Origin of the sequence: Larsenimonas salina (genome assembly GCF_023736155.1) — a bacterium.
GTDB lineage: Bacteria > Pseudomonadota > Gammaproteobacteria > Pseudomonadales > Halomonadaceae > Larsenimonas > Larsenimonas salina.
The window spans coordinates 56,353-110,053 of sequence record NZ_JAMLJJ010000007.1 but is presented as its reverse complement, the minus strand read 5'-3'; the positions used below and the strand labels follow the sequence as shown (position 1 = coordinate 110,053).

Annotated in this window: 44 protein-coding genes and 1 tRNA gene (1 of these 45 cut by a window edge); 14 read left to right on the top strand and 31 right to left on the bottom strand. The window is 60.3% G+C overall.

Annotated features, from left to right (window positions below; translation table 11 throughout):
* Positions 1 to 256, top strand: a 256-nt coding sequence (locus NAT23_RS13090) for a hypothetical protein (protein ID WP_251929000.1), incomplete at its 5' end; no start/stop codon positions are given.
* 8 nt (positions 257 to 264) lie between these two features.
* On the opposite strand, the gene pssA is transcribed toward NAT23_RS13090, so the two are convergent.
* Positions 265 to 1,164 carry a CDP-diacylglycerol--serine O-phosphatidyltransferase gene (gene pssA, locus NAT23_RS13085; RefSeq protein ID WP_251928997.1) on the bottom strand — a complete coding sequence of 300 codons (900 nt, stop codon included), beginning with the start codon at positions 1,162 to 1,164 and terminating at the stop codon, positions 265 to 267.
* A 152-nt stretch (positions 1,165 to 1,316) separates the two neighbouring features.
* Entirely contained in the window at positions 1,317 to 2,333 is a 1,017-nt protein-coding gene (gene ilvC, locus NAT23_RS13080; protein WP_251595475.1) for a ketol-acid reductoisomerase, read from the bottom strand.
* A gap of 159 nt (positions 2,334 to 2,492) precedes the next feature.
* Here ilvC and ilvY point away from each other — a divergent pair, with 159 nt between their 5' ends.
* Complete coding sequence (gene ilvY, locus NAT23_RS13075; RefSeq protein WP_251928995.1) at positions 2,493 to 3,383, top strand: HTH-type transcriptional activator IlvY; 891 nt, start codon at positions 2,493 to 2,495, stop codon at positions 3,381 to 3,383.
* Positions 3,384 to 3,483: 100 nt separating this feature from the next.
* Here the strand turns inward: ilvY and ilvN are convergent, their stop codons facing one another.
* Positions 3,484 to 3,975 (bottom strand): acetolactate synthase small subunit, encoded by a 492-nt coding sequence (gene ilvN / locus NAT23_RS13070; protein WP_251595471.1) that lies wholly within the window; start codon positions 3,973 to 3,975, stop codon positions 3,484 to 3,486.
* Positions 3,975 to 5,699 (bottom strand): acetolactate synthase 3 large subunit, encoded by a 1,725-nt coding sequence (locus tag NAT23_RS13065; protein ID WP_251928993.1) that lies wholly within the window; start codon positions 5,697 to 5,699, stop codon positions 3,975 to 3,977. The genes ilvN and NAT23_RS13065 overlap by 1 nt, the downstream gene beginning before the upstream one ends.
* Positions 5,700 to 5,885: 186 nt before the next feature.
* On the opposite strand from NAT23_RS13065, the gene treF reads away from it, so the two are divergent.
* The gene (gene treF, locus NAT23_RS13060; protein ID WP_286010039.1) at positions 5,886 to 7,754 is read left to right on the top strand and encodes an alpha,alpha-trehalase TreF; all 1,869 of its coding nucleotides are present in this window, start codon (positions 5,886 to 5,888) and stop codon (positions 7,752 to 7,754) included.
* 163 nt (positions 7,755 to 7,917) lie between these two features.
* Here treF and clpB read toward each other — a convergent pair whose 3' ends face one another.
* The 3 genes from clpB to rluD all read right to left on the bottom strand — a co-directional run bounded on the left by clpB (position 7,918) and on the right by rluD (position 12,348).
* Entirely contained in the window at positions 7,918 to 10,503 is a 2,586-nt protein-coding gene (clpB, locus tag NAT23_RS13055) for an ATP-dependent chaperone ClpB (protein ID WP_251928989.1), read from the bottom strand.
* A 142-nt stretch (positions 10,504 to 10,645) separates the two neighbouring features.
* A complete protein-coding gene (pgeF, locus tag NAT23_RS13050) occupies positions 10,646 to 11,389 on the bottom strand; it encodes a peptidoglycan editing factor PgeF (protein WP_251928987.1) in 744 nt (247 codons plus the stop codon).
* Complete coding sequence (gene rluD, locus NAT23_RS13045; RefSeq protein ID WP_251928985.1) at positions 11,386 to 12,348, bottom strand: 23S rRNA pseudouridine(1911/1915/1917) synthase RluD; 963 nt, start codon at positions 12,346 to 12,348, stop codon at positions 11,386 to 11,388. The genes pgeF and rluD overlap by 4 nt, the downstream gene beginning before the upstream one ends.
* Before the next feature lie 130 nt (positions 12,349 to 12,478).
* Here rluD and NAT23_RS13040 point away from each other — a divergent pair, with 130 nt between their 5' ends.
* Positions 12,479 to 13,300 carry an outer membrane protein assembly factor BamD gene (locus NAT23_RS13040; protein WP_251928983.1) on the top strand — a complete coding sequence of 274 codons (822 nt, stop codon included), beginning with the start codon at positions 12,479 to 12,481 and terminating at the stop codon, positions 13,298 to 13,300.
* Positions 13,301 to 13,363: 63 nt separating this feature from the next.
* Here NAT23_RS13040 and NAT23_RS13035 read toward each other — a convergent pair whose 3' ends face one another.
* Complete coding sequence (locus NAT23_RS13035; protein WP_251928981.1) at positions 13,364 to 15,031, bottom strand: NAD+ synthase; 1,668 nt, start codon at positions 15,029 to 15,031, stop codon at positions 13,364 to 13,366.
* Positions 15,032 to 15,185: 154 nt separating this feature from the next.
* Between NAT23_RS13035 and NAT23_RS13030 the strand changes: the two genes are divergently transcribed.
* Positions 15,186 to 15,434, top strand: a complete 249-nt coding sequence (locus tag NAT23_RS13030) for a PP0621 family protein (RefSeq protein ID WP_251928979.1) — start codon at positions 15,186 to 15,188, stop codon at positions 15,432 to 15,434.
* Here the strand turns inward: NAT23_RS13030 and thiO are convergent.
* Positions 15,431 to 16,534: a glycine oxidase ThiO gene (thiO, locus tag NAT23_RS13025; protein ID WP_251928977.1), complete on the bottom strand. Its 1,104-nt coding sequence runs from the start codon at positions 16,532 to 16,534 to the stop codon at positions 15,431 to 15,433. The genes NAT23_RS13030 and thiO overlap by 4 nt on opposite strands.
* A gap of 20 nt (positions 16,535 to 16,554) precedes the next feature.
* On the opposite strand from thiO, the gene NAT23_RS14815 reads away from it, so the two are divergent.
* Complete coding sequence (locus NAT23_RS14815) at positions 16,555 to 17,070, top strand: GspH/FimT family pseudopilin (RefSeq protein ID WP_350028338.1); 516 nt, start codon at positions 16,555 to 16,557, stop codon at positions 17,068 to 17,070.
* On the opposite strand, the gene NAT23_RS13020 is transcribed toward NAT23_RS14815, so the two are convergent.
* From NAT23_RS13020 to rplU, 17 genes are all read right to left on the bottom strand, one after another.
* A complete protein-coding gene (locus tag NAT23_RS13020) occupies positions 17,053 to 19,257 on the bottom strand; it encodes an EAL domain-containing protein (RefSeq protein ID WP_251928975.1) in 2,205 nt (734 codons plus the stop codon). The genes NAT23_RS14815 and NAT23_RS13020 overlap by 18 nt on opposite strands.
* A gap of 160 nt (positions 19,258 to 19,417) precedes the next feature.
* Positions 19,418 to 22,363: a PilC/PilY family type IV pilus protein gene (locus NAT23_RS13015; RefSeq protein ID WP_251928973.1), complete on the bottom strand. Its 2,946-nt coding sequence runs from the start codon at positions 22,361 to 22,363 to the stop codon at positions 19,418 to 19,420.
* Positions 22,351 to 22,851: a hypothetical protein gene (locus NAT23_RS13010; protein ID WP_251928972.1), complete on the bottom strand. Its 501-nt coding sequence runs from the start codon at positions 22,849 to 22,851 to the stop codon at positions 22,351 to 22,353. Before NAT23_RS13010 ends, NAT23_RS13015 begins: the two co-directional genes overlap by 13 nt.
* Positions 22,848 to 23,846, bottom strand: a complete 999-nt coding sequence (locus NAT23_RS13005; protein WP_251928970.1) for a PilW family protein — start codon at positions 23,844 to 23,846, stop codon at positions 22,848 to 22,850. The genes NAT23_RS13010 and NAT23_RS13005 overlap by 4 nt, the downstream gene beginning before the upstream one ends.
* Positions 23,843 to 24,388 (bottom strand): type IV pilus modification protein PilV, encoded by a 546-nt coding sequence (gene pilV / locus NAT23_RS13000; RefSeq protein WP_251928968.1) that lies wholly within the window; start codon positions 24,386 to 24,388, stop codon positions 23,843 to 23,845. The genes NAT23_RS13005 and pilV overlap by 4 nt, the downstream gene beginning before the upstream one ends.
* 125 nt (positions 24,389 to 24,513) lie before the next feature.
* Positions 24,514 to 24,996 (bottom strand): sterol desaturase family protein, encoded by a 483-nt coding sequence (locus NAT23_RS12995; protein WP_251928966.1) that lies wholly within the window; start codon positions 24,994 to 24,996, stop codon positions 24,514 to 24,516.
* Positions 24,997 to 25,010: 14 nt separating this feature from the next.
* Entirely contained in the window at positions 25,011 to 25,964 is a 954-nt protein-coding gene (gene ispH / locus NAT23_RS12990; protein ID WP_251929004.1) for a 4-hydroxy-3-methylbut-2-enyl diphosphate reductase, read from the bottom strand.
* Positions 25,965 to 25,990: 26 nt separating this feature from the next.
* Positions 25,991 to 26,443, bottom strand: coding sequence for an FKBP-type peptidyl-prolyl cis-trans isomerase (fkpB, locus tag NAT23_RS12985; protein WP_251928963.1), 453 nt, complete (start codon positions 26,441 to 26,443; stop codon positions 25,991 to 25,993).
* Positions 26,436 to 26,957 (bottom strand): signal peptidase II, encoded by a 522-nt coding sequence (gene lspA, locus NAT23_RS12980; RefSeq protein WP_251928961.1) that lies wholly within the window; start codon positions 26,955 to 26,957, stop codon positions 26,436 to 26,438. The genes fkpB and lspA overlap by 8 nt, the downstream gene beginning before the upstream one ends.
* Complete coding sequence (gene ileS / locus NAT23_RS12975; RefSeq protein WP_251928959.1) at positions 26,950 to 29,769, bottom strand: isoleucine--tRNA ligase; 2,820 nt, start codon at positions 29,767 to 29,769, stop codon at positions 26,950 to 26,952. Before ileS ends, lspA begins: the two co-directional genes overlap by 8 nt.
* A 9-nt stretch (positions 29,770 to 29,778) precedes the next feature.
* Positions 29,779 to 30,840, bottom strand: a complete 1,062-nt coding sequence (ribF, locus tag NAT23_RS12970) for a bifunctional riboflavin kinase/FAD synthetase (RefSeq protein WP_251928958.1) — start codon at positions 30,838 to 30,840, stop codon at positions 29,779 to 29,781.
* A gap of 72 nt (positions 30,841 to 30,912) precedes the next feature.
* A complete protein-coding gene (gene murJ, locus NAT23_RS12965) occupies positions 30,913 to 32,460 on the bottom strand; it encodes a murein biosynthesis integral membrane protein MurJ (RefSeq protein WP_251928956.1) in 1,548 nt (515 codons plus the stop codon).
* A gap of 121 nt (positions 32,461 to 32,581) precedes the next feature.
* Positions 32,582 to 32,848, bottom strand: coding sequence for a 30S ribosomal protein S20 (rpsT, locus tag NAT23_RS12960; protein ID WP_251595430.1), 267 nt, complete (start codon positions 32,846 to 32,848; stop codon positions 32,582 to 32,584).
* A gap of 171 nt (positions 32,849 to 33,019) precedes the next feature.
* On the bottom strand, positions 33,020 to 34,159 hold the full coding sequence (gene proB, locus NAT23_RS12955) for a glutamate 5-kinase (protein ID WP_251928954.1): 1,140 nt from the start codon (positions 34,157 to 34,159) through the stop codon (positions 33,020 to 33,022).
* Positions 34,160 to 34,195: 36 nt separating this feature from the next.
* A complete protein-coding gene (gene cgtA, locus NAT23_RS12950; RefSeq protein ID WP_251928952.1) occupies positions 34,196 to 35,386 on the bottom strand; it encodes an Obg family GTPase CgtA in 1,191 nt (396 codons plus the stop codon).
* Positions 35,387 to 35,472: 86 nt separating this feature from the next.
* Entirely contained in the window at positions 35,473 to 35,730 is a 258-nt protein-coding gene (gene rpmA, locus NAT23_RS12945) for a 50S ribosomal protein L27 (protein ID WP_251595424.1), read from the bottom strand.
* A gap of 40 nt (positions 35,731 to 35,770) precedes the next feature.
* Positions 35,771 to 36,079, bottom strand: a complete 309-nt coding sequence (gene rplU, locus NAT23_RS12940; protein WP_251595422.1) for a 50S ribosomal protein L21 — start codon at positions 36,077 to 36,079, stop codon at positions 35,771 to 35,773.
* Between the two features lie 259 nt (positions 36,080 to 36,338).
* Between rplU and ispB the strand changes: the two genes are divergently transcribed.
* Together ispB and NAT23_RS12930 are read left to right on the top strand one after the other, a co-directional pair.
* Complete coding sequence (gene ispB, locus NAT23_RS12935; protein ID WP_251928950.1) at positions 36,339 to 37,313, top strand: octaprenyl diphosphate synthase; 975 nt, start codon at positions 36,339 to 36,341, stop codon at positions 37,311 to 37,313.
* Between the two features lie 78 nt (positions 37,314 to 37,391).
* Positions 37,392 to 37,468 (top strand) — tRNA-Pro (locus NAT23_RS12930).
* A gap of 306 nt (positions 37,469 to 37,774) precedes the next feature.
* Here NAT23_RS12930 and NAT23_RS12925 read toward each other — a convergent pair.
* From NAT23_RS12925 to NAT23_RS12910, 4 genes are read right to left on the bottom strand one after another with little or no spacing between them, the layout of a single operon-like run.
* A complete protein-coding gene (locus NAT23_RS12925; RefSeq protein WP_251928948.1) occupies positions 37,775 to 38,035 on the bottom strand; it encodes a formate dehydrogenase subunit delta in 261 nt (86 codons plus the stop codon).
* Positions 38,036 to 38,078: 43 nt separating this feature from the next.
* Positions 38,079 to 40,997: a formate dehydrogenase subunit alpha gene (gene fdhF / locus NAT23_RS12920; RefSeq protein ID WP_251928947.1), complete on the bottom strand. Its 2,919-nt coding sequence runs from the start codon at positions 40,995 to 40,997 to the stop codon at positions 38,079 to 38,081.
* Entirely contained in the window at positions 40,991 to 42,559 is a 1,569-nt protein-coding gene (locus NAT23_RS12915) for a formate dehydrogenase beta subunit (RefSeq protein ID WP_251928945.1), read from the bottom strand. Before NAT23_RS12915 ends, fdhF begins: the two co-directional genes overlap by 7 nt.
* Positions 42,559 to 43,065: a formate dehydrogenase subunit gamma gene (locus NAT23_RS12910; RefSeq protein WP_251928943.1), complete on the bottom strand. Its 507-nt coding sequence runs from the start codon at positions 43,063 to 43,065 to the stop codon at positions 42,559 to 42,561. The genes NAT23_RS12915 and NAT23_RS12910 overlap by 1 nt, the downstream gene beginning before the upstream one ends.
* Positions 43,066 to 43,243: 178 nt before the next feature.
* Here NAT23_RS12910 and NAT23_RS12905 point away from each other — a divergent pair, with 178 nt between their 5' ends.
* The 5 genes from NAT23_RS12905 to nagE all read left to right on the top strand — a co-directional run bounded on the left by NAT23_RS12905 (position 43,244) and on the right by nagE (position 50,635).
* The gene (locus tag NAT23_RS12905; protein WP_251928941.1) at positions 43,244 to 44,308 is read left to right on the top strand and encodes a substrate-binding domain-containing protein; all 1,065 of its coding nucleotides are present in this window, start codon (positions 43,244 to 43,246) and stop codon (positions 44,306 to 44,308) included.
* Between the two features lie 234 nt (positions 44,309 to 44,542).
* A complete protein-coding gene (locus NAT23_RS12900; protein WP_251928939.1) occupies positions 44,543 to 45,292 on the top strand; it encodes a GntR family transcriptional regulator in 750 nt (249 codons plus the stop codon).
* Entirely contained in the window at positions 45,292 to 46,311 is a 1,020-nt protein-coding gene (locus NAT23_RS12895; RefSeq protein ID WP_251928937.1) for an SIS domain-containing protein, read from the top strand. Before NAT23_RS12900 ends, NAT23_RS12895 begins: the two co-directional genes overlap by 1 nt.
* A 62-nt stretch (positions 46,312 to 46,373) precedes the next feature.
* A complete protein-coding gene (gene ptsP, locus NAT23_RS12890) occupies positions 46,374 to 48,950 on the top strand; it encodes a phosphoenolpyruvate--protein phosphotransferase (RefSeq protein WP_251928935.1) in 2,577 nt (858 codons plus the stop codon).
* Positions 48,947 to 50,635 (top strand): N-acetylglucosamine-specific PTS transporter subunit IIBC, encoded by a 1,689-nt coding sequence (gene nagE / locus NAT23_RS12885; protein WP_251928934.1) that lies wholly within the window; start codon positions 48,947 to 48,949, stop codon positions 50,633 to 50,635. Before ptsP ends, nagE begins: the two co-directional genes overlap by 4 nt.
* A gap of 130 nt (positions 50,636 to 50,765) precedes the next feature.
* Here nagE and NAT23_RS12880 read toward each other — a convergent pair whose 3' ends face one another.
* On the bottom strand, positions 50,766 to 51,023 hold the full coding sequence (locus tag NAT23_RS12880; protein ID WP_251928931.1) for a hypothetical protein: 258 nt from the start codon (positions 51,021 to 51,023) through the stop codon (positions 50,766 to 50,768).
* 120 nt (positions 51,024 to 51,143) lie between these two features.
* On the opposite strand from NAT23_RS12880, the gene rapA reads away from it, so the two are divergent.
* Positions 51,144 to 53,701, top strand: partial view of an RNA polymerase-associated protein RapA gene (gene rapA / locus NAT23_RS12875; RefSeq protein ID WP_251928928.1) — the 5' portion only. 385 nt of this gene lie beyond the right edge of the window; the window shows 2,558 of its 2,943 coding nt (coding positions 1–2,558); it begins with the start codon at positions 51,144 to 51,146; the stop codon falls past the right edge of the window.

Here is a 53,701-nt window from a genome sequence, read left to right as displayed (position 1 = left end):
ATTCTACCGAACCGGGCTGAAATGTCAACGTTCGATTTTTCAAAAAAGCCTAGAAAAACCAAACCAAATCAGCGCCTTGCGCACTTCATACTGCCTGGCCGTTTGCGACGTCCCCGACAGCGGGTGCGTACTTTACCCACGCACCGACTCGAGCGCAACCCCTTTGTCGAAAAAAGATGACATCCGGATGACACCGATGCAAAAGCGCCCCGCAGACCGGGGCCTGCAGGGCGCTTCTAACTTCCAGCTCAAGTAGCGTGTGCGTCAGGTATCGTGTTTATCAGACGCTGCGTCCTGGTGCTTTTGCTGTACCGACTCATCGATGGAGGACGCCTTCTTGCTCTTGGAGTGACCACGGTATCGCCTCCAAAGGGCACCGAGCGGCCCAGACAGCGCATAGCTGCCAAAGAGTAGCAGCAACATAACCGAGGGCTCGACCGAAATCACAACAAAGCCAAGCACAATGGCCAGGAGTACCACGAACGGCACCGGCCCTTTAACGTCAATGTCCTTGAAACTGTAGTAGCGCACGTTACTGACCATCAGGATACCCATGGCCGCCACGACGATTGCCATGAACAACTTGAAGCCAAAGCCTTCGGCATTGAAGTTGTGGAAGGTCCATACAAAACCTGCGACGACGGCCGCCGCGGATGGGCTTGGCAGACCAATGAACCACTTCTTGTCGACGCTTCCGATCTGGACATTGAACCGTGCAAGGCGCAGGGCGGCACCGGCAACGAACACGAACGCCGCGATCCAACCAAGCTTACCGATGTCCTGAAGTGTCCAGCTGAACGCAACGATCGCCGGCGCCACACCGAACGACGTCATATCCGCCAGGCTGTCATACTCAGCCCCGAATGCGCTTTGGGTGTTGGTCATGCGCGCAACACGGCCATCAAAACCATCGAGCACCATCGACACGAAAATGGCGATCGCCGCTGCCGCGTAATCGTTATTAAGTGCAGCGACAACGGCAAAGAACCCTGAAAACAGCGCAGACGTCGTAAAGAGATTGGGCAGGAGATAGATCCCCCGGCGACGTACTTTCTGACCGCCCTCCACGACCTCTTCGATAACTTCCGAATCCTCCTTGAACTCGGAAAATGAATCTCGAGGTGCGGGCTGCTCATCGCCAGGAGGGCGATTATCATTTGTCATAACGTAGTAATCCTGTTGTTGACTCATTATTAATGATGCCATTAACAGACAGGCTAGACGACTCATCGCCAAATAGCCGCCTTCCAAACGCAATACGGGCGCCCTAAGGCGCCCGTATTGGTAGCAAGTGCTGTTGGGGATCAAACCCCTGATCAGTTCTTACTCTTGTCGACCAGCTGATTGGCCGCGATCCACGGCATCATGCCGCGAAGACGCTCACCGACCTGCTCGATGTCGTGCTCAGCATTGAGACGACGACGCGCGTGCATGGACGGATAGTTGGTGTTGCCTTCCTGAATGAACATCTTGGCGTACTCGCCGGACTGAATCCGCTTGAGCGCGTTGCGCATCGCTTCACGCGACTGCTCATTGATAACTTCAGGCCCAGTCACGTACTCGCCATACTCCGCATTGTTGGAGATGGAGTAGTTCATGTTGGCGATGCCGCCTTCATACATCAGATCAACGATCAGTTTCAGCTCGTGCAGGCACTCGAAGTAGGCCATTTCGGGCGCGTAACCCGCTTCGGTCAGCGTTTCGAAACCGGCCTTGACCAGCTCGACCGCGCCACCACACAGAACCGCCTGTTCACCGAAGAGATCCGTCTCGGTCTCATCGCGGAAGGTGGTCTCGATGATACCGGTACGACCACCGCCGATCGCTGCCGCGTAGGACAAGGCAGTGTTTTTCGCCTGACCGGACGCGTCCTGCTCGATTGCGATCAGGTCCGGGATACCGCCACCGCGTGTGAACTCGGAGCGAACGGTGTGGCCCGGTGCCTTCGGCGCGATCATGATGACATCAAGATCAGTGCGCGGAACGATCTGGTTGTAATGGATGTTGAAGCCGTGGGCGAACGCAAGCGTGGCGCCTTCTTTCAGATTCGGCTCGATGTCTTGCTCATAGATCGCCTTCTGGTTTTCATCAGGCGCCAGAATCATGACCAGATCCGCATCGGCGGCAGCACCGGCAACGCTTGCAACCTTAAGACCTGCACCCTCGGCCTTCGCCGCAGAAGAAGAGCCCTTGCGCAGCGCAACGGTCACGTCGACACCGGATTCCTTCAGGTTGAGTGCATGAGCGTGGCCCTGTGAGCCGTAACCTACGATAGCAACTTTCTTGCCCTGGATCAGCGACAGATCGCAGTCCTTGTCGTAATACACCTGCATGTCGAATTCCTTTAAATCAGAGGTTTGAAGATCGTGTCCGCGTTGAGCCCCCGGCTTCGGGGATGCGCCGTCTTTTGCAGCGCTTTGAATGCACTCTACCGCGCGCCGCTCATTGCGTAAAATGCTATATTTGCAAAGAAACGTTGCAGGAAATGCAAAATGGATTTCAAGACCCTCAAACACTTTCTAACCGTCGCCGATCACCTGAATTTCAGTCGGGCAAGCACTCAGTGCCACGTCAGCACCTCAACACTCAGCCGCTCGATTCGACACCTGGAAGATCAGCTGGGCGTGGCCTTGTTCGAGCGCGACAACCGTACCGTGCGCCTAACCAGTGCCGGCCAGCGCTTTCACCCGTTCGCGCGGGATACCCTCGAGCAATGGGACCTCTTGCGTCATACCCTGATGGAGGAGCACGCAACGCTCTTCGGGGAAATCAGCATCTATTGCTCGGTGACCGCCAGCTACAGCTTTCTGTACGAGCTCTTAAGCGAATTTCGCCTGAACTATCCGCGCATCGAGCTTAAATTGCATACCGGTGACCCGGCGGACGCGGTATCACGCATCCTGTCAGGCCTTGAAGACATGGCCATTACAGCACGACCAGACCGTCTGCCTCCGGCGCTTGCGTTCAAGTCGATCGCCCGTACCCCGCTATTGTTTATCGCGCCCAGGGAGCGGCCGGACTGGCTTGAGACGCGCATCGCCGATAGGCAGTGGGACAGGATTCCGATGATTCTGTCGGAATCGGGTCTTGCACGTGAGCGCATCGAGCACTGGTTTCGAGAACGCGGCACCAAACCCCACATCTACGCCCAGGTGGCGGGTAACGAAGCCATTGTCAGCATGGTAAGCCTTGGCTTTGGCGTCGGCATCGTGCCCGAAATGGTGCTCGAAAATAGCCCCCTGGCCGACCGGGTTCAGGCGCTGGACGTTCACCCGACACTCACTCCCTACGATGTCGGCCTGTGCGTCAATCAAAAGAAACTCAAAAACCCGCTGACCATGGCGCTCTGGTCCCAAGTCGCCTCGCCGGATGACACTCAGTAAGCCTTCTCGGTGAGCGCTTCTCCTCCGGCACACCCGCATCATTCAGACATAAAAAAAGCCGCTCACGATGAGCGGCTCAATAACTCGACAAGGCGTCAGCTCACACGCTGAGTACTTTCTCGCCGCGAGCGATTCCAGAAACCCCGGTGCGAGCCACTTCAAGAATGCCGACGGGCGCGACGGCGCTCAAGAACGCGTCGAGCTTGCTGGCATCGCCTGTGATCTGAACCGTGTAGATGCCCGGCGTAACATCGACGATCTGGGCCCGGAAGATGTCTACCGTGCGCTTGACCTCATCGCGCTGGGCGCCGTAGGCCTTGACCTTGACCAGCATCAGCTCGCGCTCGATGTGCGCGCCTTCGGTGAGATCCACCAGCTTGACCACGTCGATCAGCTTGTTGAGCTGCTTGGTGATCTGCTCGATGATGCGCTCGTCACCGGTAGTGGTCACTGTCAGGCGTGACAATGTCGGGTCGTCGGTCGGCGCCACGTTCAACGTCTCGATGTTGAAGTTGCGCTGAGAGAAGAGACCAACGGCACGCGACAGGGCGCCCGGTTCGTTTTCAAGCAAGATTGAGATGATATGGCGCATCAGGTTCGCTCCGTCTTGGAAAGCAGCATGTCGCGCATGGAGCCAAGAGGCACATGCATCGGATAGACGTGCTCGCGCGGGTCGACCTGCACATCCAAAAACACCAGCTCATGAGGATGCTTGAACGTTTCTTCGAGCGCGGCCTCCAGCTCCTCCGGCGTGCGCACCGTGATGGCGCGGAAGCCGTAGGCTCCGAGCAACGCCTCGAAATCCGGAAGTGACTCCATATAGGACTGAGCATGGCGGGACTTGTAGTTCAAATCCTGCCACTGGCGCACCATCCCAAGCGACTGGTTGTTCAAATTGACGATCTTGACCCCGATCCCGAACTGCTTACAGGTCGAGAGTTCCTGCATCATCATCTGAAAACTGCCCTCCCCGGTGAACAACACAACGTCGTCATCCGGGTAGTTCAACTTGATGCCCATGGCGGCGGGAAGCCCGAAGCCCATGGTGCCGAGACCGCTTGAGGACACCCAGCGGTTGGGCTGATTGAACTTGTAGTACTGACCGGCAAACATCTGGTGCTGACCAACATCGGTGACCACATAGGCATCGCCGTCGGTGGCCTTGTGCACCGCCTCGACCACCTGCTGCGGCTTCAGCGTCTCGCCCGGCCCGGCCGGCTCGTACAGCTTGCCATCGCGCTCGCCGCGCCACTGCTCGATGCTGGTCCACCACTCGTCGAGATCATCGCGATTTTCCTGCTCACGCTCGGAAATCAGCCCCAGCATGTCGTTGAGCACATGGTTGGCCGCGCCCACGATCGGTACATCGGCCCGCACGGTCTTTGAAATCGAGCTGGGATCGATGTCGATGTGGATGATCTTCGCGGTCGGACAGAACTTGGAAACGTTGTTGGTCACGCGGTCATCGAAGCGAACGCCGACGCCAAGAATCAGATCGGCGTGGTGCATGGCCATGTTGGCCTCATAGGAGCCGTGCATGCCGAGCCAGCCGAGTGACTGACGGTCGCCCTGCGGATAAGCACCCAGGCCCATCAGCGACGTCGTGACCGGCACATTCAAGCGCCTCGCCAGATCGGTCAATGCCTCGCTTGCCTTGCCGAACACAACACCGCCGCCTGCGAAGATGACCGGGCGCTTGGCCTTCAAAAGCAGCTCAACGGCCTTCTTGGTCTGACCGGTATGGCCCCGGGTCACCGGATTATAGGAGCGCAGCTTGACCTTCTTCGGATAGACGTACTCGTAGCGTTCGGTCGGCGCGGTCATGTCTTTCGGAATATCCACCACGACAGGCCCCGGACGGCCGGAACTTGCCAAGTAGAACGCCTTCTTGAGCACGGTCGGGATTTCTGAAGCGTGACGGATGGAGAAGCTGTGTTTGACGACCGGCCGAGTCACTCCGACGATGTCGGTTTCCTGGAAGGCGTCTTCGCCGATCAAATGGCTTGCAACCTGCCCACACAGGACGACCATCGGGATGGAATCCATATAGGCCGTTGCGATACCGGTAACGGCATTGGTCGCGCCCGGGCCTGAGGTGACCAGCACCACGCCCGGCTTGCCGGAAGCGCGCGCGTAGCCGTCAGCCATGTGCGTTGCGGCTTGTTCGTGACGAACAAGAATGTGTTTTACATCATCCTGGCGAAATAGCGCATCATAGATATGAAGCGCGGCTCCACCGGGGTATCCATATACATACTCAACGCCCTCATCCTTTAAGAAGCGGGCGATCATGTCGGCGCCAGAAAGCAGTTCCACAGGTAATTCCTCTAGGTTAGGTCTCGATCGCAATCACGGAGCGGTGCGCACCGGAGTTCGAGGGTGGCGTGGCCACCTGCCGTCGCCCGAGGCAAACGGCACCTGAATGTCAGACCTGACGTGCCGACCCGGATAGCGGTCAGCGAGCAGCGACGAAGGTCGGTTGGACCCTCGCGGGGCAGATGGATGGCGGCGTATACTGCGCCCTGCCCGAACCGTCTTTCGACAGGATATCAGTGGAGCCTGGCTCCACATTTACGTAAGCGACGAGGGTGGTTCGTCAACGCTTACGCCCGCAATCAGGAGCGCCCAAGATTCCACCAGGGAGCGGACCGTGTCAACCGCCGAGCGTTATCGAGCGTAACAGAGGTACTGACAGGGAATTTATCGTGTCAGCAGTGCGCCCTGCCGGTTCACTGTTATCATGATTGCCACGTTGGTTTAATACTGAAATTCAAAGCTGCCGGAGCGCTGATGGCGACTGACAAACAAAGCGGTAACGCGGCCCCTCAGCACGCACTGCATAAAACGACCCCTGCCCCACCCAAGCTCTGGGGCGATCTTTTTATGGACGTTCAGAACCGTCATCTCTTTGCCGACAGTAAAACGTTCGTCGATATGGTTCCGTCCCTGCCGCCTGAAACCGTGCTATCTCATTACCGGGCGATCAAGGAAAAGCATGGCCCGTTCAGCGATGAAGAGTTGAAAACGTTCATCGAGGCGCATTTCGTCGAACAGGACACCGAGCAGGATTACACCCCCGAGCCCGGCCAATCGATCTCCAAGCACATCGACCAGCTATGGCCGGTACTGACCCGGCATCTCGGTACGGACCTGAACCCGCACTCCTCACGCCTGCCGCTGCCGTACGACTACGTGGTGCCCGGCGGTCGATTCAACGAGGTCTATTACTGGGACAGTTACTTCACCATGCTCGGGCTACAGGTCAGCGGCCTTGATCGCACGGTACGGGAAATGACCGACAACTTCGCGTTTCTGATCGAAACCTACGGTCATGTTCCCAATGGCAACCGCACCTACTATCTGTCGCGCTCCCAGCCGCCGTTCTTTTCGGCCATGGTCGCCATGCGCGCATTGCACGAAGGCGATGGCATCTACCGGCACTACCTGCCGATGCTGGTAAAGGAATACAACTACTGGATGGATGGCGCGGATACGCTCCCGCCGGAGCAGTCTCATCGCCGGGTAATCAAGCTTTCTGATGGCACCCTGCTCAACCGCTACTGGGACGATGAAAACACGCCCCGCCCGGAATCGTTTCGAGAGGACATCCTGACCGCGCGGCATATTTCACGGCCTCACGAAGACGTCTGGCGCAACATTCGCGCCGCCGGTGAAAGCGGCTGGGATTTCAGCTCCCGCTGGCTGGCCGACGGTCATCATCTGGCAACGATTCGTACCATCGATGTCGCACCGGTGGATCTGAACTGCCTGATGTACCGCCTGGAGGCGATGATCGCCCGCGGTTTCGAACTCGAAGACAACATGACCCAAACCCGGTTCTATCAAGCGCGTGCCCGCAAGCGGCGCGACGTGATTCGCACCCTCTTCTGGGACGATGACGCCGGCTTCTTCCGCGACTATCTCTGGCACGAGCGCACACAGACCCAAAGCGTCAGCGGCGCCATGGCCTTTCCACTCTACGTGCAGGCCGCCACCACCGATCAGGCAGAACGCACCGCCCGCGCAATGGAGCGCCACCTGCTGGAACGGGGCGGGCTCAGCGCCACCAATCTGGAAACCGAAGAGCAGTGGGACAAGCCCAACGGCTGGGCACCCCTGCAGTGGGTCTCGGTGATCGGACTTCGTCACTACGGCCAGCGCGCGCTCGCGCGCGACATCGCAAGCCGCTGGATCGAAACCAACCTCGAGCGTTTCTGCGAGGAAGGCAAGCTGATCGAGAAATACAACGTGGTCGACAAGAAGCGGGCCGAAGGCGGTGAGTATCCCGCCCAGGACGGCTTCGGCTGGACCAACGGCGTACTGCGCGCACTGATGGACCTTTACCCCGACGTCGCCACCAACACCTGCTAGCCGCCCAAGCCGAGCATCGCGTCAAACCGATGCTCGATGACGCGGTACGCCTACTACTCATAGGCGATCATCACGCCCCTCAGAGCTGCGCGTCGTACGCTTAAAAAAACCCCGCCTAGGCGGGGCTTTTTATTACTCAATGCGGCACGGAAAGGCGTTGCGCTTACGCCGATTTTGTATGGAACGACAGCGCCTCGTCCTCGACATCCACCTCGATGGTGTCGCCCGGCCCGAAGCGCCCGGAGAGCAGCGCCTGCGCCAACGGGTTTTCGAGCTGACTCTGAATCGCACGCTTGAGCGGGCGGGCACCGTAGACCGGGTCAAATCCGGCCTCGGCCAGCTTCGCCATCGCCGCCTCCGAAACCTCGAGCGCCATGTCACGCTCCTTGAGGCGCTGACGCAGGCGGTCGAGCTGGATCGAGGCAATCCGCGCAATCTCATTTTTCGCCAGAGCGTGGAAGACCACGACTTCATCGATGCGGTTGATCAGCTCAGGCCGGAAGTGGTTACTGACCACGTCCATGACCGAGCGCTTCATCGCGTCGTAGTCGGATTCACCGCCGCCAAAGGCCTGAATGACGTCGCTGCCCATGTTCGAGGTCATGACCACTACGGTGTTACGGAAGTCGACCGTGCGCCCCTGGCCGTCGGTCAGTCGACCATCTTCCAGCACCTGCAACAGGATATTGAACACATCCGGGTGGGCCTTTTCGACCTCATCGAGCAGCAGCACCGAATAGGGCTTGCGGCGAACGGCTTCGGTCAGATAGCCCCCCTCTTCATAGCCGACATACCCCGGCGGCGCCCCGATCAACCGAGCCACGGAATGCTTCTCCATGAACTCGGACATATCGATGCGCACCATGGCCTCTTCGGTATCGAACAGGAAGTTGGCGAGCGACTTGCACAGCTCGGTCTTGCCGACCCCGGTCGGCCCGAGAAACAGGAACGAGCCATTGGGCCGGTTCGGGTCACTAATGCCGGCGCGTGAGCGGCGCACCGCATTGGAAACCGCCTCTACCGCTTCGTTTTGACCGATTACGCGCTCATGCAGCGCCTCTTCCATGCGCAGCAGCTTGTCGCGCTCGCCTTCGAGCATCTTGGCCACCGGAATGCCGGTCCAGCGTGACACCACCTCGGCAATTTCTTCCTCAGTCACATTGGAGCGCAGCAGGTGCAGCGGCGTCTGCTCGGCTTCGCCGGCCTCGCTGATCTTGCGCTCAAGCTCTGGAATCCGGCCGTACTGAAGCTCGGACATTTTCCCGAGATCGCCCTGACGCCGCGCGGTCTCAAGCTCGATACGAGCCTGCTCGAGCTCGGCCTTGTACTGGGCCGCGCCCTGAAGACTCGCTTTTTCGGCGGTCCAGACCTCATCGAGGTCGGCGTATTCACGCTCGAGTTCACCGATGGTGGTCTCAAGCGTTTCGAGCCGACGACGGGAGGCTTCATCGGTCTCTTTCTTGAGCGCTTCGCGCTCGATCTTGAGCTGAATCAGGCGCCGTTCGAGCCGGTCCATTTCCTCGGGCTTGGAATCCATCTCCATGCGAATGCGCGAGGCGGCCTCATCGATCAGATCGATAGCCTTGTCCGGCAGCTGCCGGTCGGTAATGTAGCGCGTGGAAAGCTTGGCCGCCGCGATAATCGCCGAATCGGTAATATCGACGCCGTGATGGACCTCGTAACGCTCTTTCAACCCGCGAAGAATCGCGATGGTGTCTTCTTCGGACGGCTCATCGACCAGTACTTTCTGGAAGCGACGCTCGAGCGCGGCGTCTTTTTCGATGTCCTGGCGATATTCATCAAGGGTGGTCGCGCCCACGCAGTGAAGCTCACCGCGGGCAAGCGCGGGCTTCAGCATGTTGCCGGCGTCCATCGAGCCTTCGGCCTTGCCCGCACCGACCATGGTGTGCAGCTCGTCGATGAAGAGAATCACACGACCCTCTTCCTTTGAGAGCTCATTGAGCACGCCCTTGAGGCGCTCCTCGAAATCGCCGCGGTACTTGGCCCCGGCCAGCAGCGCACCGAGATCAAGCGACAGAACACGCTTGTTCTTGAGCCCTTCCGGCACTTCGCCATTGACGATACGACTGGCAAGCCCCTCGACAATGGCGGTCTTGCCCACACCAGGCTCACCGATCAGGACCGGGTTGTTCTTGGTGCGGCGCTGAAGCACCTGAATGGTTCGGCGAATTTCCTCGTCTCGACCGATCACGGGATCAAGCTTGCCACTGGCGGCGCGGGCGGTCAGGTCGGTGGTGTACTTCTCGAGCGCCTCGCGGGTCTCTTCAGCGGATGCGTCATCGACCGTCTCGCCGCCTCGAAGCTGATCGATCGCGGCGCGCACGTGCTTGGCGTCGAGCCCGGCCTGCTTCAAGAGCTTGCTGACGTCGTGCTTCATTTCAAGCGCGGCCACCAGCACCAGTTCGCTGGCGACGTACTGATCGCCGCGGCCTTGCGCCTCGCGGTCGGCCAGATTCAGAAGCTGGCCGAGCGACTGGCTCATGCCGACGTTGCCGTCGAACTGGCTGACGGTCGGCAGGTTATCAAGGTGCGATTCCAGCCCGCGGCGTACCTGGTCGGGGTTGCCACCGGCCTTTTGAATCAGCGATTTGAAGCCGCTGTCACGCGCATCAAATAACGCGCTCAGTACATGGGCGGGCTGCAGCTCGTTATGGCCCCGCCCAACCGCGAGCGATTGAGCGTCGGCGAGTGCGTTTTGAAGCTTGCTGGTCAGTCGATCCATTCTCATGAGTCATCCTCCAGGCATCTGGGCTCAAGTGGCTCGAAAGCCCCTGAATCAGCGATGCCGTTTAGTTCAATGATGACTCATAGATAGTGGCGAACCGATGGATTTCAAGGTAGGTCGCGCTAAAAAACCCGGACAGCCTGGCTCAGCGTGCCAGCCAGATGACGCTTGCCATGCGGCCGGTGACGCCGTCACGGCGGTAGGAATAGAACCGCTCGTCGGAGGCGGTACAAAAGTGCCCGCCGCTGATGCGATGCACCCCGAGCCCGGTCAGACGCTGTCTGGCCAGCTTATAGAGATCACCCATGTAATGCTTGAGCCGATACGGGCTTGGATCAAACGCCTTGAACGCCTCGGGCTGTACCTCGAGAAACGCCTCACGCACCTCTTCGCCCACTTCGAACTGCGCGTTCGAGATGGCAGGACCGAGCCAGACCAGAAGATCCGCCGGATCAGCCTCGAACGCCTCGATGGCCGCTTCAATCACGCCGTCACGCAGGCCGCGCCACCCGGCATGAACCACCGAGACCTGCGTGCCGGCGCCATCGCAGATGAACAGCGGCAGGCAATCAGCGGTCATCACTGCACAGGCGTACTCGGCATCATAGGCGATGGCAGCGTCGGCTTTTGGCGCGGTCTCGAACCGGCGCTGAACGGTGGTGCCGTGCACCTGATCGAGCCAGAGTATCGGTCGGTCATCACCGATCTCATCGCTGATCAACTGGCGGCAAAGCGAGACGGTCTCTGCGTCATCGCCGACGTGCATGGCCGGGTTGAAGGCCGTGTACGGCGTCCGACTTGGCCCGGTTTCCCGCGTGGTCATGAACGCGCCCACGGTGCTGGGCGCCTCCCATTCGGGCAGCAACAGGGTCGGTCGGGAGGGGATCATGACGCGTATTCTTCCGTGTCGGTTCGAAGGTGATGCAGCAAGATCTGCATGTCATCCGGCAACTCGGCTTCGATCGTCACCGGCTCGCCGTGATCCGGGTGCTCGAAGCTCAAGCGCCGCGCATGAAGCGCCTGTCGATTGAAGCCGCGCAGCGCCTCCTTGAGCGCGTCACTTGCACCGGCTACCTGCTTAAGCCGGCCACCATAGACCGGATCACCTACCAGCGGGTGGTGCACATGGGCCATGTGAACGCGGATCTGGTGCGTTCGACCGGTCTCGAGCCGGCAGCGTACGTGCGTATGGCCACGAAAACGCTCCTGAACGCGGTAATGCGTCACGGCCGGCTTGCCTGCGCTGACCACAGCCTGGCGCTTGCGGTCCTTCGGGTGGCGCCCGATGGGCTGGTCGACGTGGCCCCCGGCGATCATCGGGCCATTGACGATGGCGTCGTACTCACGCGTGACCGTCTTGGACTGAAGCTGCTCCACCAGCGAGGTCTGAGCCTGCAGCGTTTTCGCAACGACCATCAGCCCCGTGGTCAGCTTGTCGAGTCGATGCACGATGCCGGCTCGGGGCAGCTGGGTAAGCGAGGGGCAGTGATGAATCAGCGCATTCAACAGCGTGCCATCGTAGTTGCCCGCCGCCGGATGCACCACGAGCCCCGAGGGTTTGTTGATCACCAGGACACTGTCATCTTCGAAACGAATATCAAGTTCGATGGCCTCCGGCGTCCAGTCGCCCTGAGGCGCCAGCTCAGCATTGATGATCAAGGATTCGCCGCCCTGTACCTTCGATTTGGGCTTGGCCGGCGCCCCATTGCACAAAAGGGCCTGTTCGTTGATCCACTGCTTGAGACGCTGGCGAGAGAACTCGCTGAACAGCTCCGCCGCCGCCTGATCCAGACGCCATCCCATCATTTCGTCCGGTACCGTCCGGTCGCGCTCTATCTTATCGGCCATCCACTCTCCCGGGCGTCGATGCCCTAAGGTGTCTTATCATCAAGTGATGCTTTATAGTACCCGATCAAAGCCCGAGGGCTTGACGGATCATCGCGGCGAAGTCTATCACGCCCATCAAGAAATGCCCGATATGAGGAAAATGATGCGCGCCATTTCTCTGAGTGTACTCGCGTTGACGCTGGGCCTGCTGGCCGGTTGCGCAGGCGACGGCAACAAGCAGACTCAGGACGCTCCTGAGCAACAACTTTATCAACAAGCCCAGAAGGCACTCGACGATGGGCGCTATTCGGCAGCAGTCAACTATCTGGAAGCGCTGGACAGCCGCTACCCGTTCGGTGACTACGCCGAGCAGGCTCAGCTCGAGCTGATCTACGGCTACTACCAGGTCGAGAACTGGGATCAGACCCGCGCCGCAGCCAGCCGCTTCATTCGTCTGCACCCGGACAACGCTCAGGTCGATTACGCCTATTACCTGCGCGGCCTCGCGGCCTGGGAGGCCGGCCGGTTCAGTCTTGAGGGCCTTGACCTGATCGACATTTCAAAACGCGATCTCGGCGCGACTCGGGATGCCTACGTCGATTTCGGCGAGCTGGTTCGTCGCTTCCCGGATAGCCCCTACGCTCCCGATGCCCGTCAGCGCATCATTTATCTTCGAAACGTGCTGGCTCGAAACGAACTGCAGGCCGCCGATTTCTATCTGCGCAAAGAGGCCTACACTGCGGCGGTCAAGCGCGGTCAGTGGGTTATCGATCATTACCCGCAGACACCGGCCACACGCGATGCGCTTGCGGTCATGGTGGAAGGCTACTTGGGCCTTGGCATGAAGGATCGCGCAAGAGAAGTTCTGACCGAGCTGATCAAAAACGATCCGAAAAACGATCGACTGCGAGGCGACACGTTCGTGCCACGCTACGTTGATGCCAAACCGCTGAAAGCGCATGGCGCTGGCTGATTGCTGCCCGGGCCAATAAAAACCCCTGCCTAGGCAGGGTTTTTTATGCAAGCAGAAACAGATTCAATTGCCGGGCTGCCAGCCGTTGACGATCGGGTAGCGCCGGTCGCGGCCAAAGCCTCGCCGGGTCACACGTACGCCTGGCGGGGCCTGACGACGCTTGTATTCGTTACGATCGACCAGACGAATGGTGCGCTCGACATCGTCATACTGATATCCGCGCCCAACGATGGTTTCAAGGCTCTCATCGCCCTCGATGTAGCAGCGAAGAATCCCATCGAGTACGTCGTACTCCGGCAGGGAGTCGGAGTCCTTCTGATCCGGCGCCAACTCAGCCGACGGCGGGCGCGTAATCACCCGATCGGGAATCATCTCGCCGTCGCCCTGCTGATTACGCCAGCGCGCCAGTCGATACACCCAGGTCTTGTAGACGTCCTTGAGCGCGTTATAGCCACCAACCATGTCTCCATAAAGGGTGGCGTAGCCGACCGCCATTTCGCTCTTGTTGCCTGTGGTCAGTACCATCAGGCCCTTCTTGTTGGAGATCGCCATCAACAAGACGCCACGGCAGCGCGACTGAAGGTTTTCCTCGGTTGTGTCGCGCGCAAGGCCTTCGAAGCTTTGCGACAGCGTCTCGGTAAAGGCCTCGACCATCGGCGCGATCGGCATAACGTCATACTCGACCCCAAGCGCCCTGGCCTGCTCGGCGGCGTCTTCTCGCGAAATTTCGGCGGTGTAGTGATAGGGCATCATGACCGCGTGCACTCGATCAGCGCCCAGCGCATCGACCGCGATGGCAAGCGACAGGCCCGAATCGATGCCGCCTGAGAGCCCGAGTACTACCCCCTTGAACCCGCTTTTATTGACGTAGTCCCGCACGCCGGAGACCAGTGCGCAGTAAAGCGACTCTTCATCCGTGGGCCAGGGGTAACGCTCACCGGAAAGCGCCACGACACGCTCATCGCGCCGCTCGAATTGTACCGGCATGATTCCCACTTCCCAGGCCGGCGCCTGGGCGACGGTGTCACCGTCTGCATCGAGCGCAAACGAGGCCCCATCGAACACCAGCTCATCCTGACCACCGATCTGGTTGACGTACACGATACTGGCGCCGGCCTGACGGGCGCGCTGGCTCATCAGCGCCACACGCTCTTCGAACTTGTCGACGTGGTAAGGCGAGCCATTGGGGGACAGAATGATATCGACACCCTGATCCTTGATCTGCTCGATGGGGCCGTCATCCCACAAATCCTCACAGATCAGAAGCGCCAGTCGCGCTCCCTTGAACTCGAACACGCACGGCGCGTTGCCTGGCTCGAAATAGCGCTGCTCGTCAAAGACCAGGTAGTTGGGCAGGGCCTGCTTGCGGTATTCATGAAGCCACTGCCCCCCGTACAAAGCACCGGCGACGTTATAACGCTTGCCGTCTCTTAGAGCAGGGTAGCCGATCACGACCAATACATCGGAGGCCATCTGCGCGGCCATGGTGTCAAGCGCTTCCTCGACCCGTGCGTGCATCGAATCACGCAGTAGCAAATCTTCAGGGGGATAGCCCGTCAAGAACAGCTCGGGCAGCACGACGATATCGGCGTTGTGTTCGATTCGCGCCTCGCGCACACCCTCGATGGCCTTCAGGGCGTTGCCTCTGACGTCGCCGACCAGCGGATCGAGCTGGGCCATGACCACAGTCAACGACGTCGCATCCGATGGGGTTGAATACTCTTGATTCATGAACAACCTTTCTTTTATTCCCGAGGCGCGTTGCGCCGACTACATGGCTCGCGCCCGAACGTCACGCTCGGTCTGAGTAGCGGTCATTCGGACAGCTGTTTGATAACATGGGCTCATTGTACGCATTGTGAACGGTGACCTACCAAGGAATATCATGGCACGCTTTCTGATCCTTCTTGCGCTTATATGGCTTGGTTTCATGGCCTATCGCGCACTCAAGCGCAAAACGCGGTCGCTCAAGGCGTCAAATCCGGCCGCCCATTCGAATCAGGAGCACCGCATGGTGCGTTGCGCTCAGTGCCAGCTGCACATACCGGAACCGGACGCCGTACGTCAGGGGGCGGATCACTTTTGCTGTCAGGCGCATCGGGTACAGTACCTGCAACGAAACGATCGGCACTAGGCAATGGCGCAGTTCTTGAGCGCCGTGTGATACGACGTCGGATCCACACAGCAGGGATCCCCCGTCATCTGTTCGACCAATAAACGGCTGGCCCCCGGCGCCAGAACCACGCCGTTTCCGAAGTGGCCGGCGTTCACCCAGAGGCCCTTGATGTCGGCAACCGGCCCGATATGGGGAATGCTGTCTGGCGCCCCCGGTCGCAGGCCCGCCCAGTGGTGGACCACCGGGCAGTCGCCCAACGCTGGAAAAAGGTCGAGCGCCTGATCGAACAGTAGCGCGCGGGCCTGCTCGCTCGGCGTCTTGTCAAAGCCCACCTCTTCAAACGTGCTGCCGACAAGCACATGCCCATCCCGCCTTGGAATGGCATAAAACCCGTGCGAGAGCACCACGTGGGATAGGAATTCGGGCGAGGCCTTGAACAACAGCATCTGTCCCTTGACCGGGTACACCGGCAAGGTGATGCGATTGGCCGCCAGCAGCTCCCCGCTCCAGGCACCACTACACACCACCACGTCGCCGGCGCTTAAAAGTGAATGCGAGGTTTCCACGCCGACCGCCTGGGATTGATCGATGCGCACGCGCTTTACGTCGACGCCTTCAAGCAAGCGTACATGAGGCGATTCCTGCGCCCAGCGCCTAAGCGCCTGACCAAGCCTTGGCGTTCTGAGACTACCAAGACCCGGCATGAAGACACCGCTGTCATAGCGGTGGGACAAGGTGGGCAGCGACGCCTCGATGGGCGGGCCTTTCTGCGGCAACACTGTGGCAGAAAGCGCGCTGGCCCACTCAAGAATATCGTCGGTGTTATCGACATCGATGTAGTAGATGCCAGGCCGGGAAAATTCGGGGTCAATACCGGTCGCCTCCGTCAGTGCCGTGACCACCCCCGGATATTCGGCGATCGAGTGGCGTGCCAGTTCATTGACGCAGCGCCGGTATTTCCAGGGGTAAAGCGGTGAAACGATGCCGCCGCCGGCCCAGGAGGCCTCGCGTGCACAGTCCTGGCGGTCGATTACCGTCACGCTGGCGCCTGCCTCCACCAGATACCTGGCCGTCATAAGGCCTGAGACACCGCCGCCGATAACCACTACATCACTCAATTAAACGCCCCTAATATAAAATGTTGATTTTCACCGTTGCACGACAACGCGGCTTCTCGTTGATGTCCTGTCTGTGTGCGCTCGCGCTCGCAGGACTGCTCACTGCACTTAGTCTAGCGCAGATGGAAACGACGACGGAGCGGGAGATTGAGGCCGAAATAACGACGCTGAGTCGGCTGCTCGCCGTCGCAAGGCAGAGTAGCCAAGCCACACAGCACAGCGTCAGAGTGTGTGGCAGCGCCGATGGAGCGCATTGTCAAACGAACGTGGACTGGCAGACGGTATTGGTCGTAAATCGGGGGACGGATCAGATCATTGCACGGCACACATTTTCAGAGCGGGTGCAGGTGCGATGGCGCGGGTTTCGCCGCACGCTCGATTATCACCCGCTCCCCTGGCGTCAGGCCTTGAATGGCCGATTTTTCATTTGCCCCGCAACACCGAAGGCGCAGGCCGTACCTTACGCGCTAATACTCAACGCCATGGGCCGGCTTCGCCGTGAACGGGACATACACACGTCATGTGGTGATCTGTGACGCCATCTCGCCTGGCAGCGCCATTGGCACCGGCGCCTGAATGAAATACCCCTGGGCGTAATTAATCCCGATATGAGAAAGCGCGCGATAGAGCTCGGCGCTTTCGACATACTCCGCCACCGTCATGGCCTTGATTTGATCGGCTACACGCTGTATCGACTCGACAATGACTCGGTCGAGTGGGCTGTCCAGCAGATGCTTCACGAACGCGCCATCGATCTTGATGATGTCGACCTCGAACTGCTGGATATAGCTGAAGGAGCTCACACCACTCCCGAAATCGTCAAGGGCGATGCGACACCCGCGCGCTCGAAGCCTGAGAATCAGCGCACGGGCTCGATCAATATGATTGACCAGTGCCGTTTCGGTCAGCTCGAACACGATACTGGAAGGTGGCAATTGAGTCTGATCGAGCACGGTGGCGAGAAACTCGGGAAAGCTCGGATCGTTCAAGGATGCACCCGACAGGTTAATGCTCACCCCAACATCCCGGTCAGAAAGCGAAGCACCTCGCTCAATCAACACCGTACGAATGACCCAGCGGTCGACCGAAGGCATCAGCCCGAACTGCTCCGCCACTGGAATGAACAGCCCCGGCGCGATCAAGGTGCCATGGCAATCACGCATGCGCAAAAGCACTTCGATATGATCCCGATGCAGACCGTCCAAGCAACGAATCGGCTGCTCGTAGAGAACAAAGCGCTCCTTGGCGAGCGCTTCTCGCATCTCGGCCGCTACACTCATTTCCTCGGCGTGGCGCTCCACCGCAAGCTCGCCCGGTTCGAAAACACTCAAACGGTTGCCACCGTTTCGCTTTGAGCTGTGGCTTGCGATGTCGGCCTTGCTCAGTAACTCACTGACGGTATGGCTGCCCTCCTTGAACATCACCATTCCCATACTGGACGAGGCGTCGTATAGCCGCCCTTGCCAACTGAACACATGCTCATGAAGACTCTCGAGCAGTGACTCAGCAAACTGGCGCGCCTGATGCGTATCCTTGAACGGTCTCATCACACCGAACTCATCGCCGCCCAGCCGAGCGAGCACCGCCTGATCACCAGCAAGCGTCTTAAGCTTCACCGCCACCTCGCAAAGCAGTCTGTCACCAGCGATGTGCCCGGCCAAATCGTTGACCAGCTTGAAGCGGTCGATATCCAAAACGATCAGGGCGCGCACCTGATCCACGCCCGCCTCGCGCCCCTCATCGGCCTCCAAGCGCTCCTCGAGCGCACGCTGAAGTCGCCGTTTAAAGCCGGCTCGGTTGAGGGTACCGGTCAAGGCGTCGTGATCGTGGCTGTGGTTGAGCTGCTGCTGCAAAACGGTTGAATGGGTCACATCCTGCAGGGTAATCACGGCGCCGGCGAACTCACCCTCGAAACTTCGTATCGGCGACACCTTGCCCCGCACCGACAGTTGCTCCCCGAACTGATTTTTGAACGCTATCGGTGAATCCACGACCTGCATATGCCCACGCTCGGCGCAGCGGATAAATGGATGCACCGAGTCACTCGGGGCAATCTTTAACACATCGACGACATCAGAGCCTGCGACCTTATCAAACGCACACCCGATCAGCCGCTCGGCAGCGGGATTCATGAACATGATCCGCCCATTTCCATCGACCGTGATAACGGCATCCTCGATCGAAAACAGGGTCGTTTTCAGACGTTCCTTCTCTTCTTGAGCAGAGCTGATCAATTGCTCACGTTCGAGATGGAACTGCTTTTCCTGGGTAATCTGCACAAAGGTGCCACACACGAGCACCGTGTTGCCAAACCGAGCCAGACTCCCCTTGGCTCGAATCCATTCATAGTCTCCACGCGCATTCAGCACCTGATACTCGCACTGATAATAGCCATCCCGGCCGTCGATGTGGCGCGCCAATGCCCGCTCGACGCGGGCAATGTCTTCGTGTTTGACGAACGAAAGCCACTGGGCCCAGGTCAAGTGCGACCCAAGCCCTTCATATCCGAGCGCCCGCGGCGCATCGGTTGTATAGCGGATCGACCAGTCTTTCGGGTTCAGCCACCAGACACTACACCCACTGCCTTCGAGCGCGGCTTTCCAACGTTGTTCTCTGGAAGCATCGAGCCGTAAACGCGTCTGAAAAAGCGCCGCGCAACTAAGGCACAGTGTGATGAGCACCAGGCAAAGGGACCAGACAAGTGTGGCAGGCGAAAGGTGCATAACCGTCTCTAAATCAATGAATCTGCGCATGCCGACCCGAGAGTTCATCAGGCCCGCCGAGCGAGTGAGAAAGACACACAATGACTTATTAATTAAAATTAACTAATTAAAAAGTGGTACTTCCTAGAGCTGCGCATTATCCATACTAATGGCTAATTTTTCACTCCCTGTACCAATACCCAGGAAAGGTCACCATCTGATTGAGTACGCCTCCCTGCTCAGTGACCTTATCCGAAGCCTCGACCTTCTTGAAAAGTTCGGATACGACCGTGCCGTCAACCCCCGCCAAAAAGGTCGCCTGCTCGGTCACCAGCGTTTCCGGCGGCGTCTGAATGAAGTCCCCAACTTTCGTCTGAGCGGCCCGTACGGTGAATACACCATTCTTTTTGGTAAGCGTCACGATGTGAAGCTGGGTCGACCCCGAGGCGGGTGTGCATATACTCAGGGCGTTGGAGGGCACATACGACGTAAAAAGCAGCGAATCCGCCACCAGCACGCCCCTTGAAAACACTTTCTCACCGACGCTATCGAACAGAAGCTTCCAGCCCGCACCCAGCGTGTTGCTGGTTACTTCGGTTTCCTCATCCTGGTCCTCCATTAATATCGTAAGGTCGCTGTCGCGTATCGGAGCCGCCAATAGCGAGTCTTTCAGAAGCTCGGTCACGTTCAGCAAATAGAGCCTGTTTTCGGTCGCACTCGACTGAGGCCGTGCCCGGTTGCCACTGCCGAGCACCAAAAGATCTACAGCATCGCCCTCAAGCGTGGTCCGCCAGAGAACAGGCGCTGCAAAGAAGCGCCGATCGTTGCTCGCCGAGCCACCTCGGTCACGCCCAAGAGCGGCAATACGCTCTATACGCCATTCGCTGGTTTCACGCGCGCTGACGTCTCCCATCCAGACATTACCTCCGGTATCGCCGAAAAACAGCCGGTCCGTCACACCATCTCCATTGCTGTCCACGGTTAAAATGTCGGAAGGCACGCTGTTGGCAAGTGTTGGCGAAGATAGATGCTTGATCAGCGCGCCTGTCAAAGCGTCAACGACATAGACGCCTCGACCGCGCGCGTCATCGGTGCCAACCCCGTCGGCATCTTTGTTCGGGTCATAGCCACCACCGAATACGAAAACCTTTCTGGTCGTGCCTTCGCCGTTGCCGTTGCCGTTGCCGTTGCCACGGGTATTGGCTGCAGAAAAAATGGCAGGGATCAGCCCTGACCAGCTTTGACCGAGCTCGCTGAACCCCTTTTGGCTGGGCGAGATATGAAAGGCCAGTGTCGGCGGCGATTCAGGCTCACTGACGTCAAGCGCGTAATACTCGAACCCGCCTCGGCGCATGCCGACGGTCAGTCGTGTCGTGAAGGCGCCATTGCCATCGGGCAACGTGAACCGGGTCAGCGGGCCGTCGAGCCCATAGCGGCCGGCCTGACTGAACGTCTCCCCCTTTGGGGTCAAATACGCAGCCGGCAGGTTCAGCATTCGGTAGACGGCCATGTCGCTCATCGACGATGGCCAGAACGCCCAGCGTTCAGCGCCGCTGTTGCCATCGAAGGCATGCACCATGCCCTCGTTGGTGGCCGCAAACACGGTTGAGATGCAGTTGCTGCCAGGGCAGCCATAGTTAATCGCAAGCGGTGAAGAGTGAAGGATGTCCCCCATCAACCAGGGGCGTACGTTGTCCGTGCGGTTGGTGGCGTTTTCACCGGTGACGTCCTTGCCGATCAACCAGTCCACCACATCCTGCTGGCTGTAGAATGTCTCTCGAAGTTTGGATGCGACCGCAGAGCTCAGGGTCAAGGCGCCCTGACCGAGCGTTGCCAGAGACTGCAACCCGCCGCTACCGGTATCGGTATAGATAGCCCTGGCCGTCGACGTGTACACGTATTCTTCCGAACGTTTGAACCGGTCTCGAAGCCGGGCGCCAACACCACCGCTTTCGACCGCCGTAGAGGGGCTGTAGAGCGAAGGCGTCCAGGCTTCGGCGCTGTCATTGACTGAGCCGCTGAGTGTGTCGTATTCGAACTTCTTGAGATTACCGGTCCAACGCTGACTGGGCTTGGGCTGAAAGAGCGGCTGATAGACCACCGAGTCATTCACGAACCCATCGGCGCTTGCCACCGTGACCACCCCCTTCTGATCCGGCTTTAGCCCCAGGATCGAGGTCACGATAGCCGTAAACGCCTGGGTCAGTTCGTCTTCATCGTTGGCGGTGAAATAGCCTTTCGAGATGCTATCGGGCGTTGTTGCTGCATCTTCGAGGAGCTTTTGCTCGGTCGTGAAACCGACGGTAAAGGTGTAGGCGTGCTGTGTGCCTTCAAGCGCTGTAGAAAGGTCGGTGGTGGCTAGATACTCGGTCAGCGTCGGCAGACAGTTCTCAGCGAGAACGTTCTCATTGCTGTTGACCGGATTGATCGTCGTATATCGGCCACAGGACTTGCCCGTTTCGGACTTGATTGCTGCATTGGCGCGCGTGTCCCACTGAGGAAACCCATCGGTCACGTACACCACATACACGTTTTCGCACATGCGAAGCGGTGAACGGTACCGAACGCCCGCGGAGGTGCTGATCAATGCATTACCATCGACATTCGGCGTATCGGCCGAGGCTTTATCAAGACCGAATATCGGCGCCGAACCGGTAAAGTAGCGATACACCTCATACATGGTCTCGCACAATGGCGTCGAGGTTTGCGGTATTAGCGTATTGATTGTATTCAAAAGCGCCTGTCGGGAACTGGCACTTTGTTGATTGTCCGGACTCAACGCACGCACGATGCGCCCACCATTATGGCGATTCTCAACGGCGTATCGTCCGCTCATCGAGCACCAGGAGTCCGTGCAGTAGACATCGGCGGCGTTATTGTTGAATACGCTCAGGCCAAAGTTGATGTTGGGGTAGTTAGCTACCAGCCGTTGAACGACCTCCTTGCCGATCTCCATGCGGGTCTTACCAGAATTCGGCACTACGGTCGCCATACTGCCGGAGTTATCGAAGACGATCATGACCTGGGGCTGGCCAGAGACGTATTCCGGCAGATAGATGCTGGTGTCATCGGCCTTGACGACCTGGGCCATTACCAAAACCCATAAGAGCGTGATCATGACCCGCATTGGGTGTTCTCCTGTGTGTTCAGGGTGCGCATGTCCAGCGACTGCCGACTGCCTGCGCCCGGCGTCGACACCACCATGCCCTGGTGCAAGGTATACGGCGCCTGCCCGTCGCCATCGCCGCCGTTCACCTCGATATCGACCACCCGCCGCAGCACCGTCGTGGTATCGCTGCCCATGGCGCGAAGCTCGGCGCTTGAGGCGCACGTCAGCACCTTGTTCACAAGCGTCACCGAATGCCCGCTGTCTTCGGTGAATCGCTCACCCAATGCCAGCGCCAAGAGCGCCGTTCGATTGGCCTGGCTCCATGTACTCCCCAGTCGTACGGCCAGGCGCCCGTTGGTGTCCTGAAAGTTATCCACGCTCTCTTGGGTCCGGTGCGACAACGATAGGCCCAGAACGCCGCTCTTGCTGAGTGTGGCGCCAAGAAGCGCCAGCCCGAACAGCAAAATCATCGCCATCATCAAGACGAACCCGCGCTGTTTTTTCATGGCGCCACCTCGCCGAACGCCCGGCGGCTTTGAACATTGCCGAGCGCAACCGTGGTAGAAAACACGCGCCGTACTCGGCTGTCCTCAGGCGGTGCATAGAAAACCTCGCCTAGACGTAGCGTGGGTTGCGCGCGTAAAAGGCTTCGGTCGAGCGGCGCACTTTGAACCACCACAAAAAGCGTCGCGCTGACGGCCTGACGGGCCTGTTCGCTCGACAAGGCGCCGGTCGCCACACGGTCAGGCCTGCCATCGGCGTTGGTGTCGAGCCCCCATTCAAGCCGCAAGAGCTCCACCCCTGGGGCCACTTCGGTCATGCGGTAGGTCGACTCGGTCAGAACGCCCATGTAAAGCGCCGGGCGCGCGGTCTCGAACGCGCCGGTGCAGGCCGTGCGACGCCCCTGCCCGTCCTCGCAGATCTGGCGGACGGCAAAGGCAAGCGCCCGATAGCTCCAAAGCTCACGGGGCTTGGCCCCGTTTACGGCGCCACAGTCATTGACCTCGTTCAAGGAAAGTTGCAGGCAGGCGCCCTTGCTGGCCAAGTGCAGGGTGGCCCCTCCCGCATCCGAGGTGTCGGCGTAGCGGAGCATCAGGGCATCCGAAGCGGGCGCGGCAGAAGACGCTCGATAGTTCGTCGGCACCAGCGCGCAGCCGGGACTCTTGCACGGCGACGGCCCACTCCAGATCGGCAAGGGACCAAGCCTGTCGCTGTAGCCGGCTCTGGCCTCGTCGATTAATTGATCGTCGGCCGAAGTAAAACTTCCTTCGAAGCTTGCTTCCCAGGCAAAGCCCCAGAAGCCGGCACGCTTTAATTGATCAGCAAGAAAATGCGTCGTAAACCGGCCGGTCTCCTGAACCTGCGTCACGGCCTGCTGATAGCGAAAGTCCCGCGCCGATTGAAGATAAAACCCGATCAGAGCCGTGGTCAGTACGCTTCCGATCAGCAGCGCAATCATCAGCTCGATCAATCCGGCGCCCTGCTGACGCTGACGGCTCATGGCGTCACCACCGCGCTTTCAATTCGAACGGCCCGCCGTCCCGAGGAAATCACGTCACGACCACAGTCGGTGAGTGTGACATCACCCCCGCCACTGCCCTGCCACACAACGTCTGCCGTGACGCGTTGGTCGGACACAACAATGCAGGCCCTGCCTTCGGGCAGGCCGTCAAGCATGGAGGTAGCCCCCTCGCGCTGAAGCTGTTGGTCGATATCCCACAGGTCACGCTTTGCCCAGTCACCTGCCGAGCACGCGCTGGCGGTACACTCGACACGCCCACGAGCACCGCTTCCGAGCACGGGGTCGGTGGATTCACCGACGTTATAGATTGCGAGCGCCTCGGCACTTGGGTTGGCGCGCACCCGCTCGACAATGCCTTCGGCCAGAAGCGTTGCCCGAGTTCGGCTAAGCGCGGCGTCGCTGGCTCTGAGCGAGTTGAGTTGAAGGGCCACCGCGCCCATCACGCCGATGCTGACGATGACCAGCGTGACAAGCACTTCGATCAGAGTGAAGCCACGCTGGGTCGCGTGAGAATGGGTCATAATCTCTCCATGCGCGCAAGCGGATGCCTGCTGAAACGTCATAGGAGATTAACGGCGTGAGAACGCGCGCCTTGATGCATGAAAAAAGGGCTCGAATGAGCCCTTTGAGGAATAACCGAGCCGGGTCAGGCCTGACGTTTTCGCTTCTTCATCAGAGCCTGCTTGAGCGACTGCGGCGAGGGCACGATCAGAAATCCGAACGACACCGCCCCTTCGCGGGTACTGGTCGAGTGATGAAGCCGATGCGCCTCGATGCGATGGCGCCAGAACGCACGTCGGCGATTCAAGGGCACACGAAACCGACGATGCACAAGACCATCATGAAACACGAAGTAGATGACCCCGTAGCCCGTCACACCGAGGCCTAATGCCAGGGCCCAGCCATAGCCGGCTTCGGTGCCGAGATAGATCAGAACGATCGCCGGCAGCGCAAAAAACACCGCGAACAGGTCGTTGAGTTCAAAAACGCCCTGGCGCTCACGGTGATGCGAGCGATGCCAGCACCACAGTACGCCGTGCATGATGAAGCGGTGAGTGAACCAGGCCACGAACTCCATGCCGACCAATCCGATGAAAAAAAAGATCAGAAACTCTAGCACGCCGCCCATGTTCCACCCCGTTATCAGCTGCTGGCAATGACCCGCTCGCGAAGCTCTTTCGGCATCGAGAACCGAATGGTTTCTTCCTGACCAATCAGCTCATCAGGCGACTGCGCCCCCAGCGTCTTGAGGCGTTCGATCACCCCTTCGACAAGCACCTCGGGCGCGCTGGCCCCGGCCGTGATGCCGATCACGGCGCCGCTTTCGAACCAGCTTTCCTCGATCTGCTTTGCATCGTCGATCAGGTACGCGGGCGTGCCCATGCGCTCGGAAAGCTCACGCAGTCGGTTGGAATTGGAGCTGTTTGGGCTGCCCACCACCAGCACGACGTCGCTCTGTTCGGCCAGTATACGAACCGCGTCCTGCCGGTTTTGCGTTGCGTAGCAGATGTCGTCCTTGCGCGGCCCTTCGATGTTGGGGAAAGTCTCTCTGAGCGCATCGATGACCCTGGAAGTGTCGTCCATCGAGAGCGTTGTTTGAGTCACGAACGATAGATTATTCGGGTCGTTAACCTTGAGCGTTCGGGCATCGTTTTCGTCTTCGACGAGATAGATACGCCCACCATAACGCTCGTCATAACGGCCCATGGTGCCCTCGACCTCAGGGTGACCTTCATGACCGATCAAGATGCATTCGCGCCCACGCTTGGCGTAGCGCAACACTTCCATATGCACCTTGGTCACCAGTGGGCAGGTCGCATCGAAGATCTTGAGTCCGCGTCGGTCCGCCTCGTCCTGCACGGCCTGGGAGACACCATGCGCCGAGAAGATCACGATGACGTCGTCGGGCACCTCATGAAGCTCCTCGACGAACACCGCGCCCCGGTCTCGCAGTGAATCGACCACAAACTTGTTGTGGACGACTTCGTGGCGTACATAGATCGGAGCGCCGAAGACATCGAGCGCCCGATTGACAATATCGATCGCGCGATCAACCCCTGCGCAGAACCCACGCGGGTTGGCCAGTTTGATCTGCATCGGTTGAGGCATGAATCGATCCTCGGTTAGTGCGTGGTCGCTGGAACGATGTCCAGAACGTCGACATCAAAGGTCAGTGTACGCCCAGCCAGTGGATGATTGAAATCCACCTCGACGCGATCGCCGTCCATCGACTTGATAACCCCTGGCAATTCCCCGCCACCAGTCGGGTCGGCAAAGGACACGACCAGCCCTTCCTCAAGCTCGATGCTCTGATCGAAGTCTTCGCGCTTGAGCTGCTGAACGTTTTGCGGATTGTACTGACCGAACGCGTACTCGGGCGTGATCGCGAACTGACCGCTTTCGCCTACGCCAAGCCCCTTGATCGCGCGCTCGAACCCCGGCGGCAGGTTGCCATCGCCGTATACGAACACCGCAGGCACCTGCTCGCGGGTCGAATCCACTTCCGTTCCATCCTCGAGCAAGAGCGAAAAATGCAGTGTGATCTGCATGCCCTCGTCGACCGTATAACTACTCATTAGGCACCTCGCGTGCATGTGTGCGCTTGGGCAGGAGCGTATCCAGCACAAGGCCGATCGCCCCAAGCGTAATGGCCGTATCCGCCAGATTGAATGCCGGGAAGTACCAGTTCTGCCAATGAAACGACAGAAAATCGACCACGTAGCCAAGCACCACGCGATCATAAAGGTTGCCGAGCGCCCCGCCCATGATTAGTGCGATCGACACGGCCGTCAGCGTTTCATTGGCCTTGAGCCGTTTGAGCCAAAGCGTCAGCGCAACGACTGCCCCCACCGCGATCGCGGCGAACAGCCAGCGCTGCCAGCCATCGTGCCCGGCCAGGAAGCTGAACGCCGCGCCAGTATTGTGCAGTAGCGTCAGATCGAAAAACGGCAGAATCTCCCGGGGCTCGGCGTAGGAAAGCCACTGGGTCATCAAGAGCTTCGTGCCCAAATCGAGCGCGATGATCACGATCGACAAGAGCCACCAGCGAAGCGGTCGCCTCATCAAGGGCGCGTCATGCGTCTCAGGCATAGTGGCGCACCTCACCCGGGCCATCCGGCAGATTCAGGATCGAGCGCTCGCATAGATCCGGGTGTTCGGGGTGAGTACCGACGTCCGGACGGCGCTCCCAGCTCCGTGCGCACTTCTCATACGGGCTGACCTCGACCTGGACCTTGAGGCCGTCGAGCTCGGACATGCCAAGCGACGCGCCCTCCTCGAGCGGCTTGAGCACCACGTCTGAGGTGATCAGCACAAAACGCAGTTCATCGCCGAGCTTGCTCAGCCGCGCCTGCACATCGTCGTTGACGTAAAGCGTCAGGTTGGCATCGAGCGCGCCCTTGATCGTGCCGTCCTTGCGAGCGGTCTCGATCTCGCGGTTAACGGCGTGCTTCACGTCAAGAATGTCGTTCCAGAATTGGCGTCCGAAGACGTCATTGTCCGGCAGGGTCGACAGCCCCTCATAGTAGGTTGTGAAGAACACGGTCTGACTGCGATCGCCCGGAATATGTTCGTTGATCTCTTCGGCCGTGAACGAGAGTATCGGCGCGATCCAGCGCACCATCGCCTCGATCACGTGATAAAGCGCGGTCTGGCAACTGCGACGGGCCAGCGAATCCGCCTGAGTGGTGTACTGGCGATCCTTGATGACGTCGAGATAGAACCCGCCAAGCTCGCGCGAACAGAACGTATGCACCTGCTGGCACACGTCGAGGAAGCGGTACTCCTCGTAGGCTTTCTGAATGCGCGTCTGCAACTGTGCAGCGCGGTCGATCACCCAACGGTCGAGCGCGATCATGTCCTCGAACGCGACCTGATGATGCACAGGGTCAAAGCCGGTCAGGTTACCAAGCAGGAAGCGCGAGGTATTTCGAATACGGCGATAGGTGTCGGCGGTGCGTTTCAAAATCTCATCGGACACCGCCATTTCGCCGGAATAATCGGTCGAGGCGACCCAAAGCCTTAGAATGTCGGCGCCGAGCTTGTTCATGACCTGCTGCGGCGCGACCACGTTGCCGATTGATTTCGACATCTTGCGGCCCTGGGCATCCACGGTGAAACCGTGCGTCAGCACGCCTTTATACGGCGCGCAGTCGTTGATCGCGATCGAGGTCTTGAGCGAGGACTGGAACCAGCCGCGGTGCTGGTCGGAACCTTCCAGATAAAGATCCGCCGGGAAGCAGAGCTCCTCACGCTGGTTGAGCACACTGTAGTGGGTCACGCCCGAATCGAACCAGACGTCCAGCGTGTCGGTCACCTTGTCATAGTGCGCAGCGTCGGTGCCGAGCAGGTCGGAGGCGTCGAGTTCGAACCAGACGTCCATGCCCTCATCTTCGATGCGACGCGCGACCGATTCGATCAGCTCCGGCGTTTTCGGGTGAAGCTCGCCGGTATCCTTGTGTACAAACAAAGTGATCGGCACGCCCCAGGTGCGCTGACGCGAGACGCACCAGTCAGGGCTGGAGGCCAGCATGGATTCCATTCGGCTCTGCCCCCAGGCCGGCGTCCAGTTCACGCCCTTGACCGCCTCGAACGCCTTCGAAAGAAGCTGTTCCTTGTCCATCGAGATGAACCACTGCGGCGTAGCCCGGAAGATCAACGGGGTCTTGGTGCGCCAGCAGTGCGGATAGCTGTGCTGGAAGGACTCCTGCTTGACCAGCTTGCCTTCGCGCTCGAGCGCCTCGCAGATGGCGCTGTCGACCTTGTAGACGTGCTGACCGGCAAACTCACCGGCCTTGCTGCTGTAGGTGCCGTCGGCCTGAACCAGATTCAGCGTGCTGATGCCGTACTCCCGGCCGACCACGAAATCTTCCATGCCGTGATCCGGCGCCGTATGCACCGCACCGGTACCGGCATCGAGGGTAACGTGGTCACCCAGCACCACCGGTACCTGCTTGTCGTAGAACGGATGCTCGAGTGTCAACGACTCGAGGCGGCTGCCGGCAGCATTGGCAAGCACTTCATGGTGCTCGGCGCCCCACCGAGTCATGACGTCTTCGACCAGATCGGTCGCGACGATCACGTGTTCCTCGCCATGGCCCAGATCGACCCGGACCAGGGCGTACTCGAGCGAGGCCGACAGCGCCACCGCCTGATTCGACGGCAGGGTCCAGGGCGTAGTGGTCCAGATCACGATCGCAAGCGGCGCAGTCTCGCCACTGTACTCGAACGCGCGGTAGACCGCCTCGGGCGCACAGGCACTGAAGCGCACATCGATGGCGGTGGAGGTTTTTTCCTGATACTCGATCTCGGCCTCGGCCAGCGCGCTTTGCCCGACCACGCTCCAGTACACCGGTTTGTAGCCCTTGATCAGGTGGCCGTTGTCGACGATCTTGCCAAGCGCTCGAACGATGTTGGCTTCGGTCGCCTTGTTCATGGTGAGGTAGGGATTTTTCCAATCACCGACCACGCCCAGACGAATGAAATCTTCCTTCTGCCCTTCCACCTGGCGCGCCGCATAGTCTCGGCATGCCTGGCGAAATTCGCGGTAACCCACCTTGACGCCGGCGCGACCGATCTCGGTTTCGACCTTGTGCTCGATCGGAAGCCCGTGGCAGTCCCAGCCCGGCACGTACGGGGCATCGAAACCGGCCACGGTCTTGGACTTGATGATGATGTCCTTGAGGATCTTGTTGACGGCGTGGCCGATATGAATGCTGCCGTTGGCGTAGGGAGGGCCGTCATGCAACACGAACTTCGGGCGACCGGCGCAGTGCTCGCGCAGGCGCTGATAGAGATCCATTTCCTGCCACTGCGTGATGCGCTCGGGCTCCCGGCCCGGCAGATTGCCGCGCATGGGGAAGTCAGTGTGAGGCAGGTTGAGAGTGTGCTTATAGTCGCTCATAGCAGAAGGTCAGCCATCATCATGATCTGTGGATGCATACGTTAATGGCGCGGAAGCCAAAAGCGTATCCATGCGGTCCGAAACCGGCAGCGTCAGGTCCGCGTCATCAAACGACGCCTCGCCCGTCTGTCCGCCCGTGAAAGGTAGTGCGTTGAAATAGCGGCGAGTCAGCGCGATATCGTTTTTTATCTGCGCAAGCATCGCCTCCAGGCCATCGAATTTTTCTTCGCCGCGAAGGCGCGCACACGGCATCACCATCATCGGGCGGCCGTAAAGCTCTGGCGATATGTCAAGTAGATGCACTTCAAGCACCGGACGGCTCGAGCCTACAGTGGGGCGCCAACCCACGTTGGCAACGCCTGGGTACCAGGCGCCGTCGTCCAGAAGTGCCTGCACCGCGTACACGCCCCGAAGCGCCATCGGCCCTGGCAGCAGCGGCACATTGGCGGTCGGAATGCCAATGGTGCGCCCAAGCTGACGGTCCTTGACCACCCGGCCCATGAACACGTACGGGCGCCCCAGTTGGTGCGCGGCCTGACGGAAATTACCCGACGCCAGAAGCGTTCGCACCCGCGTGCTCGAGACGCGCTCATCATCGAGCATGAAGGTGTGGGTGTGCTCGACGTCAAACCCGTGCCGCGCGCCCTTTTCTTTTAAAAGCTCGAAGTTGCCGGCCCGGTCACAGCCGAATCGAAAATCATCACCAACCACCAGATGACGCACGCCGAGGCCGTCGACCAGCACCCGTTCGATGAAATCGTCGGCGGAAAGTTCTCGAAGCTTCTGGTTGAACGGCAGACACAGCACGCGGTCGGCGCCGTAGGCCTTCAAGAGGCGCAGCTTTTCCTTCATCCGCGTCAGACGCGGTGGCGCCTGGTCACCGGCGAAGTATTCCCGCGGCTGTGGCTCGAAGATCACCACAGTGACCGGCAGATTCAGGGCGCGCGCACGCGTCTTGAGCTGCTCCAGTATGGCCTGATGCCCACGGTGCACGCCGTCGAAATTACCGATCGTTGCCACACATTCCCGATGATGTGCGCGCAGCGTGTGCAAACCCCTTATCAGTTCCATAGTGCATCCTGTCCATCCGGCGGCGTAGCCCTCAAGTATAACGAAGGGGCACCAGCCTATCAGCCTTGAGGCTCAGCCATTGAGTCGGAAATGACGCATGCGGATTCCGACTAAGCCAAGCCACCCCACATACACCGCGCATCCGCCCGCCACCAGGGCAAGCAATACGCCGGCCCGCTCGGGCGCCGACCACGCAAGCCACTGCTGCCATCCGGGTGTAGCCCACCAAAGGGTTGCAAGCATCACAAGACAACCGCCCGCAAGCTGCCCGGAAAACTTGAGCCAGCCCGGCTGCGCCTTGAGCACCCCTTGCTTGTGCAGGCCGCGCCCGAGCAAAAAGGCGTTCAGGTACGCTGACAGCGCGGTTGCAAGCGCAAGGCCTGCGTGCGCCAGCGGAACGATCAGCGCCAGATTGAACGCCATGTTGGCAACCATGGCCACCACACCGATCTTGACCGGGGTTTTGGTGTCCTGGCGCGCGTAAAAGCCCGGCGCCAGCACCTTGATCATCATGAACGCCAGTAGCCCGGCCGCGTAGGCCCGAAGGCTCTGCGCAGACATCACAACGTCGTGGTCCGTCATCGCGCCATAGTGAAACAGCGTGACAAGCAAGGGCTCAGCCAGAACGAGCAGCGCCAGTGCCGAAGGTAACCCGATCAGCAAAACCGCGCGCAGCGCCCAATCCATCATGCGGGCGAAGTGCGTGGGATCTTCAGTCGCATGCTGGCGGGAAAGCGCGGGCAGAATGACGGTTGCGATCGCAATGCCAAACACCCCGAGTGGCAATTCCACCAAACGGTCGGAGTAGTAAAGCCAGGAAACGCTCCCCCCGACCAACAGGGAAGCCAACACCGTATCGAGCAACAGATTGATTTGAGAGACAGACACGCCAAACAGCGCCGGCCCCATCAGACGCAGCACGCGCCGAACGCCCGGATGGCGGAAATTCGGCACCGGCACTGGCAACAGACCGAGTCTGAGCAGAAACGGAACCTGAAACGCCAGCTGCAGAATACCTGCGATCAGTACGCCCCAGGCCAGCGCCATGATCGGCACCGACATGTGCGGCGAGAGCAGAAACGCCGCACCGATCATCGACAGATTGAGCAGGACCGGCGTGAAGGCCGGCACGGCGAACCGGTTCCAGCTGTTCAGGATGCTGCCGGCAAACGCCGTCAGCGAAATGAGCATCAGATAGGGAAAGGTCAGCCTGAGCATTTCAGCGGTCAGTGCAAGCTTGCCGTGCCCGTCGTCCTTGAAGCCCGGTGCGAACACCCACACAAGCCATGGCGCGCATACGATCGCCAAGGCCGTCACGATCAGAAGCACCAGCCCGAGACTGCCGGCGGTCGCGTTGATCAGCGCCCGAGTTTCATCGCGGGACTTGGACGTCGCGTATTCCGAGAGCACCGGCACGAAGGCTTGGTTAAATGCCCCTTCGGCAAACAAACGCCTCAGGAAATTAGGAATCCGAAAGGCGATAAAGAAGGAATCCGCCCCGGCACCGGCGCCGAACAGCGCCGCAATGGTCACGTCTCGAACCAGGCCCAACACACGCGACAGCATGGTCATGCAACCAACGATCGCCCCTGACCTCAGCAATCCGGCCGATTTACTCATTTCAGTCCCTTTCGATCTACCACTGCGCGACCCAGACCGGTCACTCGTCAACGACCCAACGTATCAACAAGGCATAAAAAAACCGGCCAAGGCCGGTTTTCATCATGCACGAGCGCCCGGCTTACGCAGCCAGCGCCTTAATTCGTGCGTTCAGACGACTCTTGATGCGAGCAGCCTTTTTCTTCGAGAACGCGTTCTTGTCGGCGATGCGGTCGATGACCGGCTGCGCCTTCTTGAACTCGTCCATGGCCTGAGCGTGATCGCCCGTTTGAATGGCCTTGATGACGCGCTTCACATAGGTACGAGCCATGGAACGCTGACTTGCGTTGTGCTGCCGGCGCTTTTCAGCCTGACCAGCGCGTTTACGTGCTTGCTTGGTGTTCGCCACCGTCTACTCCTTGGGGATCTCGACAGTCGTGTTCGAAATGAAAGCCGCGTGTACAACGGGTCGATTAGGACACCGAAGCGACTTCCTGCCATTGTCATAAATAAATGATCAACGGGCTGTGTCTGAGAGGATGGGGGATAATATCACCCAACAATCGCGATTGAAAGCGCCTCACGCGTCCAGCAAAACAAGGTTGTCGCGATGGATGATTTCATGCGCCTCGACAAACCCGAGCAGACGCTCGATCTCACTCGATGGCTTGCCCATGATGCGCCGCGCATCATCGACGTCGTAATTAACGAGCCCCTTCGCGACCCGATTCCCCTCCAGGTCGACACAGACCACAAGATCACCGCGACGAAAATCGCCCTCGACCGCTCGCACACCGACCGGCAAAAGACTTGACCCCTGATGGGCAAGCACCCGCGCGGCGCCGGCATCGATCGTGAGCGTTCCACGACTTTTCAGCTGCCCGGCCAGCCAACGCTTGCGCGCGGCGATCGGGGCATCATGAGGGGTCAATAACGTGCCGACGCATTCACCGGCAACGACACGTGAAAGCACATTGGGCTGATGGCCACTGGCAATCACGGTCTGCGCACCGGAGCGCGCGGCCAGCCGCGCCGCCCTTACCTTGGTCGCCATACCGCCCCGGCCGAGTACACCCCCGGTACCGGCCACATCGACCAGCCGCTGCTCATGGGCATCGGCCTCGGCAATCAGGGTGGCGTTTGGGTCACGACGAGGGTCGGCGTCAAATAGCCCTTCCTGATCGGTCAGGATGATCAGTGCATCAGCCTCGAGCAGGTTTGCCACCAGCGCACCAAGCGTGTCGTTATCGCCGAAACGAATTTCATCGGTTACGACCGTATCGTTTTCGTTGATGATGGGCACGACGCCGAACCCGTGCAGCGACGTGATCGCCGAACGCGCGTTCAGGTAACGACGACGGTTGGATAGATCGGCGTGGGTCAGAAGGATCTGGGCGGTCTGGCACTGATGGCGTTCGAAATGCTCTTCATAACACTCCACCAGTCGCGTCTGACCGATGGCGGCCGCCGCCTGAAGCTCGCCCAGCGATTCCGGGCGCACCGTGAGCCCGAGGCGGGCCATTCCGGCCGCCACGGCGCCGGAAGACACCAGCGTCACCTTGATCCCGGCCCGTCTCAACTCGACAATCTGATCGACCCAGCGCCCGATGGCCGGCTCATCCAGGCCTTGACCGTTGTCGGTCAAAAGCGCACTGCCAATCTTGACCACTACATGGCGTGCCGCACTCAGCGACGCCCGTCCGACCCCTGCCTCATTCATCACCTGATCCTATATCCTGTCAGAAAACGACCATCTTCAGGGAACGTATTCGACGTCCACATCGAATTCATCGTCATCGTCATCCTCGTCGGCCTCAGCGACCCGAGGCGACTTGCGCTGAGCCAGTCGCTCCTCGGCTCGAGCGATGGTTTCCGCTTCCATGCGTCGACGCATTTCAAGCTCCCGGGTGCGCGCCGCTTCATCTTCAAGCTCGAGCGTGCGCTGCTCGGTCAACCAGCGGTGCACCGCCTGCACCAGCGCATCGGTGCCCTGACCGCTGATGGCCGAGATTTCAAACACGGGGCCTTCCCAGCCAAGCCGTGACACGATGTCTTCGATCGTTTCGCGGCGCGTATCGTCATCGAGCATTTCACATTTGTTGAACACCAGCCAGCGCGGACGCTCGGCAAGCGTTTCAGAGAACTGCTCGAGCTCATGCGCGATCGTTTCGATCACCTCGGCCGGGTCACGCTCGTCAAACGGCGCCACATCGACCACATGAAGCAGCAGGCGCGTTCGGGTCAAGTGCTTCAAGAAACGAAGCCCCAGCCCTGCGCCTTCAGACGCACCTTCGATCAATCCGGGCACATCGGCCATCACGAAATGCTCGTGGGCACCGAGCTTTACTACCCCAAGGTTCGGCACCAGTGTGGTGAACGGGTAGTCCGCGACTTTCGGCTTGGCTGCCGACACGCTTCGAATCAAGGTCGACTTGCCCGCGTTGGGCATACCCAGAAGACCGACATCTGACATCAGCTTGAGCTCGAATCTCAGCTGACGCCGGTCGCCTTCGGTACCGGGCACGGTGCGTCGGGGCGCCCGGTTGGTCGAGGACTTGAAGTGCACGTTACCCAGCCCGCGCCGGCCACCCTGGGCCACCTTCAGCCGCTGGCCTTCTTCGGTAATATCCCCGATGACCTCAAGGGTTTCGACATCGACCACGGAGGTTCCGATCGGCACGCGAATCTCGAGATCCTCGCCCTGGCGACCACTCATCTGACGGCCCTGGCCCGGCTGCCCGTTCTCGGCCTTATAGAACCGCTGATACTTGAAATCGATCAGCGTATTCAACGATTCGTCGCCGATCAGAATGACACTGCCGCCATTACCACCGTCACCGCCGTCGGGGCCTCCTTTCGGCACGTATTTCTCTCGGCGAAAACTCAGGCACCCGTTACCGCCGTTGCCCGCTTCCACGGTGATTAAAGCTTCATCGACAAACTGCATGCCATTCTCCCGGCGTATTATATATTCGCCTTACGACAAAAAAGCCCCGCCTGGGCGGGGCTTTTTCAGCAATCACATCAGCGCGCTCAGGCAGAGACGATGCTGACGAACTTGCGGTTTTTCGGACCCTTGGTCTCGAATTTCACATGACCATCGGTCAGTGCGAAAAGCGTGTGGTCCTTACCAATGCCTACGCCGGTACCAGCGTGGAAGCGGGTGCCGCGCTGACGCACGATGATGTTCCCTGCGATGGCTTCCTGGCCACCGAAGAGTTTCACACCCAAGCGTTTGGATTCGGAATCGCGACCGTTACGCGTACTACCTGCGGCCTTCTTATGTGCCATGGAACTGTCTCCTTAGCGTTTGAACGTTAGACAGCGCTGCTTACGCAGAGATGCCGGTAATCTTGACTTCGGTGTACCACTGACGGTGGCCCTGGCGCTTCATGCTGTGCTTGCGGCGACGGAATTTCAAAATACCGACTTTCTTGCCACGGCCATGGGAAACCACTTCAGCAGTAACCTTGGCGCCTTCGACCAGCGGAGCGCCGATCTTGACGTCATCACCGCCGACCATCAGAACTTGATCGAAATCGACGTTTTCACCGGTCGCAATTTCAAGCTTCTCGAGCTTGATGCGCTGGCCTTCCTGGACGCGGTACTGCTTACCGCCGCTCTTGATGATTGCGTACATGCTTTTCTCCAAAGGGCTCATCTCATTTCGCTTCTTTTCATCGACCTGCGGCAATTGGCGCCCCTTTTGGCAACCATCTGACAGGGAGCACGATGAGTCGGGCGCGAATTATACACATGTTGGCGTTCTTGACACAATGCACGCCCTGGGTTATTCGCCCAAAGACGCCTTTGCCTTGACGTTATACAGGCCGATGCCTAGCATACCGGCAACCATGGCCACTCAGTTCGCGGCCCCACCCTAGATGACAAGCCGAGTCATGCAGCCAAACGCATTGCCGACCCATGCCCCGGTGGCTGACGATTTCGCCGCCGTGGATCGCACGATACAGCAACAACTTGCCTCTCGCGTTCCTCTGGTCCAGACCATCGGACACTACATTGTAGAAAGTGGCGGCAAACGTCTCCGGCCCCTTCTGGTGCTTCTTGCCGCCCGTGCACTGGGCTATGAGGGTGATCGCCATATTCTCCTGGCCGCGCTCATCGAGTTCATGCACACGTCCACGCTACTGCATGATGATGTGGTGGATGAATCCTCCCTGAGACGAGGCAAGGCCACTGCCAACGAAGCCTGGGGCAACGCGCCATCGGTGCTTGTCGGCGATTTCCTGTATTCCCGCTCCTTCCAGATGATGGTCGATGTGGGCTCGATGCGTATCATGGCGATTCTTTCGAGCGCGACATCAACGATTGCCGAAGGCGAAGTGCTTCAACTCACCAACATCGGCAACGCCGATATCGATGAGCAGGCCTACTTCGATACCATACAGGGCAAGACGGCCATGCTGTTCGAGGCTGCCTCGCACACTGGTGCCGTGTTGGCCGGTGGCAGCGAGCGTCAGGTCGAAGCGCTTCAGGTCTACGGCCGCCAGCTCGGCATGGCCTTCCAACTGATCGATGACCTGCTCGATTATCAGGGAAGCGCGGACGCAATGGGCAAGAACGTGGGTGACGATCTTGCCGAGGGCAAACCCACCCTGCCGCTGATCCACGCTCTCAAGGTCACCTCCGAGACCGAGGCGGCCGTGATCCGAAAGGCCATCGAGGAAGGCGGACTTGAGCATCTGGATGAGGTGCTTTCCATCGTTCAGCGATGCGGGGCGCTCGAATACACCCGGGAACAGGCCAATCGCTGCATTGAGCTTGCGCTCGATGAACTCGAGCATCTGCCGGATTCCCCGTTCAAGGACAGCCTGACCCTTTTGGCCCACCAGGCCGTGGAACGCACGTCGTAATGAAGGACTTGCATACCCAAAACGATTGCGTATAATGCTGCCTCGTCCACAAAGCAATACCTCTTGCTTTCGACGCTTCGGAATATAGCTCAGCTTGGTAGAGCGCTGCCTTCGGGAGGCAGAGGTCGTAGGTTCGAATCCTGCTATTCCGACCAAGAACGTTATGAAAAACCGCCACTTACGGATCATACCGGGTGGCGGTTTTTTTATACCTGCCTTCTGGGCTCCAATCAGGTTCCTAACCGCACATGTTCGCTCAGAGTGCCTCCTTCGATGCAACACGTGTATCACCTATATTGTCGTGCCCTAGAGGCGCGCACTGAGCACAATTCGCTCGCGTGGTAACGACCTTACCCAACACGATGTACCGGGCGCGATGAACTCTCCCAGCTCTACAGCGCGCCCGCTCTGAACGCAAAAAAGCCACCCGAAGGTGGCTTTTTTGCGATTACCGTCATGAATTACCCGGCATCAGAGGTTTGCGGCCAGCTTTCGACCTCATCCGACAGCGCCTTGAGGCGAGCGACAGCCAGCTTCGACACGTCGTTCAAATCGGCCCCATCCTTCTCGGCATACTCGATGATCTGCTGCTTCATCCGTCGCGCCCAGAATTTCTTGAGATGATGCGCGACCTCTTCGGCCGCGGCAGCATCTTCCCCATGATGGCGATTGTTGATACTGATCTGATTGATCATCTTGACCAGCACGTCAACTTCGTTCATTCGCTACTCCTCTCCTGGCGTACGTCATCATTGAAAGGCGCACTCATTTGATGGCCATGCCTTCCGATTCATCGGCACGCTCAAGATAGCGCTGCTGCTGCTCATCGAACTGCTGGAACCGCTGCTGCCAGTCGGAAGGCTGCGAGACCTTCTCGACCTGAACCGCCGTTACCTTGTACTCGGGGCAGTTTGTAGCCCAGTCCGAGTTATCGGTGGTAATGACGTTGGCGCCACTGCCCGGATGGTGGAACGTGGTGTACACCACGCCCGGTGCCATGCGGTCACTGACCCGGCAGCGAAGTACCGTATGCCCTACACGGCTTCGGATACCCAGCCAATCGCCATCCTTGAGGCCGCGATCTTCGGCATCGACCGGATGGATTTCCAGCACGTCCTCTTCATGCCACTCGCTGTTGGCGGTACGCCGCGTCTGCGCGCCCACGTTGTACTGGCTTAGAATACGGCCAGTGGTCAACAACAGCGGATAACGTCGGTTGGTGCGTTCTTCGGTGGCCACATACTCGGTAATGGCGAAATGGCCCTTGCCGATCGGGAAGTCCACCCCGTGCATTGTTGGCGTACCGATGGGGTAGTCGTCGTTACACGGCCACTGGATACTGCCCAGCTCTTCGAGTCGCTGATAGTTCACACCCGTGAACGTCGGGGTCAACTGCGCGATCTCATCCATGATCTCGGACGGATGGCTGTAGTTCATCGGATACCCGAGCGCGTTGGAGAGCGCCTGGGTCACTTCCCAGTCTTCCTTGCCGGCAACGGGCGGCATCACCCGGCGTACACGGTTGATGCGACGCTCAGCGTTGGTGAAGGTGCCGTTTTTCTCGAGGAAGGTCGCTCCGGGCAGCAGCACATGAGCGAACTTGGCCGTCTCGTTCAGGAAGATGTCTTGAACGATCAGGCAATCAAGCGCGGAGAGCGCCGCTTCAACGTGTTGCGTGTTGGGGTCGGACTGAGCGATGTCTTCGCCCTGTACGTAAAGCCCCTTGAACGTTCCGGCGACGGCCGCATCGAACATGTTCGGGATACGAAGCCCCGGCTCATCGTCGAGCTTGGCGTTCCAGACCGACTCAAAGCGCTCACGGACCTCGGTATTGGCCACGTGCTGATAGCCCGGCAGTTCATGCGGGAACGAGCCCATGTCACAGGAGCCCTGCACGTTGTTCTGACCGCGCAGCGGGTTGACCCCGACGCCTTCACGCCCGATGTTGCCGGTGGCCATCGCCAGGTTCGCGATCGCCATGACGGTAGTGGAGCCCTGGCTGTGCTCGGTCACGCCCAATCCATAATAGATTGCGCCATTGCCGGCTGTTGCGTACCTGCGCGCCGCTGTGCGAACCAGCGCTGCCGGCACACCGGTTTCAGCCTCGGAGACTTCCGGCGCGTGGCGCGCTTCCTGAATGAACGTGCGCCACTTCTGATAGCCCTCGGTGTCGCAACGCTTAGCCACAAACGCCTCGTCCTCGAGCCCTTCGGTGATCACCACGTGCGCCAATGCGTTGACGAGTGCCACATTGGTGCCGGGCTTGAGCGCCAGATGCAGGCCTTTTTCAGCGTGCGGCGTTTTCAGAAGATCGATGCGGCGCGGGTCGGCCACGATCAGCTCGGCGCCCTCACGCAGGCGACGCTTCATCATCGAGGCGAATACCGGGTGAGCGTCCGTCGGGTTGGCACCGATAACCAGAATGGCGTCGGCCTTCATGACGGAATCAAAGGTCTGTGTGCCCGCGGATTCACCCAGCGTGGTTTTGAGGCCATACCCCGTCGGTGAGTGGCAGACACGGGCACAGGTGTCGGTGTTGTTGTTGCCGAACGCCGCGCGAATCAGCTTCTGAACCAGATAGGTTTCTTCGTTGGTGCAGCGCGAGGACGTGATGCCGCCGACGCTGTCGCGCCCGTACGTTTGCTGGATGCCTTTCAGGCGCTTCGCCGAGAACTCGAGGGCTTCTTCCCAAGAGACTGCACGCCACGGCTGATCGATCGAGTCGCGAATCATCGGCTCGCGAATACGATCCTTGTGGGTGGCGTAGCCAAAGGCAAAGCGGCCCTTGACGCAAGAGTGGCCGTGGTTGGCGTCTCCGCCCTTGTACGGCACCATTCGAATCAGCTTGTCGCCCTTCATCTGGGCTTCGAACGAGCAGCCAACGCCGCAGTAGGCGCAGGTGGTGACCACGCTGTGCTCGGGCACGCCCTCCTCGATCACGCTCTTTTCCATCAGCGTCGACGTCGGGCAGGCCTGCACACAGGCACCGCAGGACACGCACTCGGAATCCATGAACGGCTCGTTCTGGCTGGCGGACACCATCGAGCCGAACCCGCGGCCATCGATGGTCAGTGCGAACGTGCCCTGAACTTCGCCACAGGCGCGCACGCAGCGTGAGCAGACGATGCACTTGCTGGGGTCGAAGCTGAAATACGGGTTGGAATCGTCGATCTTGGCGTCGAGGTGGTTGGCGCCTTCATAGCCGTAGCGGACTTCACGCAGCCCAACCGCGCCGGCCATGTCCTGAAGCTCGCAATCGCCGTTGGCCGGACAGGTCAGACAGTCCAGCGGGTGATCGGAAATGTAGAGCTCCATGATGTTACGACGGAGCTTGGCAAGCTTGCCGTTTTGCGTCGTAACCGACATGCCTTCAGTGACTGGCGTGGTGCAGGAGGCCGGATAGCCACGACGCCCCTCGATTTCCACCGCGCACAGGCGGCAGGAACCGAAGGCTTCCATGTTATCGGTCGCGCACAGCTTGGGCACGGTAATACCGGCAAGCGCCGCTGCGCGCATGACCGACGTGCCTTCCGGCACGCTGATTTCAAAGCCATCGATCGTCAGCGCAACGGCCTTGGTCGATGTCCGCCCGGGGGTACCCAGGTCGCGCTCGAACAGCGACGGATCAAAGCCATTGTGTGGCTGACCGGAATCGGGCTGTTTGGGATCGAAATAGTTCAGCATGGCGTGCCTCCCGCCTCTACGGCGTATTGAGGTGTCAAATCTTCGGGGAAATGGGTCATGACGCTCTGGACCGGGAACGGCGTCATGCCGCCCATCGCACACAGCGAGCCGTCAACCATTGTTTCACACAGCTCACCGAGCAGTGTGAGGTTCTTTTCTGCGTTCTCGCCGGCACGAATGCGGTCGATGACCTCGACGCCGCGTACGGCACCGATTCGACACGGCGTGCATTTGCCACAGGACTCGACCGTGCAGAACTCCATGGCAAAGCGGGCCTGGTCACCCATATCGACGCTATCATCAAACATAACAACGCCGCCGTGGCCCACAACCCCTCCGAAAGCCGCAAAGCCTTCGTAGTCGATCGGATTATTCCACTGACTCTCCGGCAGATACGCCCCGAGCGGGCCACCGACCTGAACGGCCTTGAGTGGCCGCCCGGAAAGCGTGCCGCCCCCGAAGTCGTTCATCAGGTCACTGAGCGTGGTACCAAACGCCAGCTCGACCAGACCGCCACGCTTGACGTTGCCGGCAAGCTGCATCGCGACCGTTCCACGGGAGCGACCCATGCCGTAATCGGCGTAGGCCTGACCGCCGTGATCGAGAATATAAGGGATGGCCGCCAGCGACAGGACGTTATTGACGACCGTCGGCCGGCCAAACAAGCCTTCGATGGCCGGAAGCGGTGGCTTGGCACGCACTAGGCCACGACGCCCCTCGAGACTTTCGAGCAGCGAGGTTTCCTCGCCACAGATATAGGCGCCGGCCCCAAGGCGTACCTCGAGGTAGAAGTTCTGACCGGAGCCCAGGATGTTCATACCCAGGTAACCGGCATCGGTCGCCCTGGCAATCGCATCGTTCAGCATCCGATGCGCGATCGGGTACTCCGAACGCAAATAGATGTAGCCCTGATCCGCTCCAACGGCGAGACCGGCAATGGTCATGCCCTCGATCAGAAGATAGGGGTCACATTCCATGACCAGACGGTCGGCAAACGTGCCCGAATCGCCTTCATCGGCGTTGCAGACGATGTATTTCTGACCCGGGGCCTCATCGTGTACGGTCTGCCACTTGATACCGGTCGGAAATGCGGCGCCGCCGCGACCACGAAGGCCGGACGTCTTAACCTCATCGACGATGCTCTGGCTATCGCGGGCGATCGCGCTTTTGAGGCCATTGAAGCCGCGATGCGTCTCATAGTCCTCAATCGACAGCGGGTCGGTAATGCCGATGCGCGAAAACGTCAGACGCTGCTGTTTTTTAAGGTACGCAATTTCTTCAGTCAGCCCGAGCGCGCGTTCGTGGGTCTGCGCGCCGTCGAACAGCCCGGCCTCGACCAGACTGGCCACCTCGGAAGGGTCGACCGGGCCATAGGCCACGCGCCCCTCAGGTGTATCGACCTCGACCAAGGGCTCCAGCCAGAACAGCCCGCGCGAGCCATTTCGCTTGATCGTCAAATCGAGGGAGCGCTCGCGTGCGGCCCGCTCGAGAAGCGAGGCCACCTTATCCGCGCCCAACGAGTGCGCCGTGGTATCACAGGGAACATAAACGGTCGTTGTCATCACTTCACCTCCACCACGGCCGTGGTCAGTTCATCGGCCAATTCTTCGAAACGCGTCGGCGTGACGCGCCCGTGAATGTCGTCATTGACGCGAATCGACGGACCGCAGGCGCAGTTGCCCAGACAGTACACCGGCTCGAGCGTGAACTCGTGATCGAGCGTAGTCTGGTGGTAGTCCACGTTCAGCGTCTTCTTGATGTGCGCTTCAAGCTGACGACTTCCGACCGCCTGGCACGCTTCGGCGCGGCACACATGGATCACGTTGCGCCCGGCGGGCTGGGTGCGAAAGTGGTGATAGAAGGTGATGATGCCGTGGATATCGGCGCGGGTGCAGCTCAAGGTTTCGGAAATCAAGGGGATCGCAGCGTCTGGAATGTATCCGAAACGGTCCTGGATCGCGTGGAGGATCGGCAGCATCGCGCCTGGCAGCGCCTTGTGGGCGTCGATTACTTCCTGGATCAGCGCCGGCGTCCAGGCGCCGGTTGCTGATGCACTGGCATTAGACATGACCTGATTGCCTCATCAAGTAGTCGAATTGGTCTGCCGGAACGGTCGGTCCGTCAGCACTCATTCAAACGTCGTATAGGAATAATTGTTCTTAATTGCTTTATGCTTAAGTCACTTGTGCGCAACCTAGCATACCCCGGGAATCCAACAAATATGCACAACGATGCTTAGAAAAAAGTTGAACATCGCCCCAGCCTGGCTGTTTCGAAGTGAGGATGGCGACCTGCTGGACCCGGTGACCTTTACTCTGCTCAGCGGCATCCATGAGACCGGGAAGCTTACGCGCGCCGCACAGCAGGCCGGCATCTCCTACCGCCATGCCTGGAACCTTTTGACTCGCGGTGAGCAGTTCTTCGGCATGGCGATGGTGGTCATGCGGAAAGGACATGGCACACACCTCTCACCGCTGGGCGAACGACTGCTCTGGTCGGAACAGCGCCTCAGAGCCCGGCTGGAGCCTCAGCTCGACAGCATGGCATCCGAGCTCAACAATCAGATCCAGCAACTGCTTGAAGGCGCCCACCCGGTGCTTCGGCTACATGCAAGTCATGGTTACGCTGTCGCGCTGCTGCCGGAACTCGCCGGTGAGCTGGATCTTCGTTACTGCAACCCGATCGAAGCCCTCAGCGCCCTGAAACGCGGCGACTGTGATCTGGCAAGTCTTCATCTGCCGGCCGACCCCACGCGCGCCGAACGCGTGCTTGCAACCTACCGACCGCTGATCCATGACCAGGACCTTCGCATCATCCGCTTCGTGACTCGAAAGCAGGGGCTGATTCTGCGTGCAGAGACTCGCGAACGCGTTCAGGGGCTGGCCGATCTGACTCAACCGGGGCTTCGCTTCATCAACCGAGACGAACATTCGGGCACCCGCCTTCTATTCAACCTTTTACTGGATGAGTGCGGCCTCGATGAAATCCGGCTGGCTCACGCCACCCAGGAAGAATTCACCCATACGGCGGTCGCCGCCTACGTCGCCGCCGGCATGGCCGATGTCGGCTTCGGCGTCGAGGCCGCAGCCGCCCAGTTCGGACTCGACTTCATTGACCTGGCCCACGAACACTACCTTCTGGTCTGCCACACGGCTCAGCTCAATCAGCACAACGTATGCCAGCTGCTCGACGCCATGACCACGCCCGAATTTCTGGCCTCCCTCGAACGCCTGACCGGCTACGAGCCGGATCATTGCGGCACGATCGGCACCTTCGATGATCTAACGCTCGGGCATGGGCGCGATGCCTGAGCGATCAGAGACCGGTTTGATCACCTCGAGCCATTAACGTACCGCCCGGCACTCGGGCGCGTCACATGTACAAACAGGGTTTACAAAAAGAGAAGCGACACCCTTGAGGCCTTAAGCGCGATAAAACGCCTGACCTGACACATCAGAGTTCTCAACTGGTATCCAATTGGTTATGTTTTGGTCTTTTACTGGTATGCAAAAAGACCACTGGTATCCAACAAGAGCCACCCCGTCATGACCGATCCTCTCGCGCGCATTGCCGTGCACCCGGGAAACACCACCCCGCTGTACCGCCAGCTTTCGAACCAGCTGGCACGCGCGATCGAGCTGGGCGAATGGCGCAGCGAAGACGCCCTGCCCTCCGAGCGGCTACTGGCCGAACGCGTCGGAGTCTCGCGCATTACCGCCCGCAAGGCACTGGAGCGTCTGGTCGAACAGGGGCTCATCGTTCGCACCCACGGCTCGGGCACCTTCATCGCGCCTCGCGTCGCCCCGTCACTCAGCCGACTGACCAGTTTCAGCGAACAGCTGGCTCGCCGCGGGTTCACGCCACGCTCGCACTGGCTCGATCGACATACAGGGCATACAAACCTTGAGGAACGGCTGCGGCTCGATCTGGGCCCGAACGACCCGGTCGTGCACCTCAAACGCCTGAGGCTCGCGGACGACATTGTGGTCGCCGTGGAGGAAAGCTGTCTTCCGGCACGGTTCATTCCCGAGCCAGACGCGCTCGAGGCCTCGCTTTATGCGTATCTGGAAAACCGCGGCACGCCTATCGTTCGGGCCAGGCAATCGGTCAGCGCCGTCAACGCCGATGAGGCACTTGCGACACTTGCCCAGGTCGCTCCGGGAAGCGCGCTATTGAAAGTCACCCGCCTTGGCTACCTCACCGACGGGACCGCCGCCGAGCTGACAAACTCCTATTGCCGAACCGACTACTACGACTTTGTCGTTGAACTGGGCGTTGCGCCCAAGGAGTCCTGATGTCTCTGATGAAGGAAGAAGCGCTGAGTTGCGCAGCGATACTGCGCCAGCAAACGCCCGCCCTCGAGGCGCCACTCGCCCGCCTTTCCGCCACCTTGCGATCACATCCGCCCGCCATGATGCTGACCGTTGCCCGCGGCAGCTCCGACCACGCTGCAAGCTATGCAGGCTATCTGGCGATGAAACACCTGGGCCGACCGATGGCCTCGATCCCCCCGTCACTGAGCACACATCATCAGGTGCCCTGGCACGTGGATGGCGCCTTGTCACTGGCCATTTCCCAGTCAGGTCAAAGCCCGGATCTCGTCGACCTTCAGCGCGCTCTCGACCAGGGTGGCGCCCGGACACTTGCACTGACCAACGCCCCCGATAGCCCGCTCGGGCACGCAAGCGCACACGAGCTGATCCTGCATGCAGGCACCGAGCAAAGTGTTGCCGCGACCAAGAGCTATCTGGCAACGCTTGCCGCCTGCGCGCAACTCATCGGCCTCTGGGCAGAAGACACAGCCCTTTTGGACGCGCTCACCGCCCTGCCCGAAACACTCGATCACGCCTGCACAAAGCCATGGACCAGCGCGGTCGAGCGGCTCGAGCACGCTGACCGAATGCTTGTGATCGGGCGCGGCAGCGGCCTTGCCATTGCCCAGGAGGCCGCACTCAAGTTCAAGGAAACCTGCGCCATCCAGGCGGAGGCGTTCAGCGGCGCCGAAGTCCGCCATGGGCCAATGGCCCTGATTGGCCCAGGCTATCCCGTACTGGTGTTCGCACCGCCCGGCCCCGAGCAACAGAGCCTTCTGGAACTGGCCGACTGGCTCGAAGGTGTCGGCGCCGATGTCTTGCTGGCCGCCGATCCCCGCATTGCCAGGCGCACGCTGACGCTTTCGGACGCCGCCCATGACGACCTGCAGCCGCTGAGCGCCATTCAAAGCTTTTACCTGATGGTCGAACAGCTGGCTAGGGCCCGTGGGCTCGACCCGGACGCACCCCCCCACCTCAGCAAGGTAACGCGCACCCGGTAATGCCCGGAATGCGCCACTCCAACAACAACACGTGGGCCGACCAGGCCCCAAGAGAGTCTTACATGACGGCCACTGACCTCACGCTCACCGCGCCTGTCGACGGGATCGTTGTCCCGCTCGACCAGGTTCCCGATCCGGTCTTTTCAGGCGAAACGCTCGGCCCGGGTATCGCTCTAGACCCGCTGGGCAACACGTTACACGCCCCTTGCAGCGGCGTGATCGTGCAGTGCGCTCGCACGCGCCACGCCGTTACCCTGCGCGACGACCACGGCCTCGAGTGGCTGCTGCACCTTGGCATCGACACCGTGGCCCTCGACGGTGAGGGTATCGAACTGCTCGTTCGCGAAGGTCAAGCGGTTTCAGAGGGCGACCCTCTATGCACCTACGACATCGACGCGCTGGCGTGTCGCGCCCGGGCCTTGATCACCCCGCTGGTACTGACTAATGCCGAGCGTGCAACGGTTCACGTCCTGGCACCCCCTCATCAGCGGGTCAAGGCCGGTCAGCCGCTACTGACAGTGCGCCTTGGCCAACACGCAGGCACAGCCGCCGCCCCAGCACTTGATGACACCCCGCGCGCCCACCGCCGTCTGCACATACGCCTGCCTCAGGGTATTCATGCACGACCCGCAGCGCGTCTGCGGGCCCTGGCCCAGCAGCACGAGGTCACATTGACGCTGACCAACGACCAGGGCCAGTCGGCCGACGCCAAAAGCCTGACCGGGCTGCTTGGCCTGAGCCTTGGTAACAATCAATACGTCGATGTCACGGCCAAGGGCGCCACGCCCGAAGCCGCGCTGGACGCGGTCGAGGCGCTGCTTGCAAGCACGCACGAGGCGCACGCCCCCGACGCTGGTCGGGCACAAGACACCTCTTTAAAAACAAACTCCGACGTTAAAACAGGCCCCGACGACCAAGAGGCGCCCGAGCACGCACTGGTAGGCCAGATTGCGAGTGAAGGCATCGTTTTGGCGCCATTGGCCCGCATCGAACAGGCGCTGCCGGAGGTTGAGCCACAAGGCGTCTCGCCAAAAACGGAGACCGTAGCCCTTCGTGAGGCGCTGACGGCGCTTGAACACGACATTACCCTAGAACGTGATCAGGCCCGTCAAAGCCAGCGCCGGGCCGACGCCGACGTGTTCGAGGCTCATCTGGCACTGGTCAATGATCCGGCACTGTTCGAGGCGGCCGTAAAGGCCATCGAGGACGGGGCCAGCGCCGCCCATGGCTGGCGGCGCGCCATCGACCAGGAGCTCGAGACGCTCGCCCGCAGCGACAACGCCCTGCTTCGAGAGCGAAACGACGATCTTCGAGACGTTCAGCGCCGCCTCATGGCGCGGTTCAGCCACGACAACGAGGGCAGTGCGACCTTTCCGGAGGGCGCAATCGTCGTGGCGGACACCATGACGCCCTCGTACTTCGTTGAGCGCGCCTCGCGCATGGGGGGCCTTGCGCTTGCAAAGGGCGGCACGACATCTCATCTGGCGATTCTGGCCAGGGCGCGCGGCTTACCGTGTCTGGTCGGGCTCGGTGCATCCGTACTTGATGTTACCGCTGAACGCGCACTTCTGGACACCCAGCACGGATACCTGTTGGCCTCACCGACGCAGGATCAACAGGCTGACGCACTTGATCGCCAATCGGCGCTGAACGAACGCCGAATGAAGGCCGAGGCAAACGCTCATCAGCGGGCCATCACCCTGGGCGGCACCGAGATCGGCATCTACGCCAACATCGGCACCGCCGAGGAGGCGTACGCCGCCGCCGAGAGCGGCGCCGATGGCATTGGCCTGTTTCGCAGCGAATTCCTGTTTCTGGACCGGGATCGCGCACCAAGCGCCGCCGACCAACAGGACGCCTACGCCCGTGCGCTGGCCGCACTTCCAGGCAAACCGGTCATCATTCGCCTGCTCGATATCGGCGCCGACAAGCAGGTGCCCTACGTTCAGGCCCCGTTTGCGCCTAACCCGGCGCTGGGCATCCGCGGCGTACGCCTCTGGCAGCACCAGCCCGAGCTTCTGGAAACTCAGCTCGATGCGCTGCTGCGCGCAGGCCAGGACGCAGGGCCAGATTCGAACCTGCACATCATGGTGCCGATGGTGACCGAAGCCCGGGAGCTTGCCTGGGTCCGAAAGCGTATGGAGGCTCGCGCTTCAGCGCTCGGTATCGAGAGACTGCCGAAGCTTGGCGCGATGATCGAAGTTCCAAGTGCTGCGTTGAATGCCGGCACGTTGGCCGCACACGCCGATTTCCTGTCGATCGGCACCAATGACCTCACTCAATACACTCTGGCCATGGACCGCGAGGCCGATGCGCTCGCCTCTTTTGCTGACGCGCTGCACCCGGCCGTCTTGCGCCTGATCAAGGAAACCATCGATCAGGCCGGTGCCACGTGTCCGGTCGGCGTGTGTGGCGGCGCCGCCGCGGAAACACTCGCCGCCTGCGTGTATGCGGCCATGGGGGTGGCCGAGCTTTCGGTCGAGCCCACCCGCATTGCCACCCTCAAACAGGCGCTCAGGCGGCTCGATGAGCAGACTCTGATCGCCATGATCCCAGACCTGCTGCGCCAGCCGGATGCGGCACATGTCCGCGCGCGCCTGGCCGATTTCTCGCTTACTGCCACGGAGACACCGTCATGAGAACGCCCCTTGGTCAAACAATGCTCGGCGGGTTGCAGCTGCTCGGCCGCTCCCTGATGCTGCCGATCGCGGTGCTCCCGGTCGCGGGTCTGCTGCTGCGACTGGGGCAGCCAGACCTGCTCGACGTTGCCTTCATTGCCGATGCCGGTAACGCCATCTTCGCGCAATTGGCACTGATCTTTGCCATCGGGGTCGCGGTCGGTATCGCCGATGACAACAACGGCGCTGCCGGACTTGCCGGCACCATCGGCTATCTGGTGTTGACTGCCGTGCTGAAGGCGCTCGACCCGGAGATCAACATGGGCGTGCTGGCAGGCATCGTGATGGGGGTCGTCGCGGGCGTTCTCTACAATCGGTATCGCGCCATCGATCTACCGGATTATCTGGCGTTCTTCGGCGGCCGGCGGTTCATTCCGATCGCAACCGGTCTGAGCGCGGTCGTGCTCGGGGTGGCCTTTGGCTATCTCTGGCCGCCCATTCAGCACGGCATCGACCTGCTCGGGCAGTGGCTGATCGATGCCGGCGAGCTGGGCCTGTTCGTCTATGGCGTGTTGAATCGCATTTTGATCGTGACCGGCCTTCACCACGTGCTGAACAGCTTCGTCTGGTTCGTGTTCGGCCACTACGGTGACGCCACGGGCGATTTGAACCGCTTCTTTGCAGGCGACCCGAGCGCGGGCAGTTTCATGGCCGGCTTCTTCCCCGTCATGATGTTTGGCCTTCCGGGTGCGGCGCTTGCGATGTACCACTGTGCACGCAGAGACCGGCGCGCCCAGGTCGGCGGCCTCTTGCTGTCTCTGGCGCTGACTGCCTTTTTGACCGGCGTTACCGAACCCCTCGAGTTCACCTTCATGTTCCTGGCCCCGGTGCTTTATGGCATTCATGCCCTGCTGACCGGCGCGTCGATGGCGCTCATGAGCGCACTGGGGGTCAAGCTCGGCTTCACGTTCTCGGCAGGCGCCTTCGACTACGGGCTGTCATACGGGCTCTCTACCAATGGCTGGATGCTGCTGCCAGTGGGCGTGGTGTTCTTCGCGCTTTACTACGGCATCTTCCGCTGGGCCATCGCTCGTTTCGACATCGCCACGCCCGGCCGCGAGAAGGACACCGTCACCGTGACGGCAGAGGAACTTGGTGAGCGCGGCCCGGCCTTTGTTACCGCACTGGGTGGGGCACACAACATCAACGGCGTCGGTGCCTGCACGACCCGGTTGCGTCTGATTCTGGCGTCCACCGACTCAATCGACGAATCCGCCCTGCGCTCACTCGGCGCCCGCGCCGTTCTCAAACTGAGCGGCGGTGGGCTTCAGGTGATTGTCGGGCCGATCGCCGACCAGGTTGCCGATGACATTCGACAGGCAATGCGCGCTCAGGGCACCGCCCCGAGCGAGACGGTCGCCACGGCCGAAGACACGTCAACCGAGCCCGCTCAGGCGCTTGATTCGACCCGACTGCGTGAGTGGCTGGAGGCCCTCGGCGGCCGCGACAACCTGCACGCTGCCGCGCCAGTGGCGCACACACGCGTGCGGCTCACGCTCGCCGATGCGGACAGGCTCGACCTCGATGCACTGCATGCGCTGGGCGTTCAGGGTCACCTCACCGTGGCGCAAGGCGTCGTTCATCTTATCGTGGGCGATGAGGCAACCGCGCTCGGCCAGGCGCTCGATGCCGCCCGCACGGCCTAGTTACGCAGCAAGAACCCCGCGCTGAGCATGGGCGCGCCGGATGCACTCGGCGCGCTCTTGATCTCTCGCTCAGCTCGAAAGCGTGCCGATATTTACTTCTCTCGCCCTTATTTATTCCTCTCGCCCTTATTTACTCCTCTCGCCCTTTCAAGCGCCGGTTACGCCGATAGCGGCGCGCCAGGGCTACGCCAAGCGCCGCGAAAAGCATCAACGCAAGCACCATGGCCTGCGCCGGGCGGACCTGCCCGGGCGGCAGCCAGGTTTCGAACGCAATTATCATGATGAAACCAAGCGCCTGGGATGAAATCGCCACCGCTCTCAATCGATCGAACACGCCTTTCTCTCCCTCGTCATCGTGGTGCGTCTGTACCGTCTGGGCCGGCGCCATGCTAGCAGCAATTCACCCGCCCGGGGCGATGGTCAGACTGGCCCTTAAGCCATCCCCACCTTTCAGGTAAGATACCGCGCCGCCGGCACGAACTTGGATACTTGAGGCCTTTTTTAAAGCATGAGCGATTTCATTCCCGGCCAGCGCTACATCAGCGATGGCGAAGCCGAACTTGGTCTGGGCACCATCCTGAACGTCGACTTCCGAAGCGTTACGGTGCTTTTCGGCGCCAGTGATGAAACACGCACGTATTCGTCGAAGGACGCCCCGCTGACCCGCGTGGCCTTCGGCAGCGGCGATCGAGTCGAGGCCACCGATGGCTGGATCTTGATCGTCGAGGACACCAAGGATCAAAACGGCCTGATCACTTACATCGGTGAAGACGAGCACGGTGAGCTTCGAGAGCTGCCTGAGCCGAAGATCAGCGACAAGATGCAGTTTCACCAGGCCCGCGACCGGCTGCTGACAGGACAGATCGATCGCAACGACTGGTTCAACCTGCGCTACCGCAGCCTTCAGTGCCTGAACCGGCTTCAGCGCCATCCTGCGTTCGGCCTGTCCGGGCCGCGCGTCGATCTCGTACCGCATCAGCTGTTCATCGCCGATGACGTTTCCCGCCGACGACTGCCACGCGTGCTGCTTTCCGACGAAGTGGGCCTTGGCAAGACCATCGAGGCCGGCCTGATCCTTCATCGCCTGCTAACGATCGGCCGTGCGTCGCGTGCGCTTATCGTGGTGCCGGAAAGTCTGACGCATCAGTGGCTGGTGGAGCTTCTGCGACGGTTTTCAATCGAGGTCACTCTGCTCGATGAGCAGCAAAGCGGCGCCATGGAGCGCACTCAGAACCCGTTCGAGAGCCGCCAGCTGATTCTTGCAAGCCAGCAATGGCTGTTCGCCAATCCGCACCGTCAGGAGCAGGCCGCGCAGAGCAGCTGGGATCTTCTGATCGTTGATGAGGCGCATCACCTCGAGTGGAGCAGCGACACCGGCGGTGATACCGGGTATGAGTGCGTCGAGCAGCTCGCCGCGGCAAGCCAGGGCATTCTGCTTCTGACCGCAACCCCTGAGCAAATGGGCCCTGAGAGCCACTTTGCCCGCCTGCGCCTGCTCGACCCGAACCGCTATACCGACCTTGAACGCTTCCAGGCCGAAGAAGCCAACTTTCAAGGGGTGGCCGGCGCCGTCGAGGCACTCGATCACTACCCCGCCGAGCCTGACAACCGCAAGGTGCTCGATGAGTTGCTGGATGACGCCGACAGCCAGGGTCTGCTCGAGCGGTTGGCCGAGGCCGAGGAGGACGACGCTATTGCATGTCGTCAATCGCTTCGCCGGCATTTGCTCGACCGTCATGGCACCGGCCGCGTCATGTTCCGCAACAGCCGCCGCCATGTGGCGGGCTTTCCAGAGCGTCGACTGCACGTCAGCGAGCTCGAGGCACCGAGCAACTATCAGCGCATTCTCAAGAAGCTGGACCGCGATGAGGAGTATCTGGATACGCTCTTGATCGAGACCGGCATCGATCACCCTGAAGTGCTTTTGTACCTTGAGGAAACGCTGAGTGCGCTCGACCGCGAGCGCATGAGTGGCGACGGCACCCCCTGGTGGAAAACCGACACCCGCGTCGAGTGGCTGACGCAGTGGCTCAAGGAGCACCCGGGTGAGAAGGCGCTGTTGATCTGTCACTTCGCCGAAACCGCACGCGAGCTCTCGGCCGGCCTTCAGGTGCTGACCGGACTGCATGTGCCGGTGTTCCACGAGGGCATGACGCTGATCGAGCGTGACCGCGCCGCAGCCGCCTTCGCCGAACAGGATGCGACAGAAGGCAGTCCGCTACTGATCTGCTCCGAAATCGGCTCAGAAGGGCGCAACTTCCAGTTCTGCCATCACTTGATCATGTTCGATCTGCCGCCGCACCCCGATCAGCTCGAGCAGCGCATCGGTCGACTCGACCGTATCGGCCAGCGCTATCCGATCGACATTCATCTGCCGGTCTTCAAGGAAAGCCCGATGGCGCGCCTGCTTCGCTGGTACAACGAAGGCTCCGACGCCTTCAGTTTTCCGCACGGGATAGGCAGCACGCTGTTCGATGAATTCGGGGACCGGCTGGCCGACAGCCTGCTCGATGATGAGGCGCTTGAAGAGCTGATCGCCGAGACCCGGCCGCGCTTCGAGGCGATCCAGGCCGAGCGGCTGGCCGGGCGTAATCGCCTGCTCGAACTGGGTTCTCAGAACCCGGCGCACGCCGAGCACGTGATCGATAATATCCGCGACCTCGATGACGACCCTACGCTACCCAAGTTCCTGGATCAGGCCTTCGACATTTTCGGCATCGATACCCGAGAGCTTGGCGAAAACCTGACGTATTTGCACCCCGGGCCGCACATGATGGATGGCCTGCCGGGGCTGATCAAAGGCGAGGAAGGCTTCACCGCGACCCAATCACGGGAGCTGGCGCTGAGTCGGGATGACATTCAACGGCTTTCCTGGGAGCACCCATTGGTGCAGGAAATGCTGTCGCATCTGACCATGGGGGCGATGGGCAATACGGCGCTCGGGCTTTTGCAGCACCCAAGCATTCCCGGCGACCGCGTGATGCTCGAGGCCATTTACTGCACCTCGACGCCTGCGCCAAAAAACATTCATGTGGGCCAGTACCTGCCACCGACCACGGTGCGTGT

Excerpts from the sequence above, each read along its gene's own strand:
- pssA (WP_251928997.1), bottom strand. The coding sequence starts at position 1,164 with ATGACAAATGATAATCGCCCTCCTGGCGATGAGCAGCCCGCACCTCGA.
- ilvC (WP_251595475.1), bottom strand. The coding sequence starts at position 2,333 with ATGCAGGTGTATTACGACAAGGACTGCGATCTGTCGCTGATCCAGGGC.
- ilvY (WP_251928995.1), top strand. The coding sequence starts at position 2,493 with ATGGATTTCAAGACCCTCAAACACTTTCTAACCGTCGCCGATCACCTG.
- ilvN (WP_251595471.1), bottom strand. The coding sequence starts at position 3,975 with ATGCGCCATATCATCTCAATCTTGCTTGAAAACGAACCGGGCGCCCTG.
- treF (WP_286010039.1), top strand. The coding sequence starts at position 5,886 with ATGGCGGCGTATACTGCGCCCTGCCCGAACCGTCTTTCGACAGGATAT.
- clpB (WP_251928989.1), bottom strand. The coding sequence starts at position 10,503 with ATGAGAATGGATCGACTGACCAGCAAGCTTCAAAACGCACTCGCCGAC.
- pgeF (WP_251928987.1), bottom strand. The coding sequence starts at position 11,389 with ATGATCCCCTCCCGACCGACCCTGTTGCTGCCCGAATGGGAGGCGCCC.
- rluD (WP_251928985.1), bottom strand. The coding sequence starts at position 12,348 with ATGGCCGATAAGATAGAGCGCGACCGGACGGTACCGGACGAAATGATG.
- NAT23_RS13040 (WP_251928983.1), top strand. The coding sequence starts at position 12,479 with ATGAGGAAAATGATGCGCGCCATTTCTCTGAGTGTACTCGCGTTGACG.
- NAT23_RS13035 (WP_251928981.1), bottom strand. The coding sequence starts at position 15,031 with ATGAATCAAGAGTATTCAACCCCATCGGATGCGACGTCGTTGACTGTG.
- NAT23_RS13030 (WP_251928979.1), top strand. The coding sequence starts at position 15,186 with ATGGCACGCTTTCTGATCCTTCTTGCGCTTATATGGCTTGGTTTCATG.
- NAT23_RS14815 (WP_350028338.1), top strand. The coding sequence starts at position 16,555 with ATGTTGATTTTCACCGTTGCACGACAACGCGGCTTCTCGTTGATGTCC.
- NAT23_RS13020 (WP_251928975.1), bottom strand. The coding sequence starts at position 19,257 with ATGCACCTTTCGCCTGCCACACTTGTCTGGTCCCTTTGCCTGGTGCTC.
- NAT23_RS13015 (WP_251928973.1), bottom strand. The coding sequence starts at position 22,363 with ATGCGGGTCATGATCACGCTCTTATGGGTTTTGGTAATGGCCCAGGTC.
- NAT23_RS13010 (WP_251928972.1), bottom strand. The coding sequence starts at position 22,851 with ATGAAAAAACAGCGCGGGTTCGTCTTGATGATGGCGATGATTTTGCTG.
- NAT23_RS13005 (WP_251928970.1), bottom strand. The coding sequence starts at position 23,846 with ATGAGCCGTCAGCGTCAGCAGGGCGCCGGATTGATCGAGCTGATGATT.
- pilV (WP_251928968.1), bottom strand. The coding sequence starts at position 24,388 with ATGACCCATTCTCACGCGACCCAGCGTGGCTTCACTCTGATCGAAGTG.
- NAT23_RS12995 (WP_251928966.1), bottom strand. The coding sequence starts at position 24,996 with ATGGGCGGCGTGCTAGAGTTTCTGATCTTTTTTTTCATCGGATTGGTC.
- ispH (WP_251929004.1), bottom strand. The coding sequence starts at position 25,964 with ATGCAGATCAAACTGGCCAACCCGCGTGGGTTCTGCGCAGGGGTTGAT.
- fkpB (WP_251928963.1), bottom strand. The coding sequence starts at position 26,443 with ATGAGTAGTTATACGGTCGACGAGGGCATGCAGATCACACTGCATTTT.
- lspA (WP_251928961.1), bottom strand. The coding sequence starts at position 26,957 with ATGCCTGAGACGCATGACGCGCCCTTGATGAGGCGACCGCTTCGCTGG.
- ileS (WP_251928959.1), bottom strand. The coding sequence starts at position 29,769 with ATGAGCGACTATAAGCACACTCTCAACCTGCCTCACACTGACTTCCCC.
- ribF (WP_251928958.1), bottom strand. The coding sequence starts at position 30,840 with ATGGAACTGATAAGGGGTTTGCACACGCTGCGCGCACATCATCGGGAA.
- murJ (WP_251928956.1), bottom strand. The coding sequence starts at position 32,460 with ATGAGTAAATCGGCCGGATTGCTGAGGTCAGGGGCGATCGTTGGTTGC.
- proB (WP_251928954.1), bottom strand. The coding sequence starts at position 34,159 with ATGAATGAGGCAGGGGTCGGACGGGCGTCGCTGAGTGCGGCACGCCAT.
- cgtA (WP_251928952.1), bottom strand. The coding sequence starts at position 35,386 with ATGCAGTTTGTCGATGAAGCTTTAATCACCGTGGAAGCGGGCAACGGC.
- rpmA (WP_251595424.1), bottom strand. The coding sequence starts at position 35,730 with ATGGCACATAAGAAGGCCGCAGGTAGTACGCGTAACGGTCGCGATTCC.
- rplU (WP_251595422.1), bottom strand. The coding sequence starts at position 36,079 with ATGTACGCAATCATCAAGAGCGGCGGTAAGCAGTACCGCGTCCAGGAA.
- ispB (WP_251928950.1), top strand. The coding sequence starts at position 36,339 with ATGCAGCCAAACGCATTGCCGACCCATGCCCCGGTGGCTGACGATTTC.
- NAT23_RS12925 (WP_251928948.1), bottom strand. The coding sequence starts at position 38,035 with ATGAACGAAGTTGACGTGCTGGTCAAGATGATCAATCAGATCAGTATC.
- fdhF (WP_251928947.1), bottom strand. The coding sequence starts at position 40,997 with ATGCTGAACTATTTCGATCCCAAACAGCCCGATTCCGGTCAGCCACAC.
- NAT23_RS12915 (WP_251928945.1), bottom strand. The coding sequence starts at position 42,559 with ATGACAACGACCGTTTATGTTCCCTGTGATACCACGGCGCACTCGTTG.
- NAT23_RS12910 (WP_251928943.1), bottom strand. The coding sequence starts at position 43,065 with ATGTCTAATGCCAGTGCATCAGCAACCGGCGCCTGGACGCCGGCGCTG.
- NAT23_RS12900 (WP_251928939.1), top strand. The coding sequence starts at position 44,543 with ATGACCGATCCTCTCGCGCGCATTGCCGTGCACCCGGGAAACACCACC.
- NAT23_RS12895 (WP_251928937.1), top strand. The coding sequence starts at position 45,292 with ATGTCTCTGATGAAGGAAGAAGCGCTGAGTTGCGCAGCGATACTGCGC.
- ptsP (WP_251928935.1), top strand. The coding sequence starts at position 46,374 with ATGACGGCCACTGACCTCACGCTCACCGCGCCTGTCGACGGGATCGTT.
- nagE (WP_251928934.1), top strand. The coding sequence starts at position 48,947 with ATGAGAACGCCCCTTGGTCAAACAATGCTCGGCGGGTTGCAGCTGCTC.
- NAT23_RS12880 (WP_251928931.1), bottom strand. The coding sequence starts at position 51,023 with ATGGCGCCGGCCCAGACGGTACAGACGCACCACGATGACGAGGGAGAG.